The organism is Burkholderia sp. B21-005, from assembly GCF_020843965.1.
Classification (GTDB): domain Bacteria; phylum Pseudomonadota; class Gammaproteobacteria; order Burkholderiales; family Burkholderiaceae; genus Burkholderia; species Burkholderia ambifaria.
The window spans coordinates 1,669,575-1,724,268 of sequence record NZ_CP086302.1 but is presented as its reverse complement, the minus strand read 5'-3'; the positions used below and the strand labels follow the sequence as shown (position 1 = coordinate 1,724,268).

The window sequence follows — 54,694 nt, the reverse complement described above, 5'->3', positions numbered from 1 at the left end:
TGAAGTGATCGACTATTTCCACGGGCATCAGGAGGTAGTCGGACAGCCTACGCCGTGGGAGAAGGTCGGCGAAAAGGTCATGTTTCGCCCCGGCGAGATGACGCTCTGGGCCGGCGTGAATGGCCACGGCAAGTCCGGGGCTTTGAGCTACGTGATGCTGAGCGCGATGGTGGATGGCGGGAAGGCATGCATAGCGTCGTTCGAGATGATGCCGCAAGTGACGATGCGCAACCTGAACCGCCAGGCTGTCGGCGCATTTTGCCCCGCCGTCGAGTCGATCCGCTCGTTCCATCGCTGGACGGATGACCGGCTTTGGCTCTACGCGCACCGCGGGCAGGTCACGCCGGAGCGGATGCTTGCCGTCACTCGCTATTGCCGTAAGGAGCTTGGTCTTGACCACATGGTCATCGACAGCCTCATGAAGTGCGGGATGGCGCCGGACGATTACGCAGGCCAGAAGGATTTCGTGGACGCCTTGTGCGTGCTGGCTCGAGACACGGGGATTCATATCCACCTCGTCCATCACGTCCGCAAGAGCGAGCGCGAATTCGACATGCCGGACAAGTTCTCGGTGAAGGGAGCGGGCGAGATTACCGACTTAGTGGACAACGTGCTGATCGTGTTCCGTAACAAGCGGAAAGAGGCACAGCTGGAGTCGGAGAAGGATCCGGTGAAGTTGCAGGAGATCGCTTCTATCCCCGACACCTTCCTGATCTGCGCCAAGCAGCGCCATTTCTCGTGGGAAGGAAAGATTAGCCTTTGGTTCGATAAGGACAGTCAGCAGTTGCTCGAACGCCCGAATTCTGGTCGTCGATATATCGATTTCGATTCCGGAAAGTGGAAAGAGGAATGGAAGAGATGAATCGAGTCCTCAAGCCCAAACGCTGCCGCATCTGCGCCCGCGACTTCACGCCGATCTCGAGCATGAGCAAGGTCTGTTCGGTGCCGTGCTCGCTTCAGTTCGCGCGGGACGTGGCGCGGAAGAAGGCGGAGCGGGAAGTGCGAGAGGCTCGGCAAAAGGCGAAGGGCCGCGGCGAGCATCTGGCCGATTTGCAAATCGCCTTCAACACATGGATTCGGATGCGTGATGCGAATAAGCCATGCATTTCGTGCGGGAAGCGCCGTCGTTGCGATTGGAATGCGGGGCACTACCGATCGGTTGGGTCGACGCCGGCTCTGCGATTTGAGCCTCTGAACGTCCATAAACAATGTATCCAATGCAACCTGTACCTGTCAGGGAACCTGACCGCATATCGCATCAACCTGATCGAGAAAATCGGACTCGAAAAGGTCGAATGGCTCGAAGGCAAGCATGAGCCGCTGAAGCTCACGTTGACGCAGATCGAGCAGATGAAGTCGTACTACCGCGCCGAGGTTCGGCGACTCAAAAAGGAGCAGTGAAATGAGCATGAATCAAGCAAATTGGTACCAAGGGAAATTGCAGGCAGCTAGTGCCTTAGGGGCAATCCCTTCACTCGAAAACCAGCGGCAAGAATGGGCCCCCTCGACTATAGCGGCAGACACCGTGCGCTCTTTACTGGAAGCCGCACACCAACACATCGGACTGCTTGAGCAGGAAACGCAGAGACTCGGGGAATCTCTCTATCCGGTGCGCTCGGCAGTTCCGGAAAATGCCGCTCAAAAGCAGGAGAACTATGGAGGCCATCCTGAATGCCTCGAATCCCTCCATGTGTTGATCAGAAAAATCCGTCAGGTAACTGAAAATATTCAGACTCTTACGGCTGAAGTGCGTATCTGACAACCAAGGTTAGGCAGATGAAAAGGGAGTCATGAGATGAAAGAGCCCATGTTTTGTGATCGTCTGCGTGAGTTGCGCAAAGAGCGCCATCTAAGCCAATCGGCCCTCGCTGCTGAATGCCGGCTGTCATCCGAATACGTCTCCATGCTCGAGCGAGATCTCCGTGTTCCTGGCTACTGGACGCTTCTGGAAACCGCTCGTTTTTTTGGCGTCAGTCTGGATTATCTCGCTGGCTTGACGGACCGCCGGGAGATCGCATGATGGGCGCGCCGAAATGGAAGCCGGAAGAAGACGAGATCGTGAGGAAAATCCACGCCAGCGATAAGACGGCCAAGGAATCAGCCCATTTGCTGCCGGGCCGAAGCCATTTCTCGATCATGGGACGCTTTCAATCGCTCGGCCTTCCGAAGCGTGGAGGGCGAGGTCGGTCGCACTATCGGTGGGTGGAAGAGGCAATCATCCGCCTACTGTCGGCTGGTGCCCCTCTGACCGTGCTTGAAATGGCTCAGGCAACGGGCGCCTCATATCACCGGATCCGCGTCACGATGTACGAAGGGCGCGGGACGAAATGGCACGTCTCTGGCTATGCCCGGGTGTACGCCCGCGGCACTCAATCGCCAAAGTGGATGCTCGGCCCAGGTAAAGACGCACCTCAGCCTGCAGCTCTGTCGAAAGCCGAAACCAATCGTCGTGATCGGGAGCGCCGGAGAGTGAAGGGAGGCAACGTCAATCCCTTCCTCACGGCTGCTGGTTTCGTCCAGCCTAAAGAGGCACCAACTGGTCGCGTTTATTCGCAAGACATGACCATTCACCTGCACGATGAAATGGAGACAGCATGAAAAAGGGAAGCGGGTGCGGCGTTTATGGCGGAGACATGACTCGAGATGCGTCGAGGCTTGAGAAAATATGGGATGAGGTTCAAGCGCTGAATCGGGCGATTGGGCCGTGGGGAATCTTTGGAATACGCAAGGAGGCTTGATGTTGGCGGAAACCGAATCGAGCACACCAATAGCGGGGATGACCATGTACGACGAGATCGACGATGCTCTCTACGCTTGGTACAAATGGGCCGATGGCTATCACGAAGTTCGTGGGCATTCTGGTGCCGATCCGACGTGCCGGGATTTCCGAGCCAGCCGCCAGTGGATGGACTACAACGACCTGAATGATTTGGTTGATTACCAGCTACAGAAGACTAAGGGAGAGCTGGTAGATCCTTTGATACAGAAGCTCGGATTACGCCATCGAGTCGCCATCAATACCGCAATGCGGAATATGGACTGCGGAGCGAGCGTCTGGTCAAGCAATCGGAATCCGGATACGCAGGAGACAGACTATCAAGAAGCCAAGGAATTGCTTCGCCCAAAACTTGCATCCATGGGGCTTGTAAACCGCAAAACGATGTAATAGAATCAGAAATTGAAGTGGGCGGAGTTGCGCCCAGAGAAAACCGAACCGAATACCAGAAGCCCGCTAGGCAAGTTGCCAGCGGGCTTTTTGCATTGGAGCCCATGAAATGCCTCTCGACAAGTCAGGATCGAAAGCCTCGGTCGGCAAGAACATCCGGACCGAGATGAAGGCCGGAAAACCCCAAAAGCAGGCTGAGGCCATTGCGCTCAATACGCAACGCGAGGCCAAGGGCAAGTCGAAGCCGGATCCTAAGAAGGTCGGTGCTCGGCTGGCGACGTATAAGAGTGGGTATTGATCGTGAGCTTTCACGAAGCGATGCATGCATTCATGCGCGCCAAAGTTTATGAGCCGGTGCAACGCAACAAAGATGGCACGCGCTGGATTCGCCATCGCTTTCCGGTCAAGGGCGGCATTTCGGCGCTAGATATCATGCTGCTGAATATGAGCCAGAACAATGCGCTGTTCAGCCGCATAGAAGCGGCTAATCGCAAAAGTAGTAAGGGATAGCAATGTCACGCGGATCGAAGCCCGGCGAGCGTCGCGGCGGGCGCCAGAAAGGCACGCCCAACAAGATGACGCAGGACGCCAAAGAAGCTATCGAGTACGTCGCTCAGGGTCTTGGCGGAGCAGAGGGGATGCTCACGTGGGCCCAGAAGGACCCGACGAACGAGCGCATCTTCTGGTCGAACATCTATCCGCGGATTCTCCCGAAAGAAATCAAGGCTGAGGTAGATGCGACGCTCGTGGTGAACGTACACCGTGGAAATCGATCTTCCTAACCTCTGGACGCCTCGTCCATACCAACAGAAGTTGTGGGATTACCTCGGGAACGGTGGCCGCTATGCGTATCAGATTGCACATCGGCGGTGGGGCAAGGATGAAATCGCGCTTCATAACACGGCCTGCGCTGCGTTTGAGCGTGTGGGTTCTTATTGGCATCTGCTGCCTGAAGCTGCGCATGCGCGCAAGGCGATCTGGTCGGCGGTGAATCCGCACACGGGCCGTCGTCGGATTGACGAGGCGTTTCCTCCTGAGATCCGGAAAACGACTCGAGAACAGGAAATGTTCATCGAGTTCGTTAATGGATCCACTTGGCAGGTCGGCGGCTCCGATCGGTACAACACGCTTGTTGGCTCATCGCCGGCCGGCGTGGTGTTCTCGGAATGGGCGCTAGCTAACCCTGCTGCATGGGCCTATGTCCGTCCGATCCTGTTGGAAAACGGTGGCTGGGCTATGTTCATCACGACGCCACGGGGACACAACCACGCAGAGCGGATGTTGAAAGCAGCTCAGTCAATGCCCGGGGCATTCACGGATGTCTCGCTGGCGACGCATACCGGCGTTTTCACGCCGGAAGCATTGGAGCAAGAGCGTCTGTCGCTAATCGCGGAATACGGCCCCGACTTCGGTCAGTCGATCTTCGATCAGGAATACATGTGCAGCTTCGACGCTGCCGTGATGGGTGCGTACTACACCGCTTGGATGGTTCAGGTCCGGGCGGAGAAGCGAATCACGGATATTTCGGTCGATCCGAATCTGCCGGTGAACTTCGCGGCTGACTTGGGGCGCACTGACGATACGTCAATCTGGCCGTTTCAGGTGCCGTGGCGGTCGGTCCATGTACTCGGCTTCCATTCGAGCCATGGGCACGATGTGGCGTTCTACCTCGACTACATCTGGGGTTGGCTGCAGAAGCGTGGTGCGAAGCTCGGCAAGCTTTATCTGCCGCACGATGCCAAGGCAAAGACGCTAGCCAGCATGGGTAAAAGCGTGCAGGAGCAGTTCATTGAGGGTGTCGAAAAGGACGGCCGAAAGATTCCCGGTCTTGGCTGGGATCATGTCGAGATCGTGCCGTCACTGAGCGTGCAGGACGGTATTCAGGCGGTTCGGGCGATGTTCCCGCGCGTCTGGTTCGATACGTCATGCGACAAGGACGATAGCGCGGGCTTTACTGGCATTGACGCGCTGTCTCAATACCGACGTGAATTTGACGACGACCGGAAAGTGTTCCGCGAGATTCCGCTGCACGACTGGTGCTCGAACCCGGCAGATGGATTCCGCTACCTGGCGATCGCAGCGCAAGAAGAAAAGGCCGCCAAGCCACCTCCGCCGCCCCCGAAATTCCCGCAAGACCTGACCATCGATCAACTGATCGCCCGCTCGCGTTCGCGCCGGCTGGCAGAGGATGCCTGACATGCAACAGAACTACCCATTTCAGCCCCGCGGTGGGGCTACGGGAAGCGTCAGCCTCGCTGTCACTGCTTCCGCTCAGAACATGGGGCTGCCGGTCGATGCTGTCGAAGGCGGTTCAATCCGGATGGTGAACATCGGCACGCAAGCCGTCTATTTCTCATTCGGTGGCACGGCGACCGTAGCAAACTCGATGCCAATCCTGCCGAACACGGAAAAGACGTTTTCGATTCCACCGGGCACGACGGCGATTTCGGCCATTGCGGGTTCGACAGGATCGACGCTCTACGCAACGCTGGGTGACGGCATCTAACCATGGCTGAACTCGACACCACCGCGCTCGCGACGGTCGATACTCCGAAGGACTTCGGCCGCGGTGCCGAGGCTGAGTATCGTCGCTGGTCGGTGGAACTCGCCTTGGCGAAGAAGCGCATGAAGGACTGGCGCACGCAGGCGAAGAAAGTCTGGGATATCTATCACGGCAAGAGCGTTCAGCGGAAGAAGAATAGCTTCAACGCTCTCTGGGCGAACACGGAAATCCTCGCTCCGTCGATTTACAACACGCTCCCCACGCCTGATGTACGACGGCGTTTTGCGCAGCAGGATCCGCTGGGTAAAGCTGTATCGGAGGTCATGAATCGGTCGTTGACGTTCAATGCCGAGACGACCGATTTCGACGCTGAGATCCAGATGGACATTCTGGATATGCTGATCGTTGGCCGCGGCATCTCGCGGGTGCGTTATGTCCCTGACCTTGTGCAAGTTGGTGATGTCAATCAGACCGGCATCGAGGCTGAAGAGACGAATCTCGAGCACGAGGCGCAGGAAGGCGAGCAGAACGAGGAACTCGCATGGGAAACGGCGCCAGTTGAGCATGTGAAATGGGACAAATATCTGTGCGGCCCGGGTCGTTCGTTCAAGGAAATCCCTTGGTGGGCCTTCGAGCACGATCTGACGCGCGATGAGCTGGTCGATCGGTTCGGCGATGAGATCGGCAATGCCATTCCGCTGAACGGTGGGCCGGCTGATACGGATGTTGAGCGCGAGCGCATTAACGACGATCAGTCGCTCGCGCTATTCAAGACCGCGAAAATATGGGAAATCTGGGACAAGGACAGCCGCACGGTGAAATGGCTGGCCGAGGGCTATCCGAATGGCTTGGCAAAGGTCGAATCTGATCCGCTGAAGCTGCAGCAGTTCTTCCCGTTCCCCAATCCGCTGCGTGCGATCGCCGATTCGGATACGTTCGAGCCGACGACGCTGTATGAGCAATACAAGGAGCAGGCAGAAGAACTCGATCGCGTCTCGACGCGCATTAACAAGATCATGAGCGGCCTCAAGCTGCGGGCAATCTATGATCCGTCGCTTGGCACGCAAGTTGCCGAGCTGTTCCGCGGTGAAGACAATGACCTGATTGCTGCTGATCAGTCGATCAAAGCGTTGTATGAGGCTGGCGGTATCGCCAACGCCATCTGGTGGGCGCCGATCGAGCAGGCAGCGAAGGTGCTCGACGTGCTTCGGCAGCAGCGCGAGCAGTGCAAGCAGGTCATCTATGAGTTGACCGGCCTCGCCGATATCATGCGCGGGGCTTCCGACCCATCCGAGACGAAGGGCGCGCAGGATCTGAAAGTAGCGTTCGGCATGACGCGCCTTTCGCGCATGCAGCGTGACGTACAGCGATACATTCGCGATCTGTTCGCGCTCCAAGCGGAAATCATGTGCGAACGGTTCCAGATCGACACGCTGAAGCAGATGACGCAGGTTCAACTGCCGACTGACGCCGAGGTGATGCCACAGCGCTTCCAGATGATGCAGCTTGCAGTGACTGCGAAAATGCAGGGGGCCAATGTGCCGCCTCTGCCGCCGAAGCCAATCACGTGGGAAGACGTGAAAAAGGCCATGTCGGATGATGCGCAGCGCACGTTCCGTGTTGACATCGAGACGGATTCGACCATTGCTGCTGCACAGCAAGAGGATGCGAGCGATCTGCAGGCGGTCATCTCGGCAATCGTCGAACTGGTGAAAGAAGTAGGGCCGATGGTGCAGATGGGAGTATTGCCGTTCCCTGCATTCAAGGAACTGCTGCTGATGACCGCGCGCAAATTCCGCATGGGATCGAGCGTAGAAGACGCGATCGACCAGATGCAGCCGCCGAAGCAAGGGCAACCGCCGGTTCAGCTACAGGTCGAGCAGATGCGGCAGGAAGGTAAAAAGCAAGAAATCGCCGCTCAAGCCCAAGCAGATCAGCAGCGTGCGCAAGCAGATGCGCAGGTCGAGTATGCCAAGCAGCATGCTCAAGCTTTGCAGGCTCAGCAAGAGAACGCGCTCGAGGCCCAGCGCAACCAGTTGCAGGCTCAGAACGAGGCAATGCTCGAGCGTATGCGCGTTGAGAGTGATGCAGCGCTTGAGCGCATGAAGGCTGAAATGCAGGCGCAAACGCAGCTTCTGCTGCAGGCCATGAAGAACCAGAGCGCATTGGAAGTCGCAGAAATCACGACTGGTGCGCAGCTTGAGGCCGCCCAGATCAGTGCGGCCCAAGCAGGAAAAGGAGATGAATGATGGGATGGATTCTTGTAATTCTTCTCACAAGCGGGACGGAGGGAGGGGCGGCCATTGATAGCCATCTGCAATTTTCCACTCAGGCTGAATGTCAAGTGGCTGCAAAAAGCATTTATGACTCACGGGCAGTGACGAATTCACTAGGGTGGCCGTTCAGCGCCCGCGTTGCGCTTAGCTGTGTGAAGGTTGGTTGATATGCCTCTCTACACATTCCAGTGCCCGCAATGCAAACGGGCCGAAACAGCCTTCCGCAAGATTGCGGAGCGCAACGAAGCCCCGGAATGTCGGCATGGTGCCGGTGCGTTTCGTATGCAGCGCATTGTCGAGGCGCCGGCAGTGCAGACTGATTTGCCGGGATACACGTCGCCGATCGATGGCCGCTGGATCGAAGGCCGCCGCGCCCGCACTGAAGACCTGAAGCGCAATGGTTGCCGCCCATGGGAAGGCATGGAAACCGAACGAAAAGAGGCAATCAAGCGCGCCGAAGCTGCTGACGCTGAGTTCGGCAAGAAGATCGAGAGCGGAATTGCCGAGGTCTACAACGGCCTGAGCACCGAAAGTCAGCGAGCGCTGCAGCAACTATGAAAGCGAACGCACAACAACATACAGCCGCCTTGAGCGGCTTTTTTTACGCCCAAGGAGCCTGAAATGTCGGAAAACGTGACGATCGACGATACCTTGCGAGACACCTACGCGAGCATCATGGGTCGCGGTCAGGAGGGTGATTTCGCGAATCATGAGCCGATTGAACCTGTTGAGCCGGTAGATCCGACTGAGCCCGTAGATTCAGAGCCTGCAGAACCAGCGGAACCGCAGGACCCTGCAGAACCAGCGGAACCGACCGATCCGGAGCCCGCCGAACCCGCAGTTTTCCGTCCGCCATGGAAGAAAGCGGCTTTGGCCGAATGGGAAAAGCTCCCCGAGATGGCTCGCAAGGAAATCGAGCGGCGTGAGAACGATTTCCACAAGGGCATCGAGCAGTACAAAGCGGGCGCTCAAGCAGCTCAGGAATTTGAGCGGGCGGTTCAGCCGTACATGGCGACCATCCAGAGCCTCGGTGTCACGCCACAACAGGCAGCCTCGCATCTGATGGGCGTTGACCATCAATTGCGGTACAGCGCCATGCCGCAGAAGGTCGGGATGCTTCTGCAGATCGCCAACAGCTATGGCATCGACCTGCAGACGCTCGCAAATGGCATTCAAGCGCATGCCGGCGAACAGGTTTGGCAGCAACAAAATCCGGTCGATCCGCGGTTGCAACAACTGCAGCAGCAGGTCGGTCAACTCACTCAACACATCACCAACACGCAGCAGAAAGCCCAGATGGCCGAACACTCGGCAATCGACGGCGAAATCGCTGCGTTTGCCTCAGACCCGGATCACGAGCATTTCGGGATTCTTCAGAACGACATGGCGGTTCTCTTGCAGAACGGCCTTGCGAAGGATCTTGATACCGCTTACGAAATGGCGATGCGGCAGAACCCGCAGACGTACCAGATTTGGCTCGCTCAACAGCAGCAAGAGTGGGACGCACAGCGGAAAGCGACGGTTGCGAAGGCAAAGCAGGCAGCAGCGAACAACGTTCGGCCCAACGGCCGGGCAAGTGTCGGTCAGCCCTCGAATGCCAACGAAACCATGGAGCAGACGCTCGAGCGCGTGGCGCGCGAGCAAGGTCTCATCAACTGAATTAGGAGCCCATCATGGCATCTCCCGGTCAGTCGAGCCTGTTCAACGCTTTCACCGAACTGGTATCGACCACGTATCGCAATCACAAGAAGACGGTCTCGGACAACGTGTCCAAGCACAACGCCCTCTATCGGCGCATCGCGTCGAAAGGTCGCGTTCGCCTGGAAGACGGCGGTCTGTCGATCGTTTGCCCGCTGGATTACCAAGCGAACTCGACCTATCAGCGCTATAGCGGCTACGATGTGCTGAACATCAACGCCGTCGATGTGCTGACTGCAGCGGAATATCCGTGGCGCCAAGCAGCGGTGAACGTCGCCGCTTCGGGTCTCGAGCTTCGCACGAACTCCGGTGCTCAGCGGATCATCAACTTCACGAAAGCCAAGATCACGAACGCGCAACGCTCGTTCGCGAACGGCCTCTCGTCGGACATCTATTCGGATGGCACGGCTTCGAACCAGATCAACGGTCTGCAAGCCATCGTCGCTGATAGCGGTGTCGGCACGGTCGGTGGTATCAATGCTTCGACATGGGCTTTCTGGCAGAACATCGTCCAGTCGGCTGCTGCTCCGCTTCAAGGCGGCGGCGCAATCACCCCGAGCGCGACCACGATCGAATCGCTGATGCTCCCGCTCTGGATCAAGCTGACCCGCGGCACGGACACGCCGGACATGATCGTCATGTCTGACGACTACTTCGCGTTCTACGAGCAATCGCAGACTTCGCTGAAGCGTTACGCGCCGGAAGACAACGGCCAAGGCGGCATGGTGTCGATGAAGTACAAGAACGCCGATGTCTTTTTCGACAGCTCGGGCGGCATCCCGGCTCAGCATGCGTATTTCCTCAACACGGATTTCCTCGAAATGGTCGTCCATCGTGACGCCAACATGGATATGCCGGAGGAACTGCGCAGCGTGAACCAAGATGCTGTCGTGATGCCGATCCTGTGGCAAGGGAATTTGGTCTGCTCGGCCCGATTCCTTCAAGGCGTCCTCAAGGCGTAAGGAGAACGACATGACCACTGCAGCAACTCAGTATCCCCTGATCGGCTCGCAGCCGGTGGGGAACTTCTTCACGCCGGACAACATCCAGCGCCACCCGCTCGGCGCACAGATCTCGTTCGATGATCCCTACTGGGGTGGTGGCGATGCGATGTATCTCGCCATTCCCACTTCGACCGCGCTGAAGGTTGGCGAAGTCGTGGTTTGGGACGGTACGAACAAGATCGTCGACGTTCCGAACACGGCAAACCTCGGTATGCCGGTCGCGCTGGCGATGAATGCCAACGTCTCGGACGCCAACAACGTTCAGTACGGCTGGTTCCTGATCTCGGGCCAAGGGGTCGCTCTGTCCACGGCAAGCGTTGCCGCCGCGGCTCAGATCGGCATTGCGGCTGCTGGCAAGCTGGGTGCAGTTTCGGCCGGCAAGCAGATTCTGAACTGCCGTGTCGAAATTGCGGCTACGACGACTGTCGTCAAGGCGAACACGCAGACCACCAACGGTTCGCCGTTGCTGCGCGTTTCGAACTCTGACGGCTGGTTCGTGGGGGCAGCGCTCAGCGGCACTGGCATTCCGGCTTCCACGTCGATCGGCGCAATCTCGGCTGACGGTCGCACGGTTTCGATGGTGCAAACCGGCACGACGACGGCTCAGAACGCAACCGCAAGCGGTTCGGTCTCGGTGACTGGCACGTACAACGACGGCACGAACTTCTGGAACGTGCTGGCGATCAACGCGCCGTTCGCACAAGGCCAGATCACGTAATCCCTGCTGTCTCCTTGGGGGTCCTTTGCGGCGCATTCCTTCGGGTCTGCGCCGCGCTTTTTGGAGGGTTGAGAAATGTCGGATGAAGTGAAAGAAGATGCAGCGCCGTCCAGCACGGAGCCGGCGCAAGCCGTGGAACAGCCGGGGGAAGCCCACGTCGCTGCGTCGGATGTGGCCGCGTCATCTCCCGTCGAATCGGTCTCTGTAACGCTTGCCTCCACCGACGTTGGATCGTCACAACCCGTCGCAAGTTCGCCCGCTAATGAACATCCAATGCTTGCCGCTCCAGCGGATGGCAAACAATACGATCCTGCGACAGGGGATCAAGTTGGTGCTTATGGGGCTACTGCAGGCCAGGAGCCAGTGCCAGATTCAGCGCGAACGGCATTCGAACAGCGCGTCGAGCAGCGCTTCCTGCAAGTCGAAGCATTCATCGTGAAATTGCCCCATTCGATCGCCCATGCCTTCCATCAAGGCAGTGGCAGTGTCGAAGAACTCGCCCAACGTGCAATTGCGCACCTGTTCGGCAAAGACCAATAACCCATCAATCCAAGGAGAACGTCATGGAAGGCTTAATGTTGCAACATAAGGGCAGTCGTCCCCATATTCGTTTCGAAACGCGCCCGATCGAGGATCGCGCCGCTTCGATCGAAGCGGGCCGAAAGGTCTATGTCGATATCGATTGGGTGATCATCACGCCCCCTGGCGGCAAGGATGTTCGTGAAGATCATGCAGAAGCATGGCTTGCGAAAATCAAGGCTCAATCGGAAGTCGGTCAATACGATTTCGAATGGGTAGATGCCTTCAAGAAAATGTATGCAATGTATAAGGAAGGCAAAGAGTTGCCGGAAGACGGCACCCCATTGCGCATGTGCACGACGCTGTTTTCGCCGGCAGAGATCGCGAACTGTCTCGGTGTGAATATCCGCACGCTCGAGGATCTAGCTGGAGCCACTGAAGAAGCACTAGGACGTCTCGGGATGGGGGCGCGTGCGCTGAAAACTCGGGCTCAGACCGCGTTGAATACAGGCGATGGCAAAGAGGCGGCAATGCGTGTCGAGGCTCTTGAAGTCGAGAATTCTTCGCTGAAAGAACGCGTCGCCGATCTGACCGCAGTCGTCAACGAACTTAAAGAGCAGATGGCTACGATGATGCCGCTCGAGCATCGCCGTGGCCCGGGGCGTCCTCCGAAACAGGAAGGAGCATAACGTGCAAAAATACCAGAACAACGTCATTTTGAGCCCTGGCGGAATCGCGGTCCCGAATGCTAGCGTTCTGGTGACCAACTATCCGAGCGGCACGACGGCGACGATCTATTCCGACAACGGATCGACGGTGACGGCCAATCCGCTCACGACTGACCAGAACGGCGCATTTGGCTTCTATGCGGCCGATGGTCACTATCAGTTGCAGATCAGCGGGAACGTCTACGGGAACGCAATCACACCGGTGACGGTGAACGACGTTTTGTTGGTTGATGTTCTCCCCGCTGATCTTTCCACCTCTCTGCCCGGAAGTTCTGGAAAACTCTGGAACAACGGCGGCGTCATCTCGGTTTCCTGACATGCTCAAAAGAATCCTCATTGCGACCACGATGTGGCCGCTGTTGGCGCTCGCGCAGAGCTATCCATCGCCAACGTTCAATAACGTCACGGTCCAAGGAACGCTGACTGCTGCCACGCCCGCATTCACCAATCCCTTGCCAGTTTCGTCTGGTGGCACTGGCGTATCTAGTGCGAGCGGTACTGCGCTGGACAACATCACCGGTTTTTCGAGTACGGGATTCCTGACACGGACCGGCGCGGGCGCCTATTCGTTTCAGAGCCTGACAAACGGCATTACGCTTTCGAACATTGCCCAGATCGCCGCGAATACGCTGCTCGGCAACGCGACTGGCTCGACCGCGAACGTTACTGCCGTGACGGTGACCGGATGCAACGGCGCCGCACAAGCGCTTCAATGGACGAATGGATCGGGCTTCGGATGCAATTCGTCGATCGCGACTTCCGGGGCGAACGCCAATATCACCAGTTTGTCCGGCCTCACGACCGCGCTGTCTGTTGCGCAGGGCGGTACCGGCCGCCAGACGCTCACCGCGCATGGGGTTTTGGTCGGAGAGGGAACAAGTGCGATCAATCAGCTGGCTGTCGGCACGACCGGGCAAGTGCTGGTGGGCGCGACCGGTGCAGATCCGGCGTTTGGGTCGAGCGTGGGCGCCATTACGTTCACGGGTGCGATCACGCCATCAAGTACCGCCGGCATCGTCGGCACCACGACGAACGACAACGCCAATGCCGGGAGTGTTGGCGAATACCAAAGTGTCACTGGGGGTTCCACGGCTCTGACGAGCGGCAGTTACGTTGACCTCGCGACTCTTTCCCTTACGGCTGGCGATTGGTCAACCCAGTGCACCGTGAACTTCAACGGTAGCGCGCTCACCGCATCTGTTGTGGTGGCCGGCGTCAATACGGTGGCAAACACACAGCCGGGTGCTACGGCAGGGGCGTCGCAATTCCTGACTTTTGGTAGCGGGACGCTGACGGGCGCGAACATGACAACGCCGGTGGTGCGCGAGTTGCTGTCCGGAACCACCACCGTTCGGTGTGGCGGAAGCATGACTTTTTCCGGCGGCTCAGTAAATGCGACTGGGACTCTCACGGCTCGGAGGGTTCGCTAATGCCTATCGTCGTCCAAGGCCAGACTGGTTCAGTCTCGTGCCTTTCGCTGATTCAGGATGTCGCGCAACGGCTAAACATCCCATCACCTACAGTTGTCGCTACTTCGACTGATCCGGCAATTCTTCAGCTTCTCGCTCTCTCGAACAAAGAGGGTGAATGGTTGGCGAACAAGAATTGGCAAGCATTAACACAGGAAGCAACGTTCACGACTTCGGCTCAAGAGAATCAAGGATCGCTTTCGTTGATCGCGCCGTACATGAAGAACATCATCAACGACACGATGTGGAACCGCGATCTGCGGCGCCCAGTGTTCGGGCCGATGACGGCGCAGCGGTGGGAGCAACTCAAGGCGATGGTGATGCAGGGTCCATGGAATCAATTCCAGATCCGCGGCGGCAACATTCTGTTCATCCCTATCCCAGTAGCAGGGCAGCATATCTGGTTTCAGTACACCTCGCGCAACTGGTGCCAGTCATCGAGTGGCATGGGGCAGGTCAAGTTTCTGGCAGACACCGATACGTTGGTGCTTCGTGATGATCTGTTCAAACTCGGCCTCGAATGGCGCTGGCGCAAGGCGAAGGGTCTGGAATACGCGCAGGATTTCGCTGATTACGAGGACTTCCTGCAAGATTGTATCGCGACGGATGGCACGAAGGATGTCATCAATATGGGCGACGTGAAATACGACATCTATCCGGGGATCTTGGTCCCGTCCGGGAGCTGGTCGTAATGATGCGGCGCCCGGTAGTCGCTCCGCGCCGCAGCCAAGCGTCACGGACGGCTAGTGTTTCGGCGCCGATCGGCGGATGGAACGCGCGCGACTCCATCGCTCAGATGCCGGCCGAAGATGCGGTTATCTTGACGAACTGGTTCCCCACTCCGTCGAATGTCGTGCTACGCCAGGGCTCAACAAACTGGGCGACTGGCCTTGGCAATCAGGTCAATTCCCTGATGCCCTACAATCCGGCAGGTGGCTCCGGCAAGCTTTTTGCGGCGTCCGGTGGATCCGTATTCGACGTGACGAACAGTGGGGCAGTCGGTGCCCCCGTGCTTTCGTCTCTCTCGAGCGACAAGTGGAAGTACACGAACTTCGCTACGAGCGCTGGCCCGTTTCTTGGGATGGTGAATGGTTCGGATGGGTATTACGTCTACAACGGGACGGCATGGCAGCAAGTCACGTCAGGCTCTACGCCTATCTCGATTACTGGCGTGGACCCGACGACGCTCTCGGATATCACGATGTTCGCGCAGCGGCTTTTCTTCATCCAGAAGGGCTCGCTGAATGTATATTACCTGCCGGTCTCGAGTGTAGGGGGAGCAGCTACGCTGTTTCCGATGCAGTCACTTTTCCCGCGCGGTGGCCAGCTCATCGCAATGGGGGTGTGGACGGTTGATGGAGGTTACGGAATGCAGGACTACCTGTGTTTCGTGACGAGCGAAGGGGAGATTGCGGTTTATCAGGGAACCGATCCCTCCCAACCCACAACATGGTCGAAGGTCGGCGTCTACCAGGTTGGCAATCCGATGGGCAATCGCTGCTTCATGAAGTATGGCGGCGATCTGCTGTACATCGGGAAAGATGGTCTCGGGCCGGTCTCGAGGCTTCTTGCATCGTCTCGCGTGAACACGCAGGTCGATCTTAGCTACAAGATCCAGAACGCCATTTCTGCTGCCACATCCTCATACGCAACAAATTTTGGGTGGGATCTCGTCCTGCATCCTGTAGCTAACGCGCTAGTCTTAAATGTTCCTGTAGCTCTCGGGCAGCAGCAACAATATGTGATGAATACGATCACGGGCGCATGGAGCAATTTCACGGGGTGGGCAGCAAATTGCTGGGTTCGTTTCAATGACGCGATTTACTACGGCGGTAACGGCACCGTAGTTCACGCATGGACGACGGCAAACGACGACAATGGCAATCAGATCGTCGGAGAATCGTTGCCAGCGTTCAGTTATTTCGGAACGAACCAGTTGAAAGAATGGACGATGGTTCGGCCAATTTTCCAGTCTAGCGGCACGCCTGCTGTAGTGATGGGGCTAAACGTCGATTTCGATACGACGGCTCCCACCGCATCTCCGAGCTTTTCCCCGCAGGCAGGGTCGCTTTGGGATCAAGCGCTTTGGGATCAAGCAACGTGGGGCGGTCAGCAACAGATGATCAAGAACTGGCAAACGGTCGCTGGTGTGGGCTATACCGCGGCGGTGCATATGAAGGTGAGTGCTCTTGATGTGCCGGTTTCTTGGATCAGCACTGACTATCTGATGATGGACGGATCGGTGCTCTGAATGAAGCGCATTGTCTGGAATGAACGCGAACGCGTCATCGATTTCTTATCGCCGCGTGTCGATGCCGAACACTTTGGGCCTGATGCTCAGGGTATCGGTCTCGAGACTGATGGCGAGTTAGTGGCGGCGGTCGTTTTCGAAGGGAAGTCCGGCGCCAACATTCTGATGCATGTTGCATCGAATGGAACTCGGCATTGGATGACGCCGGCCTACATGGCGGCATGTTTTCGCTATCCCTTCGTTCAGTTGGGATGCAATCGAATCACGGGCCTTGTGCGGGCCGACAACATCGACGCTCAGCGTTTCGATGAGCACTTGGGGTTCAAGCGTGAAGGACAACTCCGCGCGGCTTGCACCGATGGAATGGACTTGATCGTCTACGGCATGCTGAAAAGCGAGTGCCGTTTCATCGAAGGCAAATACCATGCGGCACTATTGGCTGACATCCGACGCGCCGGACTTGCCCGCTAACGCGTTCAAGCGCGGGCTCGGCCGGAATCGTCCGGAAACTCTCGAAGGCGGTGGTAAAGGTGGGGATGCCCCTCCGCCTCCCGATCCGTGGCAAACTGCCGCGGCTACGACCTTCACGAACCAACAGTCAGCGGCCTACAACAAGGCGCTAAACCTCAATAACTACACGAATCCGTTCGGTTCGCAACAGACTACGCAGGTTGGTAAAGATCCCAATACTGGGGCGCCGATCTACAACACGTCGATTACCGCCAATCCGCAGCTTCAAGGAATGCTCACCGGCCTTCTGGGTCAAGCAGGCCAAAGCAGCACGATCAACCAGAATGCTATGAATGGGTTGAGTGGGTTGGCTGGTCAGTATCAAGGGATCAACGACTCCCTTTCCGCGCTCCGCTCGTCGCTCAATCCGCAGATGGCGCAACAGGCCCAACAGCAGGGCCAAAATGCCGCTTATGCTGCGCAGACGCAGTATCTCGATCCGCAGTTCTCCCAGCAGAAAACTTCGCTTGATGCGCAACTCGCGAACCAAGGTCTCACGGAAGGCTCCGAAGCCTACAACAACGCCCAGAACAACTTCGCTCTACAGAAGCAGCGAGCGTATAGCGATGCGGCGAATCAATCGATTCTGACGGGCTCTCAGATCGGATCACAAAACCTCCAAAACCAGATTGCGGGGCTGCAGTCACAGTCTGGGTTGCTGGGGATGATGGGCCAGAATCTCGGCCAACAGGCCGGCCTCTACGGTCAGCAAGTTGGCATCGGCCAAGTGCCGTACTCGAATATCCAATCTATCGCTCAGATGATCCCCGGTTATTCAGGAACTGGACAATCGGCTGCAGCTCCTGCGGATATCGGTGGGTACATGAATAACGCATACCAAGGACAACTCGCGAGTCACAATGCTGACGTTCAAAGCAGCAATGCCACAACGAGCGCCCTCGGTGGTCTAGCAAGCGCCGCAGTTATCGGCGGTATGATGATGTTCTGATGAAAAATTCAGAAAAGCTGTTGAATGTCATGCGCGATGTAATGGCCCAATGGCCGTGCGTTGACCTCAAAAATCGGCATGTCTTCATGAGCAATCTAGTTTTCATGCATCGCGTGATCGTTGCCAGTGAGCCATTGCTCGAAGAAGCAGTGACTCGTTCCAGAGGCGTATTGCGCGACTATCTTGCCGATCATCTTGAGGAAGAACGTCGTCACGACGAATGGCTGGCCGAAGATCTTGCTTCGGCTGGGATTGATGTTGCGGGTTGTCAATTTCCATCAGAGGCAGTAGCCGCGGCTGGGACTCAATATTACCTGATCCGACACGTTGACCCGTGCGCACTGCTCGGCTACATGGCCGTTCTTGAATGTTTCCCGATGCCTCTTGAACAGCTTTCGATGCTTGAGGAAATTCACGGGAGACAGCTTTGCCGGACCCTTCGGCACCATGCAGAACATGATGTAGGTCATGGTGCTGACCTTCTTTCGCAAGTCGATTCCCTGACCGATCGACAGCTCGCGCTCGTAATGCAAAACGCAGTCCAAACGGCCATCTACATCGGATCGGCCATTTCCAAGTTCGAGGTGCAATGATGGCCGGAGCAAGCCCGTTTGTGCTGCCTCAGTTTCAAGGCAGCCTCTATGATCTGCAGCGGCAGCAGGCACTTGCCAATGCCCTGATGGAGCGATCGCTGACGCCGCAACAAGTCGCGCCTGGTGCCGCTGTTGGACCGTATCAAGTGCAGGCGCGTATGTCGCCGCTGGTCCCGATTTCACAGATCGGGCAAGCCCTTCTGTCCGCAAAGATGGGAAGCCAGGCTGGGCAAGGTCTCAACGATCTTGGACAGCAACAATGGGGCACTTTGACCAGCATGCTTGGGGGAGGTGCTGGCATGCAATCCCCACAGCTCAACCCCGGTTCCGCAGACGCAAGCGGGGCCGGGGCTGACGCCATTGCTGGGAATGCTGGGGGGAATGGGGGGGCAGTCGCAAACGCCGGGCCAGCCGTCCCTGGCAACGCTTCTGGGGCTGGCGGGGGCAATGGCGGGGTAGGTTCGTCACCGCTTAACCCGCTCGGCATGAATCCCGGGATGGCTGCGATGATGATGATGCAGTCTCCTGACAAGTATTGGGAAAGTCAGGCTGCAGCATACAAGCCTGCTGAGATCGTGCAGCAGATTCGCGCGGCCGGCATTGATCCTTCGAGCGCTCTCGGTCGTCAGATCGCACAGCAGGCATTGGCGAAGTCCAATTACATCGCCCCGACATCCCTGCGCCCCGGTGGCTATATGTACGATCCCATGTCGGGAACGATGCAGCAGATGCCGAACGTGCCGGAAGGATTCACGGCAATGCGCGGCCCGAATGGTCAATGGCAGATCGTGCCAGTCCAAGGCGCTCTCGAGGCTATGGGTGCGTCTGCCGCAGCTAAGGCTGGCGGCACTGCGCAATACCAGTTGAAGGAAGTCTGGGATCCGAACGCAAATGGTGGTCAAGGCGGATACGTTCAGCAGAGCGTTTCCAATGTCGCGAATGCTGCGAACGGCGGAGGTATGCGCGGTGTTCCGTCCGGTGGTCTGGCTGGGATCTTCGCTCAGCAAGAATCGAATGGCGGAAAGACTGCACCCGACAATCCTTTCCAGATTCAGCAGGGGACGTTCAACCAGTACGCCCAGAAAGGAGAGTCATGGAACAACGTCGCTGACCGTAATACGGTCGCACAACGCGTGCTGAATACGTACAACGATCGCTACGGCGGAGATTTAGGCCGTATTGCTACAGCGTATTTCTCGGGCGAAGGGAATGTTGCACCGGCTGGCAGCCCGACTCCTTTCCTGCGCAACGTATCCGATCGGAATGGGAAGTCCGTTGCCTCGTATGTGGGTGACATTCTCGGACGCGCAGGCGGTGGATCACCACAATCCGGCCCGATGGCTTCGCAACCTCAGGCAGGTTACACGAAAGGCCAAGAGGACCTGCAGGGCGATCTGACGAAAAAGTGGGGATCGCTGAACGAAGCGAATTCTCAAGCTCAGAACACGATTTCGTACCTGCAAAATATCCACGATCTGGCGTCGAAGGCGGCTCTCGGTCAGCAGTCCGATAAGCTGAACTACATCAATGGGTTGTTGTCGTTGGCCGGCAGCGAGAAAGCTACCAATATGGTTACCGCAAACAACTTGCTCGACAAGTACAGCAATCAGATCGTCGCTCGTCTCGGCACGGGTGGACTCGGGACGGATGCGGCTCGAGCGATTCTGCAGTCGGCATATCCGAACGCCCACATGACGAAGGGGGCCATTGACGAAGCCGTGCAGAACCTTGTGGGCGCCAGTCAGATGACGCAGGCAAAAGCGCGACTGCTTCAGGGCGATTACAACTCGCGTAATCCGCAAGCGTACAACCAGAAGGAGATGGTATTCGATCAAAACGCGGATCCTCGGATCTGGCAGTACAAAAACATCTCCGATCCGAATGCCCGGAAAGCCTTCGCGAAAGAAGTGCTGCAGCAAGACCCGAATTTTGGCTCGAAGATCAAAGCTCTCGAGAGCATTGGAGCGCTGTGATGGCAAGCCTCGCCGATCAATTCGCAGCAGACGCCGGTACGGCTAGCGGAAAAGGCGCCTCTCTTTCGGCGCAATTCGCGGCTGATGCCTCGGCTGCTCCGGCTCCTGTTGCCGCCCCCGCGCCAACTCAGCATGCGTCCATGCTGGAGCAGTTGGGACACCAGCTCGGCCTTACTGCGCGAGCTGGAGCCACTGGGATCACGGCGCTCCCCGCGATGATGGGCGATGCGCTGAACTCCGGTGTAAATCTCGGCATCCGCGGCATCAATGCGGTAACAGACTCGCATATCCCAGAACTGCAAATGCCTTCGCAATTGGTCCAGAAGGGTATGAACGAGGTAGGCCTTCCGCAACCTCAGAATCCTGTCGAGCGGATTGTGCAAAGCGCGACTGCTGGCATGGCGAGTGTGCCTACATCGATGGGAATGGGTGGTGTACTGGCGAAATCTGCAAGCCCCATAGCAGCTGCAGTCGGAAATGGTCTGCGGACTGCGCCTGGCATGCAGATGCTCGGCGCGGCAGGTGCCGGAGCTGGCTCGCAAGGCGCTGCGGAACTTGGTCTGAATCCATGGTGGCAGCTTGCAGGTGGCGTTCTCGGAGGCGCTGCAGGCGTTGCTGCTGGCTCTGGAATGACGGCGGCAGCTCGGGGTATCGGGAATGCGGTTAGCCGAGCCACTCGGCCTCCAATGACCGCGCCTGCTGCAGCCGCCAAAGCTGATCTCGGAGTAGATCGTGCGATTGGTGAACTTGGCCCTCAAGGCAGTGCTCAATTCACCCCGACCGAGATCGACCCGATCAAACAGGCAGTCGCGCAGCAGATCCAGCAGTTCCCAGACGTTAGTCCTGCTGCTGCAGTGCGTGCTCAGGATTTTCGAAATCTCGGAATCCAGCCGACGCTTGGGCAGATCACGCGCGATCCGATGCAGTTCGCGCAAGAGATGAACATGCGCGGTGTGCCGGAAGTTGGCGCGCCTCTTACGCAACGCTTTAATGCTCAGAACACCCAGTTGCAGCAAAACCTTTACGGGCTTGCAGGTCGCCCGTCTGATACTTTTGCCGCGGGTAGCCAACTTCAGCAGACGTTGAAATCGATCGACGATCAGATGGCTGGTCAGGTGCGATCTGCATATGAAGCAGCTCGAGCTTCAAGCGGTAAGAATCTTGATGTCCCGCTGCAAGGGGTAGCTCAGGACTATGCTCAGGTTCTAAATGATTTCGGCGACAAAGTTCCAAGCGGCGTCCGCAACAACTTCAACCAGCTTGGCTTGATGAGCGGGACGCAGCAGAAGACATTCTCGATCGAAAACGCTGAGAATTTGCTGAAAGTCATCAACGCGAACCAGAGCAATGATCCTGCGACGAATGCAGCACTTGGGCGCCTTCGTGCCAGCGTGAAAAGTGCAATTCTCAATGCTGACGATCAAGGCGGCGTCTATGCCGGGGCTCGCCAACTTGCAGCCCAGCGCTTCGCATTGCATGAACAAGTGCCAGCGCTTGAGGCGGCCGCGAGCGAATCGGTTGCTACCGATGATTTCGTGCGTCGCTTCGTGACGAACGGGAAAACGAACGACGTTCTATCTCTCGCGAATCTACTGCGCGAACAAAATCGTCCGAGCACTCTCCAAGAGATGCGCAACCAGATTGGCGGACAACTTGCACAAGCAGGTTTCGGTACCAACCCAGCAGGAGATGCCAAGTTTGGCCCTGTCGCTTATGCGAATGCTTTGCGCAACATGGGCGATACAAAACTCAGTGCCTTCTACACGCCAGAAGAAATCGCGCAGCTGCATACGATCGGTCGCGTTGGAGGATACATCAACAGTCACCCGGCCGCAGCTCCGGTGAATACGTCGAATACTGCGTCGGCCATCTTTGGCCTGATGGGTAAGGGTGTCGAGGCAGTGCCGTATGTAGGGAAGTTGATCCAAGGCGCTCAGAACCGCGCTTTCGTGCAGCGCGCCTTGGCTGCGTCGCTTGCGAATGCTGGCACTCCAACTCCTAGCTATCCCGCTCCGTCGAATGCCTTAGCGGCTGCGCTGCTTCGCGCGCAAGCGCCGAATGGCGGAAACGGTTCCCCGTAATACGTGGTAGATCGCGATGGATCCGAGAGGGGCCAACGCGATGATGGCTAGGTTGAGATTCATGTTTGAACCCTCAAAAGGTCGCCTTGAGCGGCCTTTTTCATTTGCAGGAGCCTAATTATGCCGCGCAATGGTTCTGGGGTGTATTCCCTGCCAGCAGGAAACCCGGTCGTCACTGGCACCACGATTTCTTCGTCCGGATGGGCTAACCCGACCCTCTCTGACCTTGCTGCAGCAATCACTGCATCGATCGCGGTCGACGGTCAAACGGTACCGACCGCGAACTTGCCGATGGGTAACTTTCGTCATCTGAACGTTGCGAATGGTCAGAACACGAACGAATACGCGACAGTCGGCCAGATCCAGACAGCAGGCTTTCAACTACTTGGTGGGACTGCAGGAACGATCAATATCACTAAGTCGATCACAACGACTTCGACAGTTTCTGCTGCAAGCGCATCTGTTACGACACTTACTGCTACCGGCAATGTGACAGCCAATGACCTGACATTGACTGGTGGTGGCTTTATCTCGAAGGGGCGTAGTTACTTCAACATCACGACCAACAACGGTGAGATTGCATTGCAAAATACTGCCGGCAGCTATTTTTACCTGCGCGGTCGTAATACAGGCGGATTGAGTGGTGGCATGGAGTGGGTCAATAACGCATATTCGCTTGTCGTAGCGAGTATGGATGACGGTGGCAATCTCACTGCTAACAATGTCACAATTACTTCTGATCGACGCCTTAAATCGCGTATCAAGCGCATCAGAAATGCCACCGAAGTAGTGCTTGCATGGGTTGGGGTGACGTTTCAACGCAAAGGCGATAAGACGAAACGGCGACATGCTGGCTTCATCGCGGGCGACATGGCGGAGAGCGCACCCGAACTCGTATTCGACGATGCTAACGGTTTCAAGAGCGTTGCATATGGCAATGCGTCTGCATATCTGGCAGCTGCCTTCCAGGAACTTGAAGCACGCGTGCGCAAGCTGGAGTCGAAGAAATGACGCTGCCCGCATCGCCTCCGATGTCATTGTCGCAAGTCGCTACTGAGTTAGGACTATCTCTGCCGCTCTCGATGAGCCATGCATGGGTGCTTGCGCTAGCTGGCAAAGCATCAGCCCCCATGAGTCTTTCCGATCTGCTTGGGCAATCCGGAAGATATGACGGAAACAATGCGGTAGGAGGCGTAAACCCAGCCACGATCTCGCTGAGCAATCCATTCTTTCGTGGAACGCTTTCGGGCGCAACTCAAAGCACTATTAACGGAAATTTGACTCTTGCATTTTCAGTCGCGCCGAATTGGTCAGGAAATATCCTGATGAAGAACAACACGACGGGCGCCAGTGCAGTCCTGGGAAAACAGAATTCGACCACTTGGTCTGTTAATGGGGCAAGTGGCAGCATCCTAGCTCTTCGCGAAGGCGGCACAGACAACTTCACAATTCTTCCTTCTAACTAGAACCGGGGATTTCATGGATAACCATCATTCGATCCTTCTCTCGATGCTGCCGCCGTGGGTAGGCGTAGGACTCGGGCATATCACTGACAGCATCACGCTTCAGAACGTAGCGACAGTGGCTTCGATCGCATATTGCTGCGTCGGCGTCTTTGTCATGCTGAGGAAAAAATGACCAAGAAGATCGATTGGCTTGATGGGCCAGAGCATCATGATTATATGGCTGCGCTTTCGTATCTCTCATTGCACTATCCGATTGAAACCTCGGGTGATCTAGTGCATCGATTGCGTTCTGCGGGCATGTCTGAGTTCAAGGCGAAAGATATTCTTCGTGCCTCTGGCCTTCATCTGCTCCCGGAGACGAACAGCCATATCGAGCGCAATCTCGAAAAAATCGAAGACGGCAAAAAGCTGTCTCCGATCTTGCTTGTCCGTGGCGAACGTCTGGTCGTAGCCGATGGTTTCCATCGTCTCTGCGCGGTCTATATGCACGACGAGGATGCATTGATCCCTTGCAAGATCACGGGGAGCATCGAATGAGCAGCTTTGATGATGCGTTCGACGCCTTGATTGGTAACGAAGGCGGTTACTCGAACAACCCCAAGGATCCGGGTGGCGAGACGATGTGGGGCGTTACGGCTCGAGTCGCGCGTGCCGTTGGTTATGCAGGTCCGATGAAGGATTTGCCGCGAGATACCGCCAAGACGATCGCCAAGCGCCTGTATTGGGATCCGCTGCAGCTCGACCAATTTGATCCTCGCGTAGCCTTCCAGATCTTCGATGCGAACTACAACGGCGGCCATCCCGTGATCTGGATGCAGGGTGCAGCCGGCGCCAAGGTGGACGGCATCATCGGGCCTGCGACGATTGCTGCGGTGCAGTCCATTGATCCGCTGCGGTTCATTCTTCGCTGGAATGCGCTTCGCCTGAGCTATTTCACTTCGTTGGCGACCTGGCCGACCTTCGGAAAGGGCTGGTCTCGACGGATCGCCAACAACCTCACCAAAGGAGCTGCATGATGCCTCTGATCCCGATCGCGATGGCGCTCGCACAATTCGCGCCCATGATTGCCGGATGGCTCGGCGGTTCCAAGGCTGAGGATGTGGCAACCAAGGTGGTAGGCGTCGCTCAAGCCGTCACGGGTCAGTCTGCACCGGATGCGGCATTGGCAGCGATTCAGGCCGATCCCAATCTCGCGCTGCAGTTCCAGAAGGCAGTTCTCGAGCAACAAGGCCAACTCGCCCAGATTGCCGCGGAAGTTGCTAAGGCCGAACTGGTCGCGGATACCGCAAATACGCTTGCCGTTAATCAGACGATGCAGATCGAGGCGAAAGCGGATCATTGGCCCACCTATAGCTGGCGCCCGTTTGTTGGCTTCTGCTTCGGTTTCGCATGGGTAGGTGCCTATTTCATCATCCCGATTCTGCGCGGCTGGTGGCCTCAGATCGCACAGCCTAGTATCCCTCCCGAGGCGTGGGTGGCGATTGGTGGCGTCCTTGGTGTAGCCAGCTTCTTCCGCGGCAAGATGCAGGCTGATCCGCGTGTCACGACTGATAACCGGGGTTGACCATGACCAAGATCGGCCGCTATCTCTTGAACTTCGCCATATGGATTGACGAAGGCGTGAACACGATCCTAGGCGGCTCCCCGAACGAGACGGTGAGCGAGCGCGCTGCGAAGGCGCGCAACGCTGGCCGTAGGTGAGGATGCATTCTTTGCCGAGTGCTGAACTGGATCAACCCGGGGCATTGCGACAACGCGCTGACATCGACCATCGGCGACGATGCGGTGATTGCTGATGGGAAGTGATGCTGTTCATAACACCCTTCTAAGCCATTGATTTCATTGCTATGAATTTCGTTGAATTTTAGGGTATCTCATGCCCGTTAAAATAGCATTTTCATCAATTAAATCAATGGCGTACATGCTCACAAAAGTACATACCGGGTGGGTACGGCCTGTAGCGGGTGGACGGAGCCCGCCGGGGTGAGCGGGCTCGACAAACGGACACGTCAGTTGTCCCGGGCGCTGACATCGCCGAATCAATCCCGAATCTGCTCATCGAGTGAGGCCGGGATCGTCTGCCCGCATCGCGTATGCCGAAGCGCATGAACAGCCATCGCACCCGCGATCGGTTGTGCACGCATCGTCCTCGGTATTCACCCTGAGCCTCGATGCGCGATCCCGCATCCTGACCGCGTGCGCCTCGCGCGAGGTCACGTCAGTGAAACATTTTTCTCCCTGCGACCGGTCGCACGCGCTTTCCGGCCGTCGCGAATCGCGTGTGCTCACAGCCGCGCGTGCTTGCCCGACGCGCGTCGCGGCGCGCGATGCTTGGCTCACCCGTATCGCGAACGGCGATGAAGTGCGAAAACAGATGCGTTCCTGAAACATTTCCGTCGATTCCCCCACGCGTCACGCCGGACAGGTGACGTCGACGCTTGTCCCGCGCGGGTTTGCGCCGCATGGCACACGCCTTGCGGTGAGCCCCGTGCCGCTCGTCACAACCGCGACTGATATTCACGATAAATCGCGGGAGCGGCACGCAACGACATCGAAACATCGGGGATCGGCTCGAGCCGCGGGATGGCGGCCCGACGTGTCGGACGCACGCAGCGTCGTATCGGCGACACGAACGGGCACCGCACGCTCGATCCGTCAAACAGCAAGCTTGCTTGCAAGGTGTCGTGCCGGGGGACCCGCTGCGCGCGGCGGCATGCGCTGCACGCGGCGGGTCGATGCGCCCGGCACAGTCGGGGGAACGCCCGTGAAAATGACAATGAACCAATGGGCAGCGCTGGCGGTGGTGTTCGCGGCTGGCGCGCACGCGCAGGAAATCTACCTGCAGGGCGGCACGCAGGGCGTCGGCATCGGTGCTGCCGTCAGCTTCAATTCGGTGCTCGGCGCGCACGCGGATTTCAACGCGATCAATCTAACGCATGACTTCACGGTGGCCGGCAATCGCTACCAGGACGACATCAAGCTGCGCCAAGGCGGCCTGTATGCGGACATCTTTCCGTGGCGCGGCAGCGGCTTTCGCACGACGATCGGATTGCGCTTCAACGATGACGAGATCCGCGGCGTGTCGGTGCCCACCAACGGCACCTATGTATTCGGCGGCAAGCGCTATCCAGCGCTGCCGGGGATGTATGCGGTCGCCGAGGCGCGCTATCCGACCGTGATGCCGTACGTCGGGATCGGCTACGGGCATCGGCCGGCGTCGAAAGGGCTCGGCTTCGTCGCCGACATCGGCGTCGCATACGGGATCCCGCGCTCCTCATACACGCTGTCGCCGGCACTGGCCGCCGCGGCCGGACCGCAGAAGAGCCAGATTCTGGTCTCCAGCGGCCTCGACGAACTGAACCGGAAGATGTCGCGGTATCGCTGGTATCCGGTCCTGCAGATCGGGATCTCGTATCGGTTCTGAGCCGCGCGCGCGTCACAGCGCGGCCGTGCTCTGCTCGCGTGCAGGTTCGACCGTCCTGCGGGCCGGGCGCGCATCGTTGCGCTTCGCGATGAACGGGTGCTCGATGTAGCGGTAGGTCAGCAGCGCGCAGAAGACGGCGACCAGTGCGCACGCGAACGACAGCGCCCAGATGCCGGGGTCGTCGACGGAATTGATCGGGAACACGAACTTGTTGAACGCGCGGACGATCGCGTACACGATCGCCATGTGGAGCATGTAGATGCTGAAGCTGGCGGTGCCGAGCAGCGCGAGCGGTCGGGTTTCGAGCACGCCGTAGAACGTGTTCCCGCACGCGACGCACAGGAACACGGCGAGGAGCGGCAGCGCGCCCTCTATCGAGTAGCGTTCGGCCGGATACGGCGCGACGGCGAGAATCAGCAACGCGACGGTGGCCGCCGATTTCGTGCCGAACAGCGAGCGGATCGCGGGATGCCGCGATGCCTCGAACGCCAGCGCGCCGAACGCGAACAGCAGGGCCATCCCGCCGGGCGGTCCGAACAGCGCGGCGCAGAACGTGACGATCGCGAGCGCGAGCAGCTTGCGCCATGCACGCGTCGCAACGAACCACGCGAGAAACGGAATGGCGACGTAGAACCGCCATTCGTACGCGAGCGTCCACCAGACGCCGCTCAGGTAGCCGGTGTGTTCCGCGCCGTTGACCGGGAATGCCCCGAACCAGCCGAGTGAAACGGCTTTGAGCAGGTCGGCCAGCAACCGGATCGGCGCGTCGACGACATTGCGGGGAAACCAGTACAGCGTGCAGGCGACGATGACGATCGCGTAAAAGAGGTAGAGCGGGGCGACGCGCCGCACGCGCCCGACGAAGAAGCTCCGCACGTCGAGCGTGCCTCTGCATGCGCGTTCCCAGAACAGGAACCCGGTGACCATGAAGAACAGCGCGACGGGAATCGTGCCGAGATTGCGCAGGAAGTCGGAGGGGGCGCCCCAGACGCCGGTCGACAGCAAGCCCTGGTTGCACGCGAAGTGATGGAAGACGACGGAGGTCGCCAGGATGCCGCGGAATCAGTCCAGGTTGGGATGGCGCATCGACAGCGATTTGTCGACGGCCGACCGGTAGAACGGGACGTGCCTCGCGACGAGCCACGCGATGATCGCGACGGCCGCAAGGCAGGCCGGGAAGTAGAGCTTGTCGGGAGTCGGGGAAAACAGGGTATCCAGAGAAGGGGTAATCAGGTCCACTGAAGGGCGTCTCGTGTCTTGGATCGCTTGGATCGGGATTTCAGGCACGGATGGTCCGCGTCGATGCAAGGTCTTCTGCGCGCTTCGTGCGGCGTTCGATCGCCGGTCTTGTACGTTGATGGTATCAAACGGTCACGACGGCGTGCCGCATGGAGATGCAACATGATGTTTCGATGCGGCGGGCGGCGTCTGTACTTCACTGGAACAACAACGCGCGGGGTGGACGATGGAGACGGTACGCGGGTTGGGCGATGCGCGGCGTGTCGCAACGTATGCCGTCGCGGGGCGGTGTTGCCGTTGACCTTCCTGTTGCTCGACTGCCGGAACGTCCGGCCGAACCGGCTCGAATCGGTCGTGCTGGCACTCGCGTGGATCGCGCCGGCCCAGGCGTTCGTCGCGGTCATCACCGGCACGATGTGGCCGGTTGCGGCCGCGATCCTGGTGGCGGTGCTGGCGATGGTCGTGCGGCGTGCGTCGGAGTCGACGCCGTTGCGCGCCTGACGGCACGCATCTGCCCCGGCCGCCCGCCGGTGAATGGCCATTCGGCCGTCTTTTTCATCACCTCGATTCGGCTTACCGTGCACGACAGCAGTTCGACGCGTCGGGCCAGCGGCGGAACGCGGGACTTTCTGTCGCCCGTTGCCGCCGGCCCGCGCCGACCACCGTCTTCCATCCGGTCACGACGATGATAGCAATGCTTGCAATTCACCGTCACGGCGCTATCATTGATAGCAATCTGGATGGAGGGACCCATGGCAAATCTTCTGGTGCGTAACGTGGATGACAGTATCGTTCAGAGCCTGCGCGAGCAGGCCGCGGCCAACGGCAGGAGCGCCGAGGCCGAACATCGGGCCATTCTGGCCGAGGCGCTCGGCCGGCCGAAGCGACGGACATTCGCGCAAGTGCTGATGAGCATGCCGGACGTCGGCGAAGACGCGGATTTCCAACGTGTTCAGGATTCCGGCGAGGTCAGGCGTGTTTTTGATTGATACGAACGTCATCAGCGAGATCAGGAAGGGCAAGCGAACCAACCGCGGCGTGCGCGCGTTCTTCAGGCAGGCGGAAGCCGACGCGAGCCCGCTTTACCTGTCGGTCGTGACGGTGGGCGAACTGCGGCGGGGCGTCGACCTGATCCGTCATCGCGGCGATCATCCGCAGGCGTCGGCGCTCGAGGCATGGATGGCGACGATCCTGTCCGGCTATGCGTCGAACATTCTGCCGGTCGATCTCGAGACCACCCAGATGTGGGGCCATTTGCGCGTGCCCGATCCGGCGCACGCCCTCGATAAACTGATCGCGGCCACCGCGCTGATCAACGATCTGACGGTCGTCACCCGCAATGTCGACGATTTCGCTCGCACCGGCGTCCAGTTGCTGAACCCGTTCGATTGATCGGGGGCGCCGCATCGCGGCAACCCGCCTCCGCTTCCAGCTTCCCGCCTTCTCCGCCGCGCATAGCCCGTTCCCCCAGGCTTGCGCGGGGCGCCCGCTCAGCGCCCCGATTTCCCGCCAGCTCCCCACCAATCCCCCCTCCGCCTCTCGTCCCAACAGACGATGTGACGCCACCCCCGACCGGCCAGAATCCTTTCACGAACAACGGATTCTGAACCTGGAGGAGGCCGACATGATCGATGTCCGTGCGCTCGGCTACGTCATCGTCGAGGCGACCCGCGTCGATGCGTGGCGCCGCTACGCGCAAGACGTGCTGGGCATGCAGGCGCTCGACGCGCCCGACGGCGCGCTGTACCTGAAGATGGACGAGCGCGATTTCCGCTACGTGATCGTCCCCGGCACGACCGACCGCTATTTCGCGTCGGGCTGGGAACTGCCCGACGGCGCCGCGTTCGACGCCGCGCTCGCGGCATTGCAGCAAGCAGGCGTCGAAGCCGTGCGTGCCACGCGCGACGAAGCCGCACTGCGCCGCGTGCAGGCAATGGCGTGGTGCACCGACCCGTCCGGCAACCGCCACGAGCTGTACTGGGGCGCGCGCTGCGACTTCCGCCGCTTCGTGTCGCCGCTCGGCGTCGCGCGCTTCGTCACCGGCGACATGGGGCTCGGCCACGCGGTGCTGCCCGCGCCGCAGTTCGACGCGACCGACGCGTTCGTACGCGGCGTGCTCGGCTTCGAGCTGTCCGACATCTTCCGTGTGAAGTTCACGCCCGATCCCGCCGAACCCGAGAAGCGCATCCACTTCATGCACTGCCGCAACGCGCGCCATCACAGCCTCGCGCTGTTCGAGATGGCCGTGCCATCGGGCTGCGTGCACGTAATGGCCGAAGTCGACTCGATGGACGAAGTCGGTCGCGCGCTCGATCGGGTCGCCGCGCACGACGTGAAGATGTCCGCGACGCTCGGCCGGCACTGCAACGACCAGATGATCTCGTTCTACATGAAGACCCCCGGCGGCTTCGATCTCGAATACGGCTTCGGCGGCCTCACGGTCGACTGGTCGAAGCACGCGGTGTTCGAGGCGACCAAGGTGAGCCAGTGGGGCCACGATTTCAGCATCGGATACCGGTAAGCCAGCACGATGACGATGAAACCTCTCGACAAGACGATGTCCGCGCGCGACGTGGTCGCGCAACTCGCCGACGGCATGACGATCGGTATCGGCGGATGGGGGCCGCGGCGCAAGCCGATGGCGCTGGTGCGCGAGATCGCGCGCTCGAACCTGAAGGACCTGACTATCGTCGCATACGGCGGCGCCGACATCGGCCTGCTGTGCGCCGCCGGCAAGGTGCGCAAGGCGGTGTTCGGCTTCGTGTCGCTCGACGTGATCCCGCTCGAGCCGCATTTCCGCCGCGCGCGTGAACAGGGTCGCGTCGACGTGCTCGAACTCGACGAAGGGATGCTGCAGCTCGGCCTGCGCGCGGCCGCCGCGCGGCTGCCGTTCCTGCCGACGCGTGCCGGGCTCGGCACCGCGCTGCTCGATCACGCGCCGCAGCTGCGCACGGTGAAGTCGCCGTACGACGACGGCGAGACGCTGCTCGCGATGCCGGCGATCGAACTCGACGTCGCGCTGCTGCACGCGAACGCGGCCGACCGGATGGGCAACACGCGCATCGACGGCCCCGATCCGTTCTTCGACGCGTGGATGGCGCGCGCCGCGCAGCGCTGCTACGTGTCGGCGGAGACGGTCGACGCGTCGCTCGCGAGCGACGACCTCGACGCCGCGCGCCGCAACCCGTTCGAGCGCTCGCTCGTCACCGGTGTCGTGCACGCGCCGGGCGGCGCGCATCCGACGTCGTGCGGGCCGGACTACGGCTGGGACCTGCCGCACCTGCGCGCGTACTGCGCGAGCGCGGAAGACGATGCGAAGACGGCGGCGTACCTGCGCGACGTGGTCGGCCAGGACGAACGCCAGTACCTCGAAGGCGTCGGCGGTCTGTCGCACGTGACGACGCTGCCGTTGCCGATTCTGTAAAGGAGCGCCTGTGAGCGAATCTCTCGACCATTCCCTCGCGGAACTGATGATCGTCGCGTCCGCGCGACTCTGGCGCGACGACGGCGAAGTGCTGGCGACCGGCATCGGCACGGGCCCGCGGCTCGCGGCCGGCCTCGCGCGGCTCGCGTACAACAACGGGCTGATGCTGACCGACGGCGAGGCGTATCTCGTCGAGGAGCCGATCCCGCTTGGGGCCCGTCCCGACGGCTATCGCGTGAAGGCGAGCGGCTGGATGACCTACGAACGCGTGTTCGACTGCCTGTGGCACGGCCGCCGCCATGCGCTCGTGATGCCGACGCAGATCGACCGCTTCGGCCAGGCCAACATCTCGTGGCTCGGCGACGACTACGCGCGGCCGAAGACGCAACTGCTCGGCGCACGCGGCTTCCCCGGCAACTCGACGAACCATGCGAATTCGTTTTTCGTCAGCGGTCACGGCAAACGCACGTTCGTCGACGGCGAAGTCGACATGGTGTGCACGGTCGGTTACAACCCGGCCCGCCGGCTGCCCGGCATGAAGACCTTCGTCGACCTGCGCAGCATCGTCACCGACCTGTGCGTGATGGATTTCGGCGGGCCCGACCACGCGATCCGCGTGCGCTCGCTGCATCCCGGCGTGAGCTTCGACGAGGTGCAGGACGCGACCGGCTTCCCGCTGCTCGCGCATCCGGAACTCGGCACGACGGCCGCGCCGGCCGCGGAAGACCTGCGCATCGTGCGTGCGCTCGATCCTCACAACCTGCGCGCGACGATCGTGCGCAACAATCCGGCGCCGCGCCGCGGATGAGGTCCGACATGGAAGCGACCCAGGTGACGTTCGGCGACGGTGTCGTCGGCTACGCAGTCGAGGACGGCATCGCGACGATCACGATGAACCGTCCCGAGTATCACAACGCGCAGAACTCGAAGATGACGTATGCGCTCGACGCGGCATTCCGGCGCGCGGCGCACGACGACGCGGTGAAGGCGATCGTGCTCGCGGGCGCCGGCAAGCATTTCTCGGCAGGTCACGACATCGGCACGCCGGGCCGCGACATCCACGAGTCGTTCGACCGCGCGTCGCTGTGGTACGACCACGCGGACAAGGAAGGCGGCGAATTCCTCTATGCGCGCGAACAGGAGGTGTACCTCGGGATGTGCCGGCGCTGGCGCGACCTGCCGAAGCCGACCATCGCGATGGTGCACGGCGCGTGCATCGCGGGCGGGTTGATGCTCGCGTGGGTGTGCGACCTGATCGTCGCGTCGGAGGATGCGTTCTTCGCGGATCCGGTCGTGCGGATGGGAATCCCCGGTGTCGAGTACTTCGCGCATGCGTACGAGCTGAACCCGCGCATCGCGAAGGAATTCCTGTTCCTCGGCGAGCGGATGCCGGCCGAGCGCGCGTACCAGATGGGGATGGTCAACCGCGTGGTGCCGCGCGAGCGGCTGCGCGACGCGACCTACGCGATCGCCGCGAAGATCGCGACGATGCCGCGCCTCGGCCTCACGCTGACCAAGCAGGCGCTGAACCACGTGGAGGAACTGCAGGGCAAGCGCGCGGCGATGGACGCGGCGTTCGCATGGCATCACTTCGCGCATGCGCACAACGAGCTCGTCAGCGGCGACCGCCTCGGCGGCTACGACGCACGCAAGATGGCCAGCTCGCAGCGCAAGCCGGAGCCGCCGGGCGACGAAGGGCAGGCCGACGCCGCACCGGCCGCCGTCAACGGAGCCGCCGCATGAGCACGCTGCTTCATGGCCCGCTTCATGGCCCGCTGCATACGCCGCTGTGCGACCTGCTCGGCTGCCGCTACCCGATCGTGCAGACCGCGATGGGTTGGGTGGCCGACGCACGGCTCGTCGCGGCGACCGCCAACGCGGGCGGCTTCGGCTTCCTGGCCGGCGCGACGCTCGAACCCGAGCAGGTCGAGGCCGAGATCCTGAAGGTGAAGTCGCTGACCGACCAGCCGTTCGGCATCAACTTCCACATGTTCCAGAAGAACGCCGCCCAGGTGGTCGATCTCGCGATCGCGCACCGGCTGCGGGCGGTCAGCTACGGCCGCGGGCCGGACGCGAAGACGATCCGCCGCTTCAAGGACGCCGGCATCGTCTGCATGCCGACCGTCGGCGCGCCGAAGCATGCGGCGAAGGCGGTCGAGCTCGGCGCGGACATCGTGACGGTGCAGGGCGCGGAAGGCGGCGGCCACACGGGCTCGGTGCCGACCACGCTGCTGCTGCCGAAGGTGCTCGACGCGGTGCGGGTGCCGGTCGTCGCGGCCGGCGGCTTCTTCGACGGGCGCGGGCTGGCTGCGGCGCTCGCATATGGCGCGGCCGGCATCGCGATGGGCACGCGCTTCCTGATGAGCGCCGAATCGCCGGTGCCGCGCGCGACGCTCGACCGCTACGTCGCGGTCGGCGACCCGGCGCGGATCCGCGTGTCGGACGCGCTCGACGGGCTGCCGCAACGGATGATCGACAACCCGTATCTGCTGAAGCTCGAACGCTTCGGCCCGCTGCGCCGCACGCTGTTCGCGCTGAAGACGGCCGAGGCGTGGCGCCGCCAGAACGGGCTGCGCACGACCGACATGCTGGGCCTCGCGATCAAGGCGCTGCGCTCGCACGACTACACGGCGAGCCAGACGCTGATGGCGGCGAACGCGCCGTTCCTGATCCAGCGCGCGATCGTCGACGGACGTCCCGACGAAGGCGTGCTGCCGAGCGGCCAGGCGGCCGCGATGATCGGCGCGATCGAATCGTGCGACGCGCTGATCGCGCGGATCGTCGCGGAAGCCGGTGAGCGGCTGGACGCGCTGGCCGCGTTGCGCGCAGCGTCAGTGGCACCGGCACAGGCTGCGTGAAAAACATCACAGGGAGGCTTTGGATATGACAACACCCAATCAACCGGGCGGCGCGACGCCGTTCCGGATCGAGCGCGCCGACGGCATCGCCGAACTGGTGATCGCCCATCCGCCCGTGAACGCGCTCGATGCGCAGGGCTGGCATGCGCTCGCGCGTGCGCTCGACGCGCTCGGCGAGGACGACGACGTGCGCGTGATCGTCGTGCGCGGCGAGGGCCGCGGCTTCTGCGCGGGCGTCGATATCAAGGAGCTGGCCGCGCATCCGGGGCGGATCGTGTCGGTCAACGCCGGCAACTACGAGACGTTTCGCGCGGTGCACCGCAACCCGAAACCGGTGATCGCGGCCGTGCACGGTTTCGTGCTCGGCGGCGGCATCGGCATCTGCGGTGCGGCGGACATCGTCGTCGCGGCCGATTGCGCGCGCTTCGGCGTGCCCGAGATCGATCGCGGCGCGATGGGCGGCGGCGCGCACCTGCAGCGGCTGTTCGGCGTGCAGAAGGTGCGCGCGATGTACTTCACGGGCGAGATGATCGACGCGGCCGAAGCGTACCGGCTCGGCGCCGTCGAGCAGGTCGTCACGCGCGACGCGCTGCGCGACGCGGCACTCGCGATCGCCGGCAAGATCGCGGCGAAGAGCCCGGCGATGGTGCGGCTCGCGAAGGAGGCGCTGAACGGCGTCGAGGACGGCGATCTCGAGGACAAATACCGCTGGGAGCAGGGCTTCACCCTGCAGGCGTACATGACGAACGACTCGATGGAAGCGCGTGCCGCGTTCGTCGAGAAGCGCGACGCGCGGTTCGACGCACGGGCCGCGGAGGCACGCGCATGAACCTGACCTATACGCCGCAACAGCAGGCGTTTCGCGCGGAAATCCGCGAATGGCTCGCCGCGCACGTGCCGCGCGAGCGACTGCCGAGCTTCGACACCGAGGAAGGGTTCGCCGCGCACCGCGAATGGGAGCGCACGTTGCACTCGGGCCGCTGGAGCATGGTCACATGGCCGCGCGAACTCGGCGGGCGCGGCTGCGACCTGATCGAGTGGCTGATCTTCGAGGAAGAGTACTGGCGTGCCGACGCACCGATGCGCGTGAACCAGAACGGCATCTTCCTGCTCGGCCCGACGCTGATGGATTTCGGCACCGACGCGCAGAAGGCGCGCTTCCTGCCCGCGATGGCGGCGGGCGAGCACGTGTGGGCGCAGGGCTGGTCGGAGCCGAACGCGGGCTCGGACATGGCCGCGATCCGCACGACGGCGATCCGCATCGGCGACGACTACGTGCTCAACGGCCAGAAGATCTGGTCGACCCGCGCGGTGTGGGCCGACTGGCTGTTCGGGCTGTTCCGCAGCGATCCCGAATCGTCGCGTCACCACGGACTCACGTTCCTGATGGTGCCGCTGTCGACGCCGGGCATCACGGTGCGGCCGATCCGCCAGCTGAACGGGCAGACGGGCTTCGCGGAAATCTTCTTCGACGACGTGCGCGTGCCGGTCGCGAACCGCCTCGCGGCCGAAGGCGCGGGGTGGCAGGTCGCGATGGCGACGGCCGGCTTCGAGCGCGGGCTGATGCTGCGTTCGCCCGCGCGGTTCCAGCGCACCGCGCAGGCGCTGCGCGACCTGTATCTCGCGCACCGCGACAGCGCGGACCGCGACCCGACGCTGCGCGAACGCGTGGTGCAGGCCTGGATGGATGCGCAGGCATACGCGCTGTCGACCTATGCGACCGCGAGCCGGCTGCTGAAAGGCGGCCATATCGGCGCGGAATCGAGCACCAACAAGGTGTTCTGGTCGGAGCTCGACCTGCGGATGCACCAGACCGCGCTCGACATCCTTGGCGCGCACGGCGAGGTCGTCCCGCAGACGGCCGCGCAGCACGCGGCGCTCGGCCACTGGCTCGACGGCTTCCTGTTCGCGCAGGCCGGCCCGATCTACGCGGGCACCAACGAGATCCAGCGCAACATCGTCGCCGAACGGATGCTCGGCATGCCGCGCGCGTGAGCGCGCCGGCGACTCCTCACTGAACGGACATCGTATGGATTTCGTATTCGATGAAGACCAGGAAGCGCTCGCGGACAGCGTGAAGCGCCTGCTGATGACCGAGATGACCCCGGAGCTGATCCGCGAGCTGTGGGCCACGCCGACCGGCCGCTCCGACGCGCTGTGGTCGCTGTTCGCGTCGCAGGGACTGACCGCGGTGTCGGTGCCCGAAGCGTACGGCGGCCTCGGCCTGACCGAAGTGGAATGGGCGCTGCTCGCGCAGACCTACGGTTATTTCGGCAGCCCGGAGCCGCTGCTCGACACGGCGCTCGTGTCGGCCGGCGTGCTCGCGCGGCTGCCCGCCGGCGGCTGGCGCGACGCGCTGCTGCGCGACATCGCCGAAGGGCGTGCGCGTGTCGCGCTCGTGCATCCGGTGAACCCGTATGCGGCCGACGTGCACGTCGCGCAAGTACTGTTGTGCGAACACCGCGGCGAGCTGCACCGCGTCGATCCCGCGCGGTGCGCATGGCGCGCGGTCGACAGCGTCGACCCGTCGCGGCGCCTGTTCACGCTCGACTGGGAGCCGTCGGCCGCCACGTGCATCGCGAGCGCCGATGAAGCCGCGCCGCTGCTGAACCGCGCGCTCGACCACGGCGCGTTCGCGGTCGCCGCGCAGCTGCTCGGCCTCACGCAGCGCGTGCTCGACGTCGCGATCGACTACAGCGCGCAGCGCAAGCAGTTCGGCAAGGCAATCGGTTCGTACCAGGCGCTCAAGCACCTGCTCGCCGACGTCGCGATCCGCTACGAGTTCGCGCGGCCGGTGCTCGCGCGCGCCGCGCAGGCGATCGCCGACGATCATCCGCAGCGCGCGGTGCTCGTGTCGCACGCGAAGCTCGCGGCCACCGCCGCCGCGCAACTGGCCGCACGCCACACGATGCAGGTGCACGGCGCGATCGGCTACACGTGGGAGCTCGACCTGCAGATCTTCATGAAGCGTATCTGGGCGCTCTCCGGCAGCTGGGGCGACAGCGCGTTCCACAAGGCCCGCGTGGCCGACGCGATCCTCGGCGACGCATTGCCGATCGGCCCCGCGCAGACCTTCGATTTCGAGGAAACCCACTGATGAAACAAGCCTATATCGTCGACGCGCTGCGCACGCCGACCGGCCGCCGCAAGGGCGGGCTCGCGCACGTGCATGCGGCGGACCTCGGCGGCTTCGTGCTGAAGACGATCGTCGAACGCAATGCGATTCCGGCCGACGAATACGACGACGTGGTGTTCGGCTGCGTCGACACGATCGGCCCGCTCGCCGGCAACATCGCACGCACCTGCTGGCTCGCGGCCGGGCTGCCGCTGCGGGTGCCGGGCGTGACCGTCGACCGCCAGTGCGGCTCGTCGCAGCAGGCCGTGCACTTCGCCGCGCAGGCGGTGATGAGCGGCGTGCAGGACGTCGTGGTCGCGGGTGGCGTGCAGACGATGACGCAGATCCCGATCTCGTCCGCGATGACGAGCGCGGCGCCGCTCGGTTTCAACGATCCGTTCTCCGGCAGCACCGGCTGGCGCGCGCGCTTCGGCGATGCGCCGGTGTCGCAGTTCGTCGCCGCGCAGCGGATCGCCGACCACTGGAACCTGTCGCGCGACGCGATGGAGCGCTATGCGCTGGAAAGCCACCGCCGCGCGCTCGCCGCGATCGAGGCCGGCCATTTCAAGCGGGAAATCGTGCCGCTCGAAGGCGTGCTCCACGACGAGACGCCGCGCCCCGACACGTCGCTGGCAAAGATGGCGACGCTCGAGCCGCTGATGCCGGGCGGCTCGTTGACCGCCGCCGTCGCGAGCCAGACGTGCGATGCGGCCGCGGCGCTCCTGATCGTGTCGGAGGATGCGCTGAAGCGCTACGGCCTCACGCCGCGCGCGCGGATTCATCACCTGAGCGTGCTCGGCGACGATCCGCTGTGGATGCTCACCGCGCCGATTCCGGCGACCCAGGCCGCGTTGGAGAAGAGCGGGCTCGACTGGTCGCGGATCGACGTCGTCGAGATGAACGAGGCGTTCGCGTCGGTCGCGCAGGCGTGGCTGGCCGACACGCGCTTCCCGCACGAAAAGACCAACCCGAACGGCGGCGGGATCGCGCTCGGCCATCCGCTCGGCGCGACCGGCGCACGGCTGATGACGACGCTGCTGCACGAACTCGAGCGCACCGGCGGCCGCTACGGGCTGCAGACGATGTGCGAAGGCGGCGGTCTCGCGAACGTCACGATCATCGAGCGCCTGTGAGCGCGTCACTTTCACGATCTCACGATCCAGGAGGCACAAGCATGGGAATCTGTCACGGACGCACCGTCATCATCACCGGCGCGGGCGGCGGCCTCGGTCGCGAATACGCGCTCGCGTTCGCGGCCGAAGGCGCGGCGGTCGTCGTCAACGACATCCGGCGCGAGGCCGCGCAGGCTGTGTGCGACGAGATTTCGCGACACGGCGGCCGCGCGCTCGCGAATGCGGACGACATCACGCAGGTCGACACCGCGCAGCGGATCGTCGACGCCGCGCGCGACGCGTTCGGCGACGTCCACGTGCTGGTCAATAACGCGGGCATCTGCCGCGACAAGATGTTCACCAGCATGACCGAAACCGACTGGGACGACGTGATGCGCGTGCATCTGCGCGGCCACTTCTGCCTGTCGAGCGTGCTGGCGCGCGTGTGGCGCGACGCCGCGAAGGCCGGCCATCCGGTCGACGCGCGGATCGTCAATACGAGCTCCGGCGCCGGGCTGCAAGGGTCGATCGGCCAGTCGAACTACGGCGTCGCGAAGGCCGGTATCGCGGCGCTCACGCTGATGCAGGCGGTCGAGCTGCAGCGCTACGGCGTGCGCGTGAACGCGCTCGCGCCGGCCGCGCGCACGTCGATGACCGAAGGCGTGTTCGCCGACATGATGAAGAAGCCCGCGGACGGCGGCTTCGACTATTTCGATCCGGCCAACGTCGCGCCGCTCGTCGTGTGGCTCGGCAGCGCGCTGTCGGCCGACGTGACGGGCCAGGTGTTCGAGGTCGCGGGCGGGATGATCGCGGTCGCCGAAGGCTGGCGCACCGGCCCGAGTGTCGATCGCGGCGCGCGCTGGGTGCCGGCCGAGATCGGCGCGGCGGTCGCGCGGCTGCTCGCCGATGCGCGCCCCACGCAGCGCGTGTACGGGAGCTGAGCGATGGATCTGGCGCTCACCGACGAACAGGCGATGATCCGCGACGCGGCGGCCGACGTGCTCGCCGAGCGCTGCGCGTCCGCCGACGTACGCCGCGCGCTCGAGCAGTCGGCCGGCCGCGACGACGCGCTGTGGGCCGCGCTCGCGGGCGAGCTCGGCTGGAACGCGCTCGCGCTGCCGGAAGCGGCGGGCGGAATGGGGCTCGGCGCGGTCGAACAGACGCTGCTGATGGAACAGCTCGGCCGGCGCGTCGCATGCGTGCCGTATTTCTCGACCGCGTGCCTGGCGGCGACCGCGCTGGCCGGCTGCGACACGCCACTGGCAACCGGCTGGCTCGCGAAGATCGCCGAAGGCGCGTGCAGCGCGACGCTGGCATTGCCGTTCGCGCTTCCGGCCGGCATCGGGCAACTGCCGGTCGTCGCGGAAGAAGCGGCGGGCGGCTATGCGCTGTCCGGCACGATCGAACAGGTGATCGACGGCGCGCGCGCCGACCTGCTGCTGATCCCCGCACGGATCGCGAACGAAGGGCAGGCCATCGGGCTGTTCGCGATCGATGTCGCGACGGCGGCCGGCCTGAGCGTCACGCCGCACGACACGCTCGACGCGACGCGGCCGATCGCGCGCATCGTCCTCGACGAAACCCGCGCGAATCGCGACGCACTGTTCGCCGGCGGCGCCGTTGCCGCCGAGGTGCTCGAGCGCGCCGGATGGTTCGCGGCGCTCGCGCTGGCCGCCGAGCAGCTTGGCGGCGCCCAGCAATGCCTCGACCTGACGCTCGACTACACCGGCCAGCGCGTGCAGTTCGGCCGTGCGATCGCGTCGTTCCAGGCGGTCAAGCATCGTTGCGCGCAGATGATGGTGCTGATCGAATCCGCGCGCTCGGCCGTGCTCGGCGCGGCGCACGCATGGGACGCGGAAGCCGGCAGCGGCACGCCCGGCGCTGCGCTGCGCGCCGACGTCGCGGCCGCGAAGGCCGCCGCGAACGACGCGGCCGCGTTCTGTGCACAGGAAGCGATCCAGCTGCACGGCGGCGTCGGCTTCACGTGGGAATACGACCCGCATCTCTATTTCAAGCGCGCGCAGGCGTCGGGCGCGCAGTTCGGCACGACGCCGCAACTGCTCGAATGGATCGCACGCCATGCGATCGACGGCGGCACGTCGCGGCGCGACGAGTCGCTCGCGTCGTCGCGGGCGTCGGTGGCAATGCGTCCGTCCGCCGCGCGCGCCGGAGTGCTCCAATGAACAGCGAAACGCACGAACAGCAATTGCGGCACGAAGTCGCCGACTGGGTGCAGTCGCACCTGGCCGGCGAGTTCGCATGCTTGAAAAACCGCGGCGGCCCCGGCGACGAGGAAGCGTTTCCCGAGCTGCGCAAGGCGTGGGAGCGGGAACTGGCGCAGGGCGGCTGGACCGGCCTCGGCTGGCCGACCGATGCGGGCGGCCGCGGCTTCACGGTGGCCGACCAGGTGATCTTCCACGAGGAATACGCGCGCGCCGGTGGCCCCGGCCGGATGGGCCATATCGGCGAAGGGCTGCTCGGGCCGACGCTCGTCGCATGCGGCACCGACGACCAGCGCGCACGTTTCCTGCCGGGGATTCTCGCCGGCACGCAGTTCTGGTGCCAGGGCTACTCGGAACCGGGCGCCGGTTCCGATCTCGCGAACGTGCGCACGCGCGCCGAACCGGATGCGGACGGCACGTGGCGCGTGCACGGCCAGAAGGTGTGGACGTCGCTCGCGCACGATTCCGACTGGATCTTCGTGCTCGCGCGCACCGATCCGGCATCGAAGGGCAACAAGGGGCTGTCGTTCCTGCTGATGCCGCTCGACCAGCCGGGTATCGAGATCCGGCCGATCCGGCAGCTCAACGGCGGCGCCGAATTCAACGAAGTGTTCTTCGACGGCGCGCGTGCGGCAGCACGCGACCTCGTCGGCGCGCCGGGCGACGGCTGGCGCATCGCGATGACGCTGCTCGGTTTCGAGCGGGGGATGTCGACACTCGGCCAGCAGATGCAGTTCGTCCGCGAGCTCGAATGGGTGATCGACGCCGCGCGCGAATCGGGCGCCGATCGCGACCCGGTGCTGCGTCAGCGGATCGGCCGCGCATGGGCCGGGCTGCGCGTGATGCGCTACAACGCGCTGCGGATGCTGTCGGGCGCGGACAACGCGAACGGCGGCGCCGCCGCACCGCTGCGCCGCGAGGCGCTGATCTACAAGTACTACTGGTCGAACTGGCACCGCGACCTCGGCCAGCTCGCGATGGATGCGCTCGGGCCCCGCGCGAACGTGATCGATCCGGCCGACGAAAGGCTCACCCATCTGCAGCGCGTATTCCTGTTCTCCCGTGCGGACACGATCTACGCCGGCACCAACGAAATCCAGCTGAACATCATGGCCGAGCGCGGGCTCGGCATGCCAAGGGAACCGCGAGCATGACCGAACTCCAGATCCAGAAAGCGCCGGCCTACGTGCCGGGTCACCAGCTGCTCGCCGGCAAATCGGTGCTGATCACGGCCGCCGCCGGCGCGGGCATCGGCTTCGCGGCCGCGCGCCGCTGCGCGGAGGAAGGCTGCCGCGCACTGTTCATCTCCGACATCCACGAGAAGCGCCTCGAACAGGCCGTGCAAACGCTGCGCGCCGAAACCGGGCTGCAGCAGATCCACGGCCGCCTGTGCAACGTCGCGGTCGAGGACGACGTGCAGGCCCTCGTCGCGGACGCCGAGGACAAACTCGACGGCGTCGACGTCCTGATCAACAACGCCGGGCTCGGCGGGGCGAAACGCATCGTCGAAATGGACGATGCCGAATGGTCGCGGGTGATCGACATTAGCTTGACCGGGACGTTCCGGATGACGCGCGCGATGCTGCCGCACATGCAGGCCCGCGGCCGCGGCGCGATCGTCAACAACGCATCGGTGCTCGGCTGGCGTGCGCAGGCGGAACAGGCGCACTACGCGGCGGCGAAGGCGGGCGTGATGGCGCTCACGCGCTGCGCGGCGCTCGAGGCGTCGCCGTATGGCGTGCGCATCAACGCGGTCGCGCCGAGCATCGCGATGCACGATTTTCTGAAGAAGTCGGCCCCGGCCGACTTGCTGAATCAACTGGCGTCGCGCGAAGCCTTCGGGCGCGCCGCCGAAGTCTGGGAGGTCGCGAACGTGATGGTGTTCCTTGCAAGCGATTACGCGTCGTACATGACGGGCGAAGTGCTGTCGGTCAGCAGCCAGCACGCATGATGGACACGACCCTCGACTCCGTGCGCGCGACGCCCCGCGTATTCGCGCATCCCGGCGAACTCGCGGCGGCCGTCGGCGACACGCTCGGCGCGAGCGCGTGGCTCGCGATCGACCAGCGCCGCATCGACGGCTTCGCCGATGCGACGGGCGATTACCAGTGGGTGCACGTCGACCCGGTGCGCGCGAAGGACGGCCCGTTCGGCGCGTGCATCGCGCACGGCTACCTGACGCTGTCGCTCGTCAACCATTTCCTGCCGCAGATCGTGCGGATCGACGGCGCGCGGCTCGGCGTCAACTACGGCTGCGACAGGATCCGCTTCCCGGCGCCGGTGAAGGTCGGCGCACGCGTGCGGGGCGTCGGCGAGCTGCTGCGCGTCGAGCCGCTCGACGGCGGCGTGCAGGCGTGGATCCGCGTGACCGTCGAGATCGAAGGCGAAGCCAAGCCCGGTTGTGTGGCCGATACGATCAGCCGTTACACCTTCTAGATTCAGAGAGCCAGACACATGGAAGACGCAGTCATCGTTTCCGTCGCACGCACGCCGATCGGCAAGGCGTTTCGCGGCATGTTCAACGACACCGAGGCGCCCGCGCTGGGCGGCCACGTCGTGCGCACCGCGCTCGAACGCGCGGGCGTCGCGCCGGCCGACGTCGACGACGTGCTGATCGGTTGCGCCGCGCAGCAGGGCACGCAGGGTTACAACATCGGCCGCCTGTCGGCCGCGGCGGCCGGTCTGCCGGCGTCGGTGCCCGGCATGGCGATCGACCGGATGTGCTCGTCGGGCCTGATGTCGATCGCGAGCGCCGCGCGCAGCATTGGCGCAGGCGACGCACGGATCGTCGTCGCGGGCGGCGTCGAGTCGATCTCGCTCACGCAGAACAAGCACAAGAACGGCTACCGCGCGCGTTCGCAGGCCGTGCTCGACCACCAGCCGGCCGCGTACATGGCGATGATGGAAACCGCCGAGATCGTGTCGCGCCGCTACGGGATCTCGCGCGCGGCGCAGGACGAATTCGCGCTGCAGAGCCACCAGCGCACGGCCGACGCGCAGGCGGCCGGCCGCTTCGACGTGGAAATCGCGCCGCTCGACGTGCGGCGCGCGTTGTTCGACAAGGAAGGCAACCCGACGGGCCACGAGGACGTGCGCGCGGCGCGCGACGAAGGCGTGCGGGCCGATACGACGGCCGAACGGCTCGCCGGGCTCAAGCCGTCGTGGAGCGGCGGCAAGGTGGTCGAGCAGGGCGAGTTCGTGACGGCCGGCAACGCGTCGCAGCTGTCGGACGGCGCGGCGGCCGTCGTCGTGATGTCGCGTGCCGAAGCGCTGCGCCGCGGGCTGGCGCCGCTCGGCACGTTCCGCGGCCTCGCGGTGGCCGGCTGCGAGCCGGACGAGATGGGCATCGGCCCGGTGTTCGCGATCCCGAGGCTACTGGAGCGCTTCGGGATGACCGTGCGCGACGTCGGGTTGTGGGAGCTGAACGAGGCGTTCGCGTGCCAGGCGCTGTATTGCCGCGACACGCTGGGTATCCCCGACGAGCGGCTGAACGTCGACGGCGGCGCGATCGCGCTCGGCCATCCGTTCGGGATGTCGGGCACGCGGATGACGATGCACGCGCTGCTCGAAGGCGCGCGCCGTGGCGTGCGGCATGCGGTCGTGACGATGTGCATCGGCGGCGGGATGGGTGCCGCCGCGCTGTTCGAAGTCGGCGCATAGCGGCACGCGGATGGGCCGTGCGTCGAGCACGGCAATCCGTTCAGGACCATGCGAGGCCGCGGCAACGACCGACGGCCCGCGGACTTGCAGGCGACGGTGGTGGGCGCTTCGGTGCGCACCGCCGCCGCACGCAGACACAGGAGACAAGCGATGAAACGAACTTTGCCAGGACTCGCGATGTCGGCGCTCGTGCTCGGCGCCGCGCTGTTCGCGTTTTCGCCGCGCCCGCTGCCGGCGTTCCCGCTCACCGCGATTCATGCGGATCGCCTGCAGATCAACGGGCTCGCCCGCGCCGGCACGCGCATCGTCGCGGTCGGCGAGCGCGGCGTGATCCTGTCGAGCGACGATGCGGGCGGCCATTGGCGGCCGGCATCGGTGACGCCCGACCGCGGCTCGACGCTCACCCAGGTGAGCTTCGTCACGCCAACGCTCGGGATCGCGGTCGGCCACGACGGCCGGATCGTGCGCAGCGATGACGCCGGTGGGCACTGGCGCGAGGTCCGCCTGGACCCGACGCATTCCGATCCGCTGCTGTCCGTGTGGGGGAGCGCGAACGGCCCGCTGTTCGTGGCCGGCAGTTTCGGCCAGTTGCTGCGCTCGGACGATGCGGGACTCACGTGGCAGCCGCTGAAGACACCGGCGGGCGACCGCCACCTGAACGCGATCGTCGGCGACGGTCACGGCAGCCTGCTGATCGCGGGCGAGAGCGGCACGCTGCTGCGCTCGACCGACAACGGCGCGACCTGGGACAAGCTGCCGTCGCCGTACCAAGGCTCACTGTTCGGCGCGCTGATGCTCGCGAACGGCGACTGGGTCGCGTACGGGATGCGCGGCAACGTGCTGCGCAGCACCGATCGCGGCGCGACCTGGACGCACGTCGACAGCCATGTGCCGGTGTCGTACTTCGGCGCGACCCAGCTTGCCGACGGCGAACTCGTGCTGGTCGGCCAGGGCGGGGCGATCGTCGCGTCGCGCGACGGTGGCCTGACCTTCGACGTGCGCAAGCTCGGCGGCGTGCAGAGCCTCGCGGCCGTGCTCGACATGGGCCGCGGCGCACTGCTGCTCGGCGGCGAGGCCGGCGTCGCGCCGCTCGCCGCGTCGCCGTCCTGATGCGCGGCGGCGGCGCGTGCCGCCGCGTTCGCCTCGCCGCGCCGACCCCCATCGTCCGTCCCGTCCGTTCCGACACGAGAAATCCATGAACGACCTGTCACGTCCCACTGAAGCCGTTCCCGCGTCGCGCCTTGCCGCGTTCGTCGAGCGCTGCGCCGACACGATCATCCGGCGGCGCCGGCTGCTGATGCTGCTGTGCGTCGCGGCGACGCTCGCGCTCGGCCTGTCCGCGACGCGCCTGAAGCTCGATCCGGGCTTCAACAAGATGATCCCGATGCAGCATCCGTACATGCAGGTGTTCGAGCGCTACGCGGGCGCGTTTCCCGGCGCGAACACGATCCTGGTCAGCCTGCGCTGGAAGGGCGACGGCGACATTTACAACCAGACGTTCATGGACGCGCTGCGCCGCGCGACCGACGACGTGTTCTTCATCCCCGGCGTGAACCGCTCGCGCGTGTTCTCGCTGTTCACGCCGAACGTCCACTACACCGAGGTGACCGAAGCCGGCTTTCGCGGCGACGTGGTCGTGCCCGGCCAGTTCTCGAGCGCGAACCCGGACGATCTCGCGAAGGTGCGCCGCAACGTCGCGCGCTCCGGGCAGATCGGCCGGCTCGTCGGCAACGACCTGAAGTCGGCGCTGATCCGCGCGGAGCTGCGCGAGACCGATCCGGCCACCGGCAAGCGGCTCGACTACAGCGCGGTCGCGCGTCAGCTCGAGGAAATCCGCGCGCGGTATGCGAAGCAGGGCATCGACGTGAACATCATCGGCTTCGCGAAGCTGGTGGGCGACGTCGAGGCGGGAATCGCCGGCGTGATGGCGTTCTTCGCGCTGGCGTTCCTCGTGACGGCCGCGCTGCTGTTCGCCTATACGCGCTCGCTGAAGACGACCGTGCTCGCGCTGATCGTCGCGCTGCTGCCGGTCGTCTGGCTGCTCGGCGCGCTGCCGGTGCTCGGGCTCGGCATCGACCCGATGTCGATCCTCGTGCCGTTCCTGATCTTCTCGATCGGCGTGTCGCACGCGGTGCAGATGACCAATGCGTGGAAGCAGGCGCTGGTGCGCGGCGCGTCGTCGGCCGAGGCCGCGCGCGACGCGTTCCGCAAGCTGTTCGTGCCGGGCACGGTCGCGCTGCTGACCAACGCGCTCGGCTTCATGGTGATCATGCGGATCAGGATCGACATCGTGCGCGAGCTCGGCATCACCGCGTGCCTCGGCGTGCTGCTGATGATCGTCACCAACAAGGTGTTCCTGCCGATCCTGCTGTCGTACACGCGCCTCGAACGCGGCACGCTGGCCCGTGCGCAGCGCACGGCGGCGGCCGGCGGCAGCCCGCTGTGGTCGCGCTTCGCGCTGTTCGCGCGCCCTGTGCCGGCGCTCGGCGTGTTTGCCGTGGCGCTCGCGCTGCTCGCGTACGGCGCGCTCGAATCGCGCAAGCTGGAGATCGGCGATATCGGCACCGGCGCGCCGGAGCTGCGCGCGAACTCGCGCTACAACGTCGACAACGCGGCGATCACGCACCAGTACAACATCGGCGTCGACGTACTGTCGGTGATCGTCGAGACGACCGGCTTCGACGACGCGTGCCTGCATTACCCCGTGATGAGCGCGATCGAACGGTTCGAGATGAACATGCGCGGCGTGGCCGGCGTGCAGTCGGTGACGAGCGTCGCGTCGCAGGGCAAGGTGTTCATCGCCGCGTTCAACGAAGGCAACCCGCGCTGGGCCGCGCTGCCGCGCTCCAGCGACGGGCTCACGCAGGGTTCCAACGCGTTCGATCCCGACAACGGGATGAACACGGCGAACTGCAAGGCGATCCAGGTGCTGATCTACACGAAGAACCACGAAGGCACGACCATCGCGCACATCGTCGACGAGATCAAGCGCTACGCAGCCGACAACCCGACGCCGAACGTCGCGTTCCGGCTCGCGGGCGGCAACGTCGGCGTGATGGCCGCGACCAACGAGGCGGTCGGCGACGCGGAGATCGCGATGCTGCTGTCGATCTTCGGCGCGATCGCGCTGCTCTGCGCGGTCACGTTCCGCTCGTGGCGCGCGGTGCTGTGCATCGTCGTGCCGCTCACGCTGGTGTCGATCCTGTGCAACGCGGTGATGGCGCGGCTCGGCATCGGGCTGAAGGTCGCGACGCTGCCGGTGATCACGCTCGGCGTCGGGGTCGGCGTCGACTACGGGATCTACCTGTACGAGCGCCTGCAGCACGACATCCGCCACGGTGCGACGTTGCCCGACGCGTTCGCCGAAGCGATGCGCCAGCGCGGCACCGCGGCGCTGTTCACGGCCGTCACGATGTTCATCGGCGTCGGCACGTGGGCGTTCTCCGCGCTGAAGTTCCAGGTCGACATGGGCGTGCTGCTCGCGTTCATGTTCCTCGTGAACCTGTTCGGCGCCGTATTCCTGCTGCCCGCACTGGCCGCATGGCTCGGCGTCGAGCGCGCCGAGCGCCGCGTGTCGCGCGAGCCGCAGCCGCAGCCGCAGTCGCCGCAGGCCGCGCCGACCGCCCCGCTCAAGCCGACACGCGCGCTCGAATCCGGCAATCCGGTGCGCTGAGCGACCGACCTCCACCCAACCCCGGTGCGCGGCGGGCCGCCGCGCGTTCCCCACAGAGGAGTCAACCCACATGTCCGCACGCCCCTACAAGATCGAAGCCCAGCCGCTCGCGCAGCGCTATGCGCGCGGCTGGCACTGCCTCGGGCTCGCCCGCGACTACAAGGACGGCAAGCCGCACACGCTGAACATCTTCGGCCGCAAGCTCGCCGCGTTCGCCGATTCGACCGGCAAGATCAACGTCGTCGACGCCTACTGCCCGCACATGGGCGCCGACCTGAGCCTCGGCACGGTCGATGGCGACAACCTCGTCTGCCCGTTCCACGGCTGGGCGTGGAGCGGCGAAGGGCAGTGCGCGTCGATCCCGTACTGCAAGCGGATCCCGCCGAAGGCGCGCATCGGCGCGTGGCCGGCCTGCGAGGAGAACAACCTGCTGTTCGTGTGGAACGACCCGGAAGGCAACGCGCCGCCGCCGGAAGTCGCGATTCCGCGCCTCGACGTGTGCTTTTCCGACGCATGGTCGGACTGGGTCGTCGACAAGATGGTCATCCAGGCCAACTGCCGCGAACTGGTCGACAACATCTCGGATGTTGCGCATTTCGCGACCGTGCACCACGCGCCGATCGACTATTTCGCGAACCTGTTCGAGGATCACAAGGCGACGCAGCTGATGGTCGGGCGCAGCGAGAAGCTTGGCGGCGACAGCCTGACCGCGCTGTCGACGTATTTCGGGCCGGCCGTGCACATCACGCAGATGACGGGGCAGAGCAACGGGCAGCCGATCCATTCGGTGCTGCTGAACTGCCACGTGCCGATCGACATGAACAGCTTCGAGCTGCGCTACGGCGTGATCGTGAAGAAGGTGGCCGGGCTCAGCGACGAGCAGAACATGGAGATCGCGAACGCGTACGTGAAGGAAGCGCAGCGCGCGTTCTACGAGGACGTCGACATCTGGCACAGCAAGACGCGCATCGACAACCCGCTGCTGTGCGAAGGCGACGGGCCGCTGTACCAGATGCGCGACTGGTATTCGCAGTTCTACCTGGACGCGGCCGACGTGCGGCCGTCGAGCGTCGCGCGCAAGGCGTTCGAGATGACGATCCGCGACGGCGGGACGCCGCCGGCGCTGCATCACGTGTTCGAACCGCGATAACGGCGTCGCGCGGCAAAAAAAGGGGAGGGTCGCGTTACCTCCTCCAGATTGTCGCAGAGGCCCGCCAGGCAAGGCGGACACGCTGTCGTGCGCCTGTGTCGTATCGAAAAGTGCTTGACGGATCGGCCAGTACCGCGTAGTGTCCGAGACCGAAGTCTTCAAGAAGTTCGATTGCTCATCATTGGCCGCACAGCACATTGTGCGGCAGTCGTTGGTCTCTCCCTCTTTGATTCTTTCTGTGCCCGTTGTGGGCGCTGTTCTCAATCGTATTAAGGAAGTATTTGTGGATACCGGTACCGTCAAGTGGTTCAACGAAACCAAGGGCTTTGGTTTCATCTCCCCGGACAACGGCGGCGACGATCTGTTCGCCCATTTCTCTGAAATTCGCGGCACGGGCTTCAAGACCCTGGCCGAAGGTCAGAAAGTCAGCTATGAAGTGAAGCGTGGCCCGAAGGGCCTGCAAGCGTCGAACATCACGCCGCAGTAAGCCGTGTCGGCACCGGCCGCCGAATGGCGGCCGCTGCCGGACGGAGCTCGCGCGGATGCCGGCCCAAGCCGGTGTCCTGCGCGTTCCGACGCACACGACCGATGCATCGCGGTAGACACGATGCATCGGTCGTGTGCTTCCCTCATTCATCGCAAGTCTGTACGACGTGCGATTCAACGCCCTCGCGAAGCGCTCGCCGCGTCGCCAGCGGCCCATGCTGCAACCCGTAGGCCGTCGCCATGCCGCACGTGGCGCGGTCCCGACTTTGCGCGGTGCTGATCGCACCGCCGCCACTGACCGCCCGACCGCCGCAATGCGCCGGGCTCCGATTGCAAGATGGGCCCGTCGCCCGTCTGAACGAATTGAAACCCGGCATCCTGCCGGCGGCCGTCCCGTTGCGGGCCACGGCGCCGGTGAGCTCGCCGTGGCCGCGGTCATTCACCTTCTCTGGAGGAATTGGTTTGGCAAAAGAAGAACTGTTGGAACTGGACGGAATCGTCGACGAAGTGCTGCCGGACAGCAAATACCGTGTCACGCTGGAAAACGGCGTTGTGGTTGGCGCGTACGCGTCGGGCCGCATGCGCAAGAACCACATCCGCATTCTCGCGGGTGATCGTGTGACGCTGGAACTGTCGATGTACGACCTGACGAAGGGGCGCATCAACTTCCGTCACAAGGACGCGAACTCGACGCGTCCGCCGCGCAGCGGGCAACCGCGTCGCTAAGCAGTAACGGTCGGGCGCGCAACGCTGCTCCGATCGAAACCCGTCCGGCCATCTCATGCGGCCGGGCACACCGGATGGACGGCGTGATCAGCGCCGTTCGTCGGTCGCCGGCGGCGGTGCAGTGCCGCGGCGGCCAAGGTCCTCTTTTCCGGTCGCGCTGCGTGTGCAACGCTCAAGCGGCCGTGTCCCGCAGGAACTCATCGATGAGCGTCGCGAAATGCGGCGCTCACGGTCGCGCTCGCGCAGAACGCGCGCACGTCGTCGCGGTTCGCGGGCGGCTTTACGCGCAAGCCGGCGCGGTCGTACACTCGTCGGCAGTTCACGGCCCGCGCGCGTGGCTTTCAATTCCTTCAATCCCTTCAGTCGCATTCAGCGCGCCCCCGACCGTGCAGGCAGGACTATCGTCGCGCGACGCCAGGAGGCGCCATGAATGCAGACGCAGCCCCCGCATCCCCATCGGTTCAGGATCGCATCCGTCACGTGTTCGTGCTGATGCTCGAGAACCGCTCGTTCGATCATCTGTTCGCGCTGTCGGGCATCGCCGACATCGTCGCCGCGTCGCCGGGTAACAGCAACGCATACGGCGGCGCGGTCTATCCGTTCGGCGGCGGCGCGCCCGACCGGATGCCGACCGACCCGTGCCACGAGTTCACCGACGTGCTCGAGCAGCTCTGCGGTGCCGGCGTGCCGTTCGTGAAAGGGCAGCCGTATCCGGCAGTCGACAATTCGGGGTTCGTGTCGAACTACGCGACGTCGCATGCCGAAGGCACGCCACCGCAGCCGGCCGATGTGGGCAAGATCATGCAGGGCGCCGACGTGCGGACGCACGCGCCGGCGCTGTACGCACTCGCGAACGCGTTCGTGCTGTGCGACGCGTGGCATGCGTCGATGCCGGGGCCGACCTGGCCGAACCGTTTCTTCCTGCACGGCGCGTCGTCGGCCGGGCTCGATCATTCGCCGACCCGGGAAGAGATGGGCGGGTGGGACGCGTTCGACGGTTTTCCCTATCCGAACGGTTCGATCTTCGGCGCGCTCGGCGACGACAACTGGCGCATCTATCAGGACCAGACGGGTGATCCGCTTGGCCATGTGCCGCAGGTTGCATCGCTGAAGGGCATCAGCTTCTTCGACGTCGACGATCTCGCGCATTTCGAAGCCGATCTCGCGGCCGGCTACACGGCACGCTACACGTTTATCGAACCCAGCTACGGCGACATCGTGCACGGCACCTACCGGAACGGCAGCTCGCAGCATCCGATGGACGGGCTCGCCGGCGGCGACCAGCTCGCCGCACGCGTGTACAACGCGATCCGCAATTCGCCGGTGTGGAACAGCAGCCTGTTCGTGATCGTCTATGACGAGCACGGCGGCTTCTACGATTCGGTCCGCCCGGGCGCCGCACCGCCGCCAAACGACGGCGCGCCCGCGACGCTGAACGCGAACGGCTTCGGCTTCGACGTGTACGGCGTGCGCGTGCCGGCGATCGTGATTTCGCCGTGGGTCGCGGCCGGACAGGTGGACCACACTCGCTACGATCATGCATCGGTGGTCGCGACGCTCGGGCGCCTGTTCGGCCTGGCGCCGCTGACCGGCCGCGACCGCGTCGCCCACGACCTGCTGGCGCTCGTGACGGCGACGTGCCGCACCGACTGCCCGCAAAGGATCGGTACATCATGAGCACGACCCCGCAACCCGACCCGCGCGATGCGCTGCCCGTGCACGACGGCACGAGCCTGCTCGCGTATCTGCACATCCTGAAGAAAGCGCACGCGGCGCTGGTCGGCCACGCCGACGCGCATCAGCGTTTCAGCAAGATCGTCACGCGTGGACAGGCACGGCAATATATCGAGGAGGTGATGCCGGCGCTGTTGCAGAAGCGCGCCGAGCATCGGGCGCGCAAGCACGGCGGGAAGCATCGCTGAGCAGAGGGCGCTGCCGTGCGGGCGTAACAGCAAGGTGACGCGTGATGCCGCCGGCCGCACGCTGAGGGCCGACACGGCCGCGCCGGTGAACTGAACCACCGTGCTTGCCACCTCGGCGTCGCCGCGCGAGGTTGCTCGCTCCTGGCGATCGCGCGCCGTTCCGCATGATCGCCGACGCATCGGACGACGCCGCACGATAGCGTCGGTTACTCAGGTCATGCAAGCTACGCCGATCAAGCCGCCACGGCCCGCGCCCGAACCATCGTCAGCGCCGCATCCTCGATCATGTCCTCCTGCCCGCCGACGAGCCGTTGCCGGCCCAGTTCGACGAGAATGTCGCGCGCCGGAATCCCGTACTTCGCTTCCGCGCGCTTCGCGAACAGCAGGAACGACGAGTAGACGCCCGCATAGCCGAGCGTCAGCGCATCGCGGTCGAGGCGGATCGGCGCGTCCATGATCGGCACGACGAGATCCTCGGCAACATCCGAGATCGCGAACACGTCGACGCCCGTCTCGATCCCCATCCGGTCGCACACCGCGATGAACACTTCCATCGGCGTGTTGCCCGCGCCCGCGCCGAGGCCGGCCGCGGCCGCATCGATCCGGTTCGCGCCGGCGGCGACTGCCGCGACCGAGTTCGCGACGCCCATCGCGAGATTGTGGTGGCCGTGGAAGCCGAGTTCCGTCTCCGGCTTCAGCGCGGCGCGCACCTGGCTGATTCGCGCGGTCACGTCGTCGGGCAGCATGTGGCCGGCCGAATCGGTGATGTAGATGCAGTTCGCGCCGTACGACTCCATCAGCTTCGCCTGCACGACGAGCTGCTCGGGCGACGACATGTGCGCCATCATCAGGAAACCTACGGTATCGAGCCCGAGCGTGCGCGCGAGGCCGATATGCTGTTCCGACACGTCGGCTTCGGTGCAGTGCGTCGCGACGCGGATCGTGCCGACGCCGAGCGCGTGCGCCATGCGCAGGTGCTCGACGGTGCCGATGCCGGGCAGCAGCAGCGCCGACACCTTCGCCTGCTTCAACTCCGGAATCACGGCGCTCAGGTACGCCTCGTCGGTGTGCGCGGGAAAGCCGTAGTTGACCGATGCGCCGCCGAGCCCGTCGCCGTGCGTGACCTCGATCAGCGGCACGCCGGCCGCATCGAGCCCGCGCGCGATGTTGCGCATCTGGTCGAGCGTGATCTGGTGACGTTTCGGGTGCATCCCGTCGCGCAACGACATGTCGTGGACGGTGATCTTCTTGCCTGCAAGTGACATCGTGTGACTCCTCGACTCAAGCGGTGGCGGCCGTCGCGGCCAGCATCTGTTCGGCGAAACGCTCGGCCGTGGCGGCCGCGGCGGCGGTCATGATGTCGAGGTTGCCCGCATACTTCGGCAGGTAGTCGCCGAGCCCCTCGACTTCCATGAACACCGACACGCGATTGCCGTCGAACACCGGCCCGTTCTTCAGCGTGTAACCAGGCACGTAGCGCTGCACCTCCTTGACCATCGCATGCACCGACGCCGTGATCGCGTCGACGTCGGGCGGCCCGTCGGTCAGGCAGTGGATCGTGTCGCGCATGATCAGCGGCGGCTCGGCCGGGTTGATCACGATGATCGCCTTGCCCTTGCGCGCACCGCCGACCTGCTCGATCGCGCCGGACGTCGTGCGCGTGAATTCGTCGATGTTCTTGCGCGTGCCGGGGCCGACCGAGCGCGACGACACGGTCGCGACGATCTCGCCGTACGCGACCGGCTGCACGCGCGACACCGCATACACCATCGGGATCGT

General features: G+C 63.2%; 63 protein-coding genes (2 of these 63 only partly in view). 59 read left to right on the top strand and 4 right to left on the bottom strand.

Annotated features, from left to right (window positions below):
• From LMA02_RS24100 to LMA02_RS23940, 34 genes are all read left to right on the top strand, one after another.
• Positions 1 to 862, top strand: the 3' portion of a protein-coding gene (locus LMA02_RS24100) for an AAA family ATPase (protein WP_228907786.1). 95 nt of this gene lie to the left of the window's left edge; only the last 862 of its 957 coding nucleotides appear in the window; the start codon falls outside the window, past its left edge; it ends in the stop codon at positions 860 to 862.
• Positions 850 to 1,401 carry a recombination protein NinG gene (locus LMA02_RS24095; RefSeq protein WP_228907785.1) on the top strand — a complete coding sequence of 184 codons (552 nt, stop codon included), beginning with the start codon at positions 850 to 852 and terminating at the stop codon, positions 1,399 to 1,401. The genes LMA02_RS24100 and LMA02_RS24095 overlap by 13 nt, the downstream gene beginning before the upstream one ends.
• Position 1,402: 1 nt before the next feature.
• Positions 1,403 to 1,759, top strand: coding sequence for a hypothetical protein (locus tag LMA02_RS24090; RefSeq protein WP_228907784.1), 357 nt, complete (start codon positions 1,403 to 1,405; stop codon positions 1,757 to 1,759).
• A gap of 36 nt (positions 1,760 to 1,795) precedes the next feature.
• Positions 1,796 to 2,020 carry a helix-turn-helix domain-containing protein gene (locus LMA02_RS24085; RefSeq protein WP_228907783.1) on the top strand — a complete coding sequence of 75 codons (225 nt, stop codon included), beginning with the start codon at positions 1,796 to 1,798 and terminating at the stop codon, positions 2,018 to 2,020.
• Positions 2,017 to 2,598, top strand: coding sequence for a hypothetical protein (locus LMA02_RS24080; protein WP_228907782.1), 582 nt, complete (start codon positions 2,017 to 2,019; stop codon positions 2,596 to 2,598). The genes LMA02_RS24085 and LMA02_RS24080 overlap by 4 nt, the downstream gene beginning before the upstream one ends.
• A gap of 139 nt (positions 2,599 to 2,737) precedes the next feature.
• Positions 2,738 to 3,166 carry a hypothetical protein gene (locus LMA02_RS24075; protein WP_228907781.1) on the top strand — a complete coding sequence of 143 codons (429 nt, stop codon included), beginning with the start codon at positions 2,738 to 2,740 and terminating at the stop codon, positions 3,164 to 3,166.
• Positions 3,167 to 3,275: 109 nt separating this feature from the next.
• On the top strand, positions 3,276 to 3,464 hold the full coding sequence (locus LMA02_RS24070) for a hypothetical protein (RefSeq protein ID WP_228907780.1): 189 nt from the start codon (positions 3,276 to 3,278) through the stop codon (positions 3,462 to 3,464).
• Positions 3,465 to 3,466: 2 nt separating this feature from the next.
• Positions 3,467 to 3,676, top strand: coding sequence for a hypothetical protein (locus LMA02_RS24065; protein ID WP_228907779.1), 210 nt, complete (start codon positions 3,467 to 3,469; stop codon positions 3,674 to 3,676).
• A gap of 2 nt (positions 3,677 to 3,678) precedes the next feature.
• On the top strand, positions 3,679 to 3,948 hold the full coding sequence (locus tag LMA02_RS24060; RefSeq protein ID WP_228907778.1) for a hypothetical protein: 270 nt from the start codon (positions 3,679 to 3,681) through the stop codon (positions 3,946 to 3,948).
• Positions 3,929 to 5,362 (top strand): hypothetical protein, encoded by a 1,434-nt coding sequence (locus LMA02_RS24055; protein WP_228907777.1) that lies wholly within the window; start codon positions 3,929 to 3,931, stop codon positions 5,360 to 5,362. Before LMA02_RS24060 ends, LMA02_RS24055 begins: the two co-directional genes overlap by 20 nt.
• A 1-nt stretch (position 5,363) precedes the next feature.
• On the top strand, positions 5,364 to 5,672 hold the full coding sequence (locus tag LMA02_RS24050; RefSeq protein ID WP_228907776.1) for a hypothetical protein: 309 nt from the start codon (positions 5,364 to 5,366) through the stop codon (positions 5,670 to 5,672).
• A 2-nt stretch (positions 5,673 to 5,674) separates the two neighbouring features.
• Positions 5,675 to 7,918 (top strand): hypothetical protein, encoded by a 2,244-nt coding sequence (locus LMA02_RS24045; RefSeq protein WP_228907775.1) that lies wholly within the window; start codon positions 5,675 to 5,677, stop codon positions 7,916 to 7,918.
• Positions 7,919 to 8,113: 195 nt separating this feature from the next.
• Positions 8,114 to 8,503 (top strand): FmdB family zinc ribbon protein, encoded by a 390-nt coding sequence (locus LMA02_RS24040; RefSeq protein WP_228907774.1) that lies wholly within the window; start codon positions 8,114 to 8,116, stop codon positions 8,501 to 8,503.
• A 63-nt stretch (positions 8,504 to 8,566) separates the two neighbouring features.
• Positions 8,567 to 9,604, top strand: a complete 1,038-nt coding sequence (locus LMA02_RS24035; protein WP_228907773.1) for a hypothetical protein — start codon at positions 8,567 to 8,569, stop codon at positions 9,602 to 9,604.
• A gap of 14 nt (positions 9,605 to 9,618) precedes the next feature.
• A complete protein-coding gene (locus LMA02_RS24030; protein WP_228907772.1) occupies positions 9,619 to 10,605 on the top strand; it encodes a phage major capsid protein in 987 nt (328 codons plus the stop codon).
• Positions 10,606 to 10,615: 10 nt separating this feature from the next.
• Positions 10,616 to 11,365, top strand: a complete 750-nt coding sequence (locus LMA02_RS24025) for a hypothetical protein (protein WP_228907771.1) — start codon at positions 10,616 to 10,618, stop codon at positions 11,363 to 11,365.
• Between the two features lie 75 nt (positions 11,366 to 11,440).
• Positions 11,441 to 11,905, top strand: coding sequence for a hypothetical protein (locus tag LMA02_RS24020; protein WP_228907770.1), 465 nt, complete (start codon positions 11,441 to 11,443; stop codon positions 11,903 to 11,905).
• 23 nt (positions 11,906 to 11,928) lie between these two features.
• Entirely contained in the window at positions 11,929 to 12,573 is a 645-nt protein-coding gene (locus LMA02_RS24015; protein WP_228907769.1) for a hypothetical protein, read from the top strand.
• A 1-nt stretch (position 12,574) separates the two neighbouring features.
• A complete protein-coding gene (locus LMA02_RS24010) occupies positions 12,575 to 12,928 on the top strand; it encodes a carboxypeptidase-like regulatory domain-containing protein (protein ID WP_228907768.1) in 354 nt (117 codons plus the stop codon).
• Between the two features lies 1 nt (position 12,929).
• On the top strand, positions 12,930 to 14,042 hold the full coding sequence (locus LMA02_RS24005) for a hypothetical protein (RefSeq protein WP_228907767.1): 1,113 nt from the start codon (positions 12,930 to 12,932) through the stop codon (positions 14,040 to 14,042).
• Entirely contained in the window at positions 14,042 to 14,773 is a 732-nt protein-coding gene (locus tag LMA02_RS24000; RefSeq protein ID WP_228907766.1) for a hypothetical protein, read from the top strand. The genes LMA02_RS24005 and LMA02_RS24000 overlap by 1 nt, the downstream gene beginning before the upstream one ends.
• Positions 14,774 to 14,901: 128 nt before the next feature.
• The gene (locus LMA02_RS23995; RefSeq protein WP_228907765.1) at positions 14,902 to 16,332 is read left to right on the top strand and encodes a hypothetical protein; all 1,431 of its coding nucleotides are present in this window, start codon (positions 14,902 to 14,904) and stop codon (positions 16,330 to 16,332) included.
• On the top strand, positions 16,333 to 16,803 hold the full coding sequence (locus tag LMA02_RS23990) for a GNAT family N-acetyltransferase (RefSeq protein WP_228907764.1): 471 nt from the start codon (positions 16,333 to 16,335) through the stop codon (positions 16,801 to 16,803).
• The gene (locus LMA02_RS23985) at positions 16,757 to 17,791 is read left to right on the top strand and encodes a tail fiber domain-containing protein (protein ID WP_228907763.1); all 1,035 of its coding nucleotides are present in this window, start codon (positions 16,757 to 16,759) and stop codon (positions 17,789 to 17,791) included. The genes LMA02_RS23990 and LMA02_RS23985 overlap by 47 nt, the downstream gene beginning before the upstream one ends.
• Positions 17,791 to 18,384 (top strand): iron-containing redox enzyme family protein, encoded by a 594-nt coding sequence (locus LMA02_RS23980; protein ID WP_228907762.1) that lies wholly within the window; start codon positions 17,791 to 17,793, stop codon positions 18,382 to 18,384. The genes LMA02_RS23985 and LMA02_RS23980 overlap by 1 nt, the downstream gene beginning before the upstream one ends.
• The gene (locus tag LMA02_RS23975) at positions 18,381 to 20,357 is read left to right on the top strand and encodes a lytic transglycosylase domain-containing protein (RefSeq protein ID WP_228907761.1); all 1,977 of its coding nucleotides are present in this window, start codon (positions 18,381 to 18,383) and stop codon (positions 20,355 to 20,357) included. Before LMA02_RS23980 ends, LMA02_RS23975 begins: the two co-directional genes overlap by 4 nt.
• Complete coding sequence (locus tag LMA02_RS23970; protein ID WP_228907760.1) at positions 20,357 to 22,438, top strand: hypothetical protein; 2,082 nt, start codon at positions 20,357 to 20,359, stop codon at positions 22,436 to 22,438. Before LMA02_RS23975 ends, LMA02_RS23970 begins: the two co-directional genes overlap by 1 nt.
• A 120-nt stretch (positions 22,439 to 22,558) precedes the next feature.
• Positions 22,559 to 23,449: a tail fiber domain-containing protein gene (locus LMA02_RS23965; protein WP_228907759.1), complete on the top strand. Its 891-nt coding sequence runs from the start codon at positions 22,559 to 22,561 to the stop codon at positions 23,447 to 23,449.
• On the top strand, positions 23,446 to 23,904 hold the full coding sequence (locus tag LMA02_RS23960; RefSeq protein ID WP_228907758.1) for a hypothetical protein: 459 nt from the start codon (positions 23,446 to 23,448) through the stop codon (positions 23,902 to 23,904). Before LMA02_RS23965 ends, LMA02_RS23960 begins: the two co-directional genes overlap by 4 nt.
• Positions 23,905 to 24,072: 168 nt before the next feature.
• Positions 24,073 to 24,441: a hypothetical protein gene (locus LMA02_RS23955; protein ID WP_228907757.1), complete on the top strand. Its 369-nt coding sequence runs from the start codon at positions 24,073 to 24,075 to the stop codon at positions 24,439 to 24,441.
• Entirely contained in the window at positions 24,438 to 24,920 is a 483-nt protein-coding gene (locus LMA02_RS23950) for a glycoside hydrolase family 108 protein (protein WP_228907756.1), read from the top strand. The genes LMA02_RS23955 and LMA02_RS23950 overlap by 4 nt, the downstream gene beginning before the upstream one ends.
• Positions 24,917 to 25,468 carry a 3TM-type holin gene (locus tag LMA02_RS23945; RefSeq protein WP_228907755.1) on the top strand — a complete coding sequence of 184 codons (552 nt, stop codon included), beginning with the start codon at positions 24,917 to 24,919 and terminating at the stop codon, positions 25,466 to 25,468. The genes LMA02_RS23950 and LMA02_RS23945 overlap by 4 nt, the downstream gene beginning before the upstream one ends.
• Before the next feature lie 2 nt (positions 25,469 to 25,470).
• Entirely contained in the window at positions 25,471 to 25,605 is a 135-nt protein-coding gene (locus LMA02_RS35320) for a hypothetical protein (RefSeq protein WP_267478979.1), read from the top strand.
• A gap of 1,069 nt (positions 25,606 to 26,674) precedes the next feature.
• On the top strand, positions 26,675 to 27,328 hold the full coding sequence (locus LMA02_RS23940; RefSeq protein WP_324251298.1) for a hypothetical protein: 654 nt from the start codon (positions 26,675 to 26,677) through the stop codon (positions 27,326 to 27,328).
• A 12-nt stretch (positions 27,329 to 27,340) separates the two neighbouring features.
• Here LMA02_RS23940 and LMA02_RS23935 read toward each other — a convergent pair whose 3' ends face one another.
• Positions 27,341 to 28,381: an acyltransferase gene (locus tag LMA02_RS23935; protein WP_324251317.1), complete on the bottom strand. Its 1,041-nt coding sequence runs from the start codon at positions 28,379 to 28,381 to the stop codon at positions 27,341 to 27,343.
• A gap of 9 nt (positions 28,382 to 28,390) precedes the next feature.
• On the bottom strand, positions 28,391 to 28,567 hold the full coding sequence (locus tag LMA02_RS23930) for a hypothetical protein (protein ID WP_228907752.1): 177 nt from the start codon (positions 28,565 to 28,567) through the stop codon (positions 28,391 to 28,393).
• Positions 28,568 to 28,864: 297 nt separating this feature from the next.
• On the opposite strand from LMA02_RS23930, the gene LMA02_RS23925 reads away from it, so the two are divergent.
• From LMA02_RS23925 to LMA02_RS23805, 25 genes are all read left to right on the top strand, one after another.
• A complete protein-coding gene (locus LMA02_RS23925; RefSeq protein WP_228907751.1) occupies positions 28,865 to 29,068 on the top strand; it encodes a hypothetical protein in 204 nt (67 codons plus the stop codon).
• A 251-nt stretch (positions 29,069 to 29,319) separates the two neighbouring features.
• A complete protein-coding gene (locus LMA02_RS23920; RefSeq protein ID WP_006753828.1) occupies positions 29,320 to 29,556 on the top strand; it encodes a FitA-like ribbon-helix-helix domain-containing protein in 237 nt (78 codons plus the stop codon).
• Positions 29,543 to 29,959, top strand: coding sequence for a type II toxin-antitoxin system VapC family toxin (locus LMA02_RS23915; protein WP_228907750.1), 417 nt, complete (start codon positions 29,543 to 29,545; stop codon positions 29,957 to 29,959). The genes LMA02_RS23920 and LMA02_RS23915 overlap by 14 nt, the downstream gene beginning before the upstream one ends.
• Before the next feature lie 232 nt (positions 29,960 to 30,191).
• Positions 30,192 to 31,088: a VOC family protein gene (locus LMA02_RS23910; RefSeq protein WP_228907749.1), complete on the top strand. Its 897-nt coding sequence runs from the start codon at positions 30,192 to 30,194 to the stop codon at positions 31,086 to 31,088.
• Positions 31,089 to 31,097: 9 nt separating this feature from the next.
• The gene (locus LMA02_RS23905; RefSeq protein WP_175672647.1) at positions 31,098 to 31,991 is read left to right on the top strand and encodes a CoA transferase subunit A; all 894 of its coding nucleotides are present in this window, start codon (positions 31,098 to 31,100) and stop codon (positions 31,989 to 31,991) included.
• Positions 31,992 to 32,001: 10 nt separating this feature from the next.
• On the top strand, positions 32,002 to 32,799 hold the full coding sequence (locus tag LMA02_RS23900) for a CoA-transferase subunit beta (protein WP_228907748.1): 798 nt from the start codon (positions 32,002 to 32,004) through the stop codon (positions 32,797 to 32,799).
• A gap of 8 nt (positions 32,800 to 32,807) precedes the next feature.
• A complete protein-coding gene (locus LMA02_RS23895; RefSeq protein WP_228907747.1) occupies positions 32,808 to 33,734 on the top strand; it encodes an enoyl-CoA hydratase in 927 nt (308 codons plus the stop codon).
• Positions 33,731 to 34,849: an NAD(P)H-dependent flavin oxidoreductase gene (locus LMA02_RS23890; protein WP_228907746.1), complete on the top strand. Its 1,119-nt coding sequence runs from the start codon at positions 33,731 to 33,733 to the stop codon at positions 34,847 to 34,849. The genes LMA02_RS23895 and LMA02_RS23890 overlap by 4 nt, the downstream gene beginning before the upstream one ends.
• A 25-nt stretch (positions 34,850 to 34,874) precedes the next feature.
• Entirely contained in the window at positions 34,875 to 35,678 is an 804-nt protein-coding gene (locus LMA02_RS23885; RefSeq protein ID WP_228907745.1) for an enoyl-CoA hydratase family protein, read from the top strand.
• On the top strand, positions 35,675 to 36,844 hold the full coding sequence (locus LMA02_RS23880) for an acyl-CoA dehydrogenase family protein (RefSeq protein ID WP_006753820.1): 1,170 nt from the start codon (positions 35,675 to 35,677) through the stop codon (positions 36,842 to 36,844). Before LMA02_RS23885 ends, LMA02_RS23880 begins: the two co-directional genes overlap by 4 nt.
• 34 nt (positions 36,845 to 36,878) lie before the next feature.
• Positions 36,879 to 37,946: an acyl-CoA dehydrogenase family protein gene (locus LMA02_RS23875; RefSeq protein WP_228907744.1), complete on the top strand. Its 1,068-nt coding sequence runs from the start codon at positions 36,879 to 36,881 to the stop codon at positions 37,944 to 37,946.
• The gene (locus tag LMA02_RS23870; RefSeq protein WP_228907743.1) at positions 37,946 to 39,097 is read left to right on the top strand and encodes an acetyl-CoA C-acetyltransferase; all 1,152 of its coding nucleotides are present in this window, start codon (positions 37,946 to 37,948) and stop codon (positions 39,095 to 39,097) included. The genes LMA02_RS23875 and LMA02_RS23870 overlap by 1 nt, the downstream gene beginning before the upstream one ends.
• A 41-nt stretch (positions 39,098 to 39,138) precedes the next feature.
• Positions 39,139 to 40,017, top strand: coding sequence for an SDR family oxidoreductase (locus LMA02_RS23865; RefSeq protein WP_228907742.1), 879 nt, complete (start codon positions 39,139 to 39,141; stop codon positions 40,015 to 40,017).
• Positions 40,018 to 40,020: 3 nt separating this feature from the next.
• A complete protein-coding gene (locus tag LMA02_RS23860) occupies positions 40,021 to 41,259 on the top strand; it encodes an acyl-CoA dehydrogenase family protein (RefSeq protein WP_228907741.1) in 1,239 nt (412 codons plus the stop codon).
• Positions 41,256 to 42,452 carry an acyl-CoA dehydrogenase family protein gene (locus tag LMA02_RS23855; protein WP_228907740.1) on the top strand — a complete coding sequence of 399 codons (1,197 nt, stop codon included), beginning with the start codon at positions 41,256 to 41,258 and terminating at the stop codon, positions 42,450 to 42,452. The genes LMA02_RS23860 and LMA02_RS23855 overlap by 4 nt, the downstream gene beginning before the upstream one ends.
• Positions 42,449 to 43,249, top strand: a complete 801-nt coding sequence (locus LMA02_RS23850) for an SDR family oxidoreductase (protein WP_228907739.1) — start codon at positions 42,449 to 42,451, stop codon at positions 43,247 to 43,249. Before LMA02_RS23855 ends, LMA02_RS23850 begins: the two co-directional genes overlap by 4 nt.
• The gene (locus tag LMA02_RS23845) at positions 43,249 to 43,734 is read left to right on the top strand and encodes a MaoC family dehydratase (RefSeq protein ID WP_228909998.1); all 486 of its coding nucleotides are present in this window, start codon (positions 43,249 to 43,251) and stop codon (positions 43,732 to 43,734) included. The genes LMA02_RS23850 and LMA02_RS23845 overlap by 1 nt, the downstream gene beginning before the upstream one ends.
• Positions 43,735 to 43,752: 18 nt before the next feature.
• A complete protein-coding gene (locus LMA02_RS23840; RefSeq protein ID WP_228907738.1) occupies positions 43,753 to 44,958 on the top strand; it encodes an acetyl-CoA C-acyltransferase in 1,206 nt (401 codons plus the stop codon).
• 150 nt (positions 44,959 to 45,108) lie between these two features.
• Positions 45,109 to 46,068, top strand: a complete 960-nt coding sequence (locus tag LMA02_RS23835; RefSeq protein ID WP_228907737.1) for a WD40/YVTN/BNR-like repeat-containing protein — start codon at positions 45,109 to 45,111, stop codon at positions 46,066 to 46,068.
• Between the two features lie 85 nt (positions 46,069 to 46,153).
• Positions 46,154 to 48,631 carry an efflux RND transporter permease subunit gene (locus LMA02_RS23830; protein WP_228907736.1) on the top strand — a complete coding sequence of 826 codons (2,478 nt, stop codon included), beginning with the start codon at positions 46,154 to 46,156 and terminating at the stop codon, positions 48,629 to 48,631.
• Positions 48,632 to 48,701: 70 nt separating this feature from the next.
• A complete protein-coding gene (locus LMA02_RS23825; protein ID WP_228907735.1) occupies positions 48,702 to 49,781 on the top strand; it encodes a Rieske 2Fe-2S domain-containing protein in 1,080 nt (359 codons plus the stop codon).
• A 283-nt stretch (positions 49,782 to 50,064) separates the two neighbouring features.
• Positions 50,065 to 50,268, top strand: coding sequence for a cold-shock protein (locus tag LMA02_RS23820; protein ID WP_006751843.1), 204 nt, complete (start codon positions 50,065 to 50,067; stop codon positions 50,266 to 50,268).
• A 461-nt stretch (positions 50,269 to 50,729) separates the two neighbouring features.
• Positions 50,730 to 50,993, top strand: a complete 264-nt coding sequence (infA, locus tag LMA02_RS23815) for a translation initiation factor IF-1 (RefSeq protein WP_006751842.1) — start codon at positions 50,730 to 50,732, stop codon at positions 50,991 to 50,993.
• A gap of 426 nt (positions 50,994 to 51,419) precedes the next feature.
• Positions 51,420 to 52,670, top strand: coding sequence for an alkaline phosphatase family protein (locus tag LMA02_RS23810; protein WP_228907734.1), 1,251 nt, complete (start codon positions 51,420 to 51,422; stop codon positions 52,668 to 52,670).
• The gene (locus tag LMA02_RS23805) at positions 52,667 to 52,915 is read left to right on the top strand and encodes a hypothetical protein (protein WP_228907733.1); all 249 of its coding nucleotides are present in this window, start codon (positions 52,667 to 52,669) and stop codon (positions 52,913 to 52,915) included. Before LMA02_RS23810 ends, LMA02_RS23805 begins: the two co-directional genes overlap by 4 nt.
• A 233-nt stretch (positions 52,916 to 53,148) precedes the next feature.
• Here LMA02_RS23805 and dmpG read toward each other — a convergent pair whose 3' ends face one another.
• A complete protein-coding gene (dmpG, locus tag LMA02_RS23800; RefSeq protein WP_228907732.1) occupies positions 53,149 to 54,180 on the bottom strand; it encodes a 4-hydroxy-2-oxovalerate aldolase in 1,032 nt (343 codons plus the stop codon).
• Positions 54,181 to 54,196: 16 nt separating this feature from the next.
• Positions 54,197 to 54,694, bottom strand: partial view of an acetaldehyde dehydrogenase (acetylating) gene (locus LMA02_RS23795; protein WP_228907731.1) — the 3' portion only. Its footprint extends 402 nt past the window's final position; only the last 498 of its 900 coding nucleotides appear in the window; its start codon lies beyond the right edge, outside the window; the stop codon is at positions 54,197 to 54,199.

Bases quoted from the DNA above. Each gene is read 5' to 3' on its own strand.
- LMA02_RS24095 (WP_228907785.1), top strand. From the start codon at position 850: ATGGAAGAGATGAATCGAGTCCTCAAGCCCAAACGCTGCCGCATCTGC.
- LMA02_RS24090 (WP_228907784.1), top strand. From the start codon at position 1,403: ATGAGCATGAATCAAGCAAATTGGTACCAAGGGAAATTGCAGGCAGCT.
- LMA02_RS24085 (WP_228907783.1), top strand. From the start codon at position 1,796: ATGAAAGAGCCCATGTTTTGTGATCGTCTGCGTGAGTTGCGCAAAGAG.
- LMA02_RS24080 (WP_228907782.1), top strand. From the start codon at position 2,017: ATGATGGGCGCGCCGAAATGGAAGCCGGAAGAAGACGAGATCGTGAGG.
- LMA02_RS24075 (WP_228907781.1), top strand. From the start codon at position 2,738: ATGTTGGCGGAAACCGAATCGAGCACACCAATAGCGGGGATGACCATG.
- LMA02_RS24070 (WP_228907780.1), top strand. From the start codon at position 3,276: ATGCCTCTCGACAAGTCAGGATCGAAAGCCTCGGTCGGCAAGAACATC.
- LMA02_RS24060 (WP_228907778.1), top strand. From the start codon at position 3,679: ATGTCACGCGGATCGAAGCCCGGCGAGCGTCGCGGCGGGCGCCAGAAA.
- LMA02_RS24050 (WP_228907776.1), top strand. From the start codon at position 5,364: ATGCAACAGAACTACCCATTTCAGCCCCGCGGTGGGGCTACGGGAAGC.
- LMA02_RS24045 (WP_228907775.1), top strand. From the start codon at position 5,675: ATGGCTGAACTCGACACCACCGCGCTCGCGACGGTCGATACTCCGAAG.
- LMA02_RS24040 (WP_228907774.1), top strand. From the start codon at position 8,114: ATGCCTCTCTACACATTCCAGTGCCCGCAATGCAAACGGGCCGAAACA.
- LMA02_RS24035 (WP_228907773.1), top strand. From the start codon at position 8,567: ATGTCGGAAAACGTGACGATCGACGATACCTTGCGAGACACCTACGCG.
- LMA02_RS24030 (WP_228907772.1), top strand. From the start codon at position 9,619: ATGGCATCTCCCGGTCAGTCGAGCCTGTTCAACGCTTTCACCGAACTG.
- LMA02_RS24025 (WP_228907771.1), top strand. From the start codon at position 10,616: ATGACCACTGCAGCAACTCAGTATCCCCTGATCGGCTCGCAGCCGGTG.
- LMA02_RS24020 (WP_228907770.1), top strand. From the start codon at position 11,441: ATGTCGGATGAAGTGAAAGAAGATGCAGCGCCGTCCAGCACGGAGCCG.
- LMA02_RS24015 (WP_228907769.1), top strand. From the start codon at position 11,929: ATGGAAGGCTTAATGTTGCAACATAAGGGCAGTCGTCCCCATATTCGT.
- LMA02_RS24005 (WP_228907767.1), top strand. From the start codon at position 12,930: ATGCTCAAAAGAATCCTCATTGCGACCACGATGTGGCCGCTGTTGGCG.
- LMA02_RS24000 (WP_228907766.1), top strand. From the start codon at position 14,042: ATGCCTATCGTCGTCCAAGGCCAGACTGGTTCAGTCTCGTGCCTTTCG.
- LMA02_RS23990 (WP_228907764.1), top strand. From the start codon at position 16,333: ATGAAGCGCATTGTCTGGAATGAACGCGAACGCGTCATCGATTTCTTA.
- LMA02_RS23985 (WP_228907763.1), top strand. From the start codon at position 16,757: ATGCGGCACTATTGGCTGACATCCGACGCGCCGGACTTGCCCGCTAAC.
- LMA02_RS23980 (WP_228907762.1), top strand. From the start codon at position 17,791: ATGAAAAATTCAGAAAAGCTGTTGAATGTCATGCGCGATGTAATGGCC.
- LMA02_RS23975 (WP_228907761.1), top strand. From the start codon at position 18,381: ATGATGGCCGGAGCAAGCCCGTTTGTGCTGCCTCAGTTTCAAGGCAGC.
- LMA02_RS23970 (WP_228907760.1), top strand. From the start codon at position 20,357: ATGGCAAGCCTCGCCGATCAATTCGCAGCAGACGCCGGTACGGCTAGC.
- LMA02_RS23965 (WP_228907759.1), top strand. From the start codon at position 22,559: ATGCCGCGCAATGGTTCTGGGGTGTATTCCCTGCCAGCAGGAAACCCG.
- LMA02_RS23960 (WP_228907758.1), top strand. From the start codon at position 23,446: ATGACGCTGCCCGCATCGCCTCCGATGTCATTGTCGCAAGTCGCTACT.
- LMA02_RS23955 (WP_228907757.1), top strand. From the start codon at position 24,073: ATGACCAAGAAGATCGATTGGCTTGATGGGCCAGAGCATCATGATTAT.
- LMA02_RS23950 (WP_228907756.1), top strand. From the start codon at position 24,438: ATGAGCAGCTTTGATGATGCGTTCGACGCCTTGATTGGTAACGAAGGC.
- LMA02_RS23945 (WP_228907755.1), top strand. From the start codon at position 24,917: ATGATGCCTCTGATCCCGATCGCGATGGCGCTCGCACAATTCGCGCCC.
- LMA02_RS35320 (WP_267478979.1), top strand. From the start codon at position 25,471: ATGACCAAGATCGGCCGCTATCTCTTGAACTTCGCCATATGGATTGAC.
- LMA02_RS23940 (WP_324251298.1), top strand. From the start codon at position 26,675: ATGACAATGAACCAATGGGCAGCGCTGGCGGTGGTGTTCGCGGCTGGC.
- LMA02_RS23920 (WP_006753828.1), top strand. From the start codon at position 29,320: ATGGCAAATCTTCTGGTGCGTAACGTGGATGACAGTATCGTTCAGAGC.
- LMA02_RS23910 (WP_228907749.1), top strand. From the start codon at position 30,192: ATGATCGATGTCCGTGCGCTCGGCTACGTCATCGTCGAGGCGACCCGC.
- LMA02_RS23905 (WP_175672647.1), top strand. From the start codon at position 31,098: ATGACGATGAAACCTCTCGACAAGACGATGTCCGCGCGCGACGTGGTC.
- LMA02_RS23895 (WP_228907747.1), top strand. From the start codon at position 32,808: ATGGAAGCGACCCAGGTGACGTTCGGCGACGGTGTCGTCGGCTACGCA.
- LMA02_RS23890 (WP_228907746.1), top strand. From the start codon at position 33,731: ATGAGCACGCTGCTTCATGGCCCGCTTCATGGCCCGCTGCATACGCCG.
- LMA02_RS23885 (WP_228907745.1), top strand. From the start codon at position 34,875: ATGACAACACCCAATCAACCGGGCGGCGCGACGCCGTTCCGGATCGAG.
- LMA02_RS23880 (WP_006753820.1), top strand. From the start codon at position 35,675: ATGAACCTGACCTATACGCCGCAACAGCAGGCGTTTCGCGCGGAAATC.
- LMA02_RS23875 (WP_228907744.1), top strand. From the start codon at position 36,879: ATGGATTTCGTATTCGATGAAGACCAGGAAGCGCTCGCGGACAGCGTG.
- LMA02_RS23870 (WP_228907743.1), top strand. From the start codon at position 37,946: ATGAAACAAGCCTATATCGTCGACGCGCTGCGCACGCCGACCGGCCGC.
- LMA02_RS23865 (WP_228907742.1), top strand. From the start codon at position 39,139: ATGGGAATCTGTCACGGACGCACCGTCATCATCACCGGCGCGGGCGGC.
- LMA02_RS23860 (WP_228907741.1), top strand. From the start codon at position 40,021: ATGGATCTGGCGCTCACCGACGAACAGGCGATGATCCGCGACGCGGCG.
- LMA02_RS23855 (WP_228907740.1), top strand. From the start codon at position 41,256: ATGAACAGCGAAACGCACGAACAGCAATTGCGGCACGAAGTCGCCGAC.
- LMA02_RS23850 (WP_228907739.1), top strand. From the start codon at position 42,449: ATGACCGAACTCCAGATCCAGAAAGCGCCGGCCTACGTGCCGGGTCAC.
- LMA02_RS23845 (WP_228909998.1), top strand. From the start codon at position 43,249: ATGGACACGACCCTCGACTCCGTGCGCGCGACGCCCCGCGTATTCGCG.
- LMA02_RS23840 (WP_228907738.1), top strand. From the start codon at position 43,753: ATGGAAGACGCAGTCATCGTTTCCGTCGCACGCACGCCGATCGGCAAG.
- LMA02_RS23835 (WP_228907737.1), top strand. From the start codon at position 45,109: ATGAAACGAACTTTGCCAGGACTCGCGATGTCGGCGCTCGTGCTCGGC.
- LMA02_RS23830 (WP_228907736.1), top strand. From the start codon at position 46,154: ATGAACGACCTGTCACGTCCCACTGAAGCCGTTCCCGCGTCGCGCCTT.
- LMA02_RS23825 (WP_228907735.1), top strand. From the start codon at position 48,702: ATGTCCGCACGCCCCTACAAGATCGAAGCCCAGCCGCTCGCGCAGCGC.
- LMA02_RS23810 (WP_228907734.1), top strand. From the start codon at position 51,420: ATGAATGCAGACGCAGCCCCCGCATCCCCATCGGTTCAGGATCGCATC.
- LMA02_RS23805 (WP_228907733.1), top strand. From the start codon at position 52,667: ATGAGCACGACCCCGCAACCCGACCCGCGCGATGCGCTGCCCGTGCAC.
- dmpG (WP_228907732.1), bottom strand. From the start codon at position 54,180: ATGTCACTTGCAGGCAAGAAGATCACCGTCCACGACATGTCGTTGCGC.